Annotated in this window: 56 protein-coding genes and 5 tRNA genes (1 of these 61 only partly in view); 60 read left to right on the top strand and 1 reads right to left on the bottom strand. The window is 55.5% G+C overall.

Going from position 1 to position 48,233, the window contains the following annotated elements; genetic code table 11:
- Positions 1-245 precede the first annotated feature (245 nt).
- From ACTRWH_RS17430 to rplQ, 53 genes are all read left to right on the top strand, one after another.
- Positions 246-1,445, top strand: a complete 1,200-nt coding sequence (locus ACTRWH_RS17430; protein WP_007154036.1) for a hypothetical protein — start codon at positions 246-248, stop codon at positions 1,443-1,445.
- 164 nt (positions 1,446-1,609) lie between these two features.
- Entirely contained in the window at positions 1,610-2,536 is a 927-nt protein-coding gene (locus ACTRWH_RS17425) for a hypothetical protein (protein ID WP_462826683.1), read from the top strand.
- Positions 2,533-3,081 (top strand): hypothetical protein, encoded by a 549-nt coding sequence (locus tag ACTRWH_RS17420; RefSeq protein WP_462826682.1) that lies wholly within the window; start codon positions 2,533-2,535, stop codon positions 3,079-3,081. Before ACTRWH_RS17425 ends, ACTRWH_RS17420 begins: the two co-directional genes overlap by 4 nt.
- A 9-nt stretch (positions 3,082-3,090) precedes the next feature.
- Positions 3,091-5,490: a DUF6160 family protein gene (locus ACTRWH_RS17415; protein ID WP_462826681.1), complete on the top strand. Its 2,400-nt coding sequence runs from the start codon at positions 3,091-3,093 to the stop codon at positions 5,488-5,490.
- A 109-nt stretch (positions 5,491-5,599) separates the two neighbouring features.
- Positions 5,600-6,568: a biotin--[acetyl-CoA-carboxylase] ligase gene (locus ACTRWH_RS17410; protein WP_036203322.1), complete on the top strand. Its 969-nt coding sequence runs from the start codon at positions 5,600-5,602 to the stop codon at positions 6,566-6,568.
- Positions 6,565-7,299, top strand: coding sequence for a type III pantothenate kinase (locus ACTRWH_RS17405; protein ID WP_041336247.1), 735 nt, complete (start codon positions 6,565-6,567; stop codon positions 7,297-7,299). The genes ACTRWH_RS17410 and ACTRWH_RS17405 overlap by 4 nt, the downstream gene beginning before the upstream one ends.
- Positions 7,296-8,030, top strand: a complete 735-nt coding sequence (locus ACTRWH_RS17400; RefSeq protein WP_227517803.1) for a hypothetical protein — start codon at positions 7,296-7,298, stop codon at positions 8,028-8,030. Before ACTRWH_RS17405 ends, ACTRWH_RS17400 begins: the two co-directional genes overlap by 4 nt.
- 31 nt (positions 8,031-8,061) lie before the next feature.
- Positions 8,062-8,137: transfer RNA gene (locus ACTRWH_RS17395), tRNA-Thr, on the top strand.
- Positions 8,138-8,177: 40 nt separating this feature from the next.
- Positions 8,178-8,261: transfer RNA gene (locus tag ACTRWH_RS17390), tRNA-Tyr, on the top strand.
- 10 nt (positions 8,262-8,271) lie between these two features.
- Positions 8,272-8,346 (top strand) — tRNA-Gly (locus tag ACTRWH_RS17385).
- Positions 8,347-8,364: 18 nt separating this feature from the next.
- Positions 8,365-8,440 (top strand) — tRNA-Thr (locus ACTRWH_RS17380).
- Positions 8,441-8,490: 50 nt separating this feature from the next.
- Positions 8,491-9,687, top strand: coding sequence for an elongation factor Tu (tuf, locus tag ACTRWH_RS17375; RefSeq protein ID WP_462826680.1), 1,197 nt, complete (start codon positions 8,491-8,493; stop codon positions 9,685-9,687).
- A gap of 52 nt (positions 9,688-9,739) precedes the next feature.
- Positions 9,740-9,815, top strand: a tRNA-Trp gene (locus ACTRWH_RS17370).
- A 33-nt stretch (positions 9,816-9,848) separates the two neighbouring features.
- Positions 9,849-10,217: a preprotein translocase subunit SecE gene (gene secE, locus ACTRWH_RS17365; RefSeq protein ID WP_007154029.1), complete on the top strand. Its 369-nt coding sequence runs from the start codon at positions 9,849-9,851 to the stop codon at positions 10,215-10,217.
- Between the two features lie 12 nt (positions 10,218-10,229).
- Positions 10,230-10,763, top strand: coding sequence for a transcription termination/antitermination protein NusG (gene nusG, locus ACTRWH_RS17360; RefSeq protein WP_036203331.1), 534 nt, complete (start codon positions 10,230-10,232; stop codon positions 10,761-10,763).
- Between the two features lie 119 nt (positions 10,764-10,882).
- Positions 10,883-11,314 carry a 50S ribosomal protein L11 gene (gene rplK / locus ACTRWH_RS17355; protein WP_136633898.1) on the top strand — a complete coding sequence of 144 codons (432 nt, stop codon included), beginning with the start codon at positions 10,883-10,885 and terminating at the stop codon, positions 11,312-11,314.
- 1 nt (position 11,315) lies between these two features.
- A complete protein-coding gene (rplA, locus tag ACTRWH_RS17350) occupies positions 11,316-12,014 on the top strand; it encodes a 50S ribosomal protein L1 (RefSeq protein ID WP_036203334.1) in 699 nt (232 codons plus the stop codon).
- Between the two features lie 227 nt (positions 12,015-12,241).
- Positions 12,242-12,772, top strand: a complete 531-nt coding sequence (gene rplJ, locus ACTRWH_RS17345) for a 50S ribosomal protein L10 (protein WP_007154025.1) — start codon at positions 12,242-12,244, stop codon at positions 12,770-12,772.
- A gap of 39 nt (positions 12,773-12,811) precedes the next feature.
- Positions 12,812-13,189, top strand: coding sequence for a 50S ribosomal protein L7/L12 (gene rplL / locus ACTRWH_RS17340; protein ID WP_007154024.1), 378 nt, complete (start codon positions 12,812-12,814; stop codon positions 13,187-13,189).
- Positions 13,190-13,431: 242 nt separating this feature from the next.
- Positions 13,432-17,508 carry a DNA-directed RNA polymerase subunit beta gene (gene rpoB, locus ACTRWH_RS17335; protein WP_036205627.1) on the top strand — a complete coding sequence of 1,359 codons (4,077 nt, stop codon included), beginning with the start codon at positions 13,432-13,434 and terminating at the stop codon, positions 17,506-17,508.
- Positions 17,509-17,585: 77 nt separating this feature from the next.
- Positions 17,586-21,800, top strand: a complete 4,215-nt coding sequence (gene rpoC / locus ACTRWH_RS17330) for a DNA-directed RNA polymerase subunit beta' (RefSeq protein WP_036203337.1) — start codon at positions 17,586-17,588, stop codon at positions 21,798-21,800.
- 168 nt (positions 21,801-21,968) lie between these two features.
- Positions 21,969-22,343 carry a 30S ribosomal protein S12 gene (gene rpsL, locus ACTRWH_RS17325; protein ID WP_007154021.1) on the top strand — a complete coding sequence of 125 codons (375 nt, stop codon included), beginning with the start codon at positions 21,969-21,971 and terminating at the stop codon, positions 22,341-22,343.
- A gap of 113 nt (positions 22,344-22,456) precedes the next feature.
- Entirely contained in the window at positions 22,457-22,927 is a 471-nt protein-coding gene (gene rpsG, locus ACTRWH_RS17320) for a 30S ribosomal protein S7 (protein ID WP_036203340.1), read from the top strand.
- A gap of 18 nt (positions 22,928-22,945) precedes the next feature.
- On the top strand, positions 22,946-25,051 hold the full coding sequence (gene fusA / locus ACTRWH_RS17315; protein WP_036203343.1) for an elongation factor G: 2,106 nt from the start codon (positions 22,946-22,948) through the stop codon (positions 25,049-25,051).
- Between the two features lie 35 nt (positions 25,052-25,086).
- Complete coding sequence (gene tuf, locus ACTRWH_RS17310) at positions 25,087-26,283, top strand: elongation factor Tu (protein WP_462826680.1); 1,197 nt, start codon at positions 25,087-25,089, stop codon at positions 26,281-26,283.
- Between the two features lie 187 nt (positions 26,284-26,470).
- Positions 26,471-26,782 carry a 30S ribosomal protein S10 gene (rpsJ, locus tag ACTRWH_RS17305; protein ID WP_004580743.1) on the top strand — a complete coding sequence of 104 codons (312 nt, stop codon included), beginning with the start codon at positions 26,471-26,473 and terminating at the stop codon, positions 26,780-26,782.
- Between the two features lie 73 nt (positions 26,783-26,855).
- Positions 26,856-27,494, top strand: a complete 639-nt coding sequence (gene rplC / locus ACTRWH_RS17300; RefSeq protein WP_007154017.1) for a 50S ribosomal protein L3 — start codon at positions 26,856-26,858, stop codon at positions 27,492-27,494.
- 11 nt (positions 27,495-27,505) lie between these two features.
- Positions 27,506-28,111, top strand: a complete 606-nt coding sequence (rplD, locus tag ACTRWH_RS17295; protein ID WP_007154015.1) for a 50S ribosomal protein L4 — start codon at positions 27,506-27,508, stop codon at positions 28,109-28,111.
- On the top strand, positions 28,108-28,401 hold the full coding sequence (gene rplW, locus ACTRWH_RS17290; protein ID WP_007154014.1) for a 50S ribosomal protein L23: 294 nt from the start codon (positions 28,108-28,110) through the stop codon (positions 28,399-28,401). Before rplD ends, rplW begins: the two co-directional genes overlap by 4 nt.
- 17 nt (positions 28,402-28,418) lie before the next feature.
- Positions 28,419-29,246, top strand: coding sequence for a 50S ribosomal protein L2 (gene rplB / locus ACTRWH_RS17285; RefSeq protein ID WP_007154012.1), 828 nt, complete (start codon positions 28,419-28,421; stop codon positions 29,244-29,246).
- 23 nt (positions 29,247-29,269) lie between these two features.
- Positions 29,270-29,545: a 30S ribosomal protein S19 gene (gene rpsS / locus ACTRWH_RS17280; RefSeq protein ID WP_007154011.1), complete on the top strand. Its 276-nt coding sequence runs from the start codon at positions 29,270-29,272 to the stop codon at positions 29,543-29,545.
- Positions 29,546-29,561: 16 nt separating this feature from the next.
- Positions 29,562-29,894 (top strand): 50S ribosomal protein L22, encoded by a 333-nt coding sequence (gene rplV / locus ACTRWH_RS17275; protein ID WP_007154010.1) that lies wholly within the window; start codon positions 29,562-29,564, stop codon positions 29,892-29,894.
- A gap of 11 nt (positions 29,895-29,905) precedes the next feature.
- The gene (gene rpsC / locus ACTRWH_RS17270) at positions 29,906-30,589 is read left to right on the top strand and encodes a 30S ribosomal protein S3 (protein WP_007154009.1); all 684 of its coding nucleotides are present in this window, start codon (positions 29,906-29,908) and stop codon (positions 30,587-30,589) included.
- A gap of 12 nt (positions 30,590-30,601) precedes the next feature.
- A complete protein-coding gene (gene rplP / locus ACTRWH_RS17265) occupies positions 30,602-31,015 on the top strand; it encodes a 50S ribosomal protein L16 (RefSeq protein ID WP_007154008.1) in 414 nt (137 codons plus the stop codon).
- Positions 31,015-31,206 (top strand): 50S ribosomal protein L29, encoded by a 192-nt coding sequence (rpmC, locus tag ACTRWH_RS17260; protein ID WP_007154007.1) that lies wholly within the window; start codon positions 31,015-31,017, stop codon positions 31,204-31,206. The genes rplP and rpmC overlap by 1 nt, the downstream gene beginning before the upstream one ends.
- 1 nt (position 31,207) lies before the next feature.
- Positions 31,208-31,474, top strand: coding sequence for a 30S ribosomal protein S17 (gene rpsQ, locus ACTRWH_RS17255; RefSeq protein ID WP_007154006.1), 267 nt, complete (start codon positions 31,208-31,210; stop codon positions 31,472-31,474).
- A gap of 58 nt (positions 31,475-31,532) precedes the next feature.
- The gene (rplN, locus tag ACTRWH_RS17250; protein ID WP_007154005.1) at positions 31,533-31,901 is read left to right on the top strand and encodes a 50S ribosomal protein L14; all 369 of its coding nucleotides are present in this window, start codon (positions 31,533-31,535) and stop codon (positions 31,899-31,901) included.
- Positions 31,902-31,917: 16 nt separating this feature from the next.
- Complete coding sequence (gene rplX / locus ACTRWH_RS17245; protein WP_007154004.1) at positions 31,918-32,238, top strand: 50S ribosomal protein L24; 321 nt, start codon at positions 31,918-31,920, stop codon at positions 32,236-32,238.
- Positions 32,239-32,253: 15 nt separating this feature from the next.
- The gene (gene rplE / locus ACTRWH_RS17240) at positions 32,254-32,793 is read left to right on the top strand and encodes a 50S ribosomal protein L5 (RefSeq protein ID WP_036203346.1); all 540 of its coding nucleotides are present in this window, start codon (positions 32,254-32,256) and stop codon (positions 32,791-32,793) included.
- A 12-nt stretch (positions 32,794-32,805) separates the two neighbouring features.
- Positions 32,806-33,111: a 30S ribosomal protein S14 gene (gene rpsN, locus ACTRWH_RS17235; protein WP_007154002.1), complete on the top strand. Its 306-nt coding sequence runs from the start codon at positions 32,806-32,808 to the stop codon at positions 33,109-33,111.
- Positions 33,112-33,200: 89 nt separating this feature from the next.
- Entirely contained in the window at positions 33,201-33,593 is a 393-nt protein-coding gene (rpsH, locus tag ACTRWH_RS17230; protein ID WP_007154001.1) for a 30S ribosomal protein S8, read from the top strand.
- A gap of 9 nt (positions 33,594-33,602) precedes the next feature.
- Positions 33,603-34,136: a 50S ribosomal protein L6 gene (gene rplF, locus ACTRWH_RS17225; protein ID WP_036203349.1), complete on the top strand. Its 534-nt coding sequence runs from the start codon at positions 33,603-33,605 to the stop codon at positions 34,134-34,136.
- 9 nt (positions 34,137-34,145) lie between these two features.
- Positions 34,146-34,493 carry a 50S ribosomal protein L18 gene (gene rplR, locus ACTRWH_RS17220; RefSeq protein ID WP_007153999.1) on the top strand — a complete coding sequence of 116 codons (348 nt, stop codon included), beginning with the start codon at positions 34,146-34,148 and terminating at the stop codon, positions 34,491-34,493.
- A 12-nt stretch (positions 34,494-34,505) separates the two neighbouring features.
- A complete protein-coding gene (gene rpsE / locus ACTRWH_RS17215) occupies positions 34,506-35,006 on the top strand; it encodes a 30S ribosomal protein S5 (protein ID WP_007153998.1) in 501 nt (166 codons plus the stop codon).
- Between the two features lie 4 nt (positions 35,007-35,010).
- Positions 35,011-35,199: a 50S ribosomal protein L30 gene (gene rpmD, locus ACTRWH_RS17210; RefSeq protein WP_007153997.1), complete on the top strand. Its 189-nt coding sequence runs from the start codon at positions 35,011-35,013 to the stop codon at positions 35,197-35,199.
- A gap of 1 nt (position 35,200) precedes the next feature.
- Positions 35,201-35,635 (top strand): 50S ribosomal protein L15, encoded by a 435-nt coding sequence (gene rplO / locus ACTRWH_RS17205; protein ID WP_007153996.1) that lies wholly within the window; start codon positions 35,201-35,203, stop codon positions 35,633-35,635.
- 17 nt (positions 35,636-35,652) lie between these two features.
- Positions 35,653-36,975: a preprotein translocase subunit SecY gene (gene secY / locus ACTRWH_RS17200; RefSeq protein ID WP_007153995.1), complete on the top strand. Its 1,323-nt coding sequence runs from the start codon at positions 35,653-35,655 to the stop codon at positions 36,973-36,975.
- A 30-nt stretch (positions 36,976-37,005) separates the two neighbouring features.
- The gene (gene rpmJ, locus ACTRWH_RS17195; protein WP_008174902.1) at positions 37,006-37,119 is read left to right on the top strand and encodes a 50S ribosomal protein L36; all 114 of its coding nucleotides are present in this window, start codon (positions 37,006-37,008) and stop codon (positions 37,117-37,119) included.
- A gap of 141 nt (positions 37,120-37,260) precedes the next feature.
- Positions 37,261-37,617, top strand: a complete 357-nt coding sequence (rpsM, locus tag ACTRWH_RS17190) for a 30S ribosomal protein S13 (RefSeq protein WP_007153993.1) — start codon at positions 37,261-37,263, stop codon at positions 37,615-37,617.
- A gap of 13 nt (positions 37,618-37,630) precedes the next feature.
- Positions 37,631-38,020: a 30S ribosomal protein S11 gene (gene rpsK / locus ACTRWH_RS17185; RefSeq protein WP_007153992.1), complete on the top strand. Its 390-nt coding sequence runs from the start codon at positions 37,631-37,633 to the stop codon at positions 38,018-38,020.
- 18 nt (positions 38,021-38,038) lie between these two features.
- Positions 38,039-38,659, top strand: coding sequence for a 30S ribosomal protein S4 (gene rpsD, locus ACTRWH_RS17180; protein WP_007153991.1), 621 nt, complete (start codon positions 38,039-38,041; stop codon positions 38,657-38,659).
- Positions 38,660-38,694: 35 nt separating this feature from the next.
- Positions 38,695-39,699: a DNA-directed RNA polymerase subunit alpha gene (locus ACTRWH_RS17175; protein WP_036203352.1), complete on the top strand. Its 1,005-nt coding sequence runs from the start codon at positions 38,695-38,697 to the stop codon at positions 39,697-39,699.
- Between the two features lie 33 nt (positions 39,700-39,732).
- Positions 39,733-40,131, top strand: a complete 399-nt coding sequence (gene rplQ, locus ACTRWH_RS17170) for a 50S ribosomal protein L17 (RefSeq protein WP_007153989.1) — start codon at positions 39,733-39,735, stop codon at positions 40,129-40,131.
- Positions 40,132-40,204: 73 nt separating this feature from the next.
- Here rplQ and uvrA read toward each other — a convergent pair whose 3' ends face one another.
- The gene (uvrA, locus tag ACTRWH_RS17165; protein ID WP_085681647.1) at positions 40,205-43,036 is read right to left on the bottom strand and encodes an excinuclease ABC subunit UvrA; all 2,832 of its coding nucleotides are present in this window, start codon (positions 43,034-43,036) and stop codon (positions 40,205-40,207) included.
- Between the two features lie 195 nt (positions 43,037-43,231).
- On the opposite strand from uvrA, the gene ACTRWH_RS17160 reads away from it, so the two are divergent.
- The 7 genes from ACTRWH_RS17160 to mshL form a co-directional block, all read left to right on the top strand.
- Positions 43,232-44,602: an MFS transporter gene (locus ACTRWH_RS17160; protein WP_136633000.1), complete on the top strand. Its 1,371-nt coding sequence runs from the start codon at positions 43,232-43,234 to the stop codon at positions 44,600-44,602.
- Between the two features lie 58 nt (positions 44,603-44,660).
- Positions 44,661-45,188 (top strand): single-stranded DNA-binding protein, encoded by a 528-nt coding sequence (ssb, locus tag ACTRWH_RS17155; RefSeq protein WP_075195655.1) that lies wholly within the window; start codon positions 44,661-44,663, stop codon positions 45,186-45,188.
- Between the two features lie 160 nt (positions 45,189-45,348).
- A complete protein-coding gene (locus ACTRWH_RS17150) occupies positions 45,349-46,257 on the top strand; it encodes a biogenesis protein MshI (RefSeq protein ID WP_199480604.1) in 909 nt (302 codons plus the stop codon).
- On the top strand, positions 46,254-46,862 hold the full coding sequence (locus ACTRWH_RS17145; RefSeq protein WP_127402090.1) for a PilN domain-containing protein: 609 nt from the start codon (positions 46,254-46,256) through the stop codon (positions 46,860-46,862). The genes ACTRWH_RS17150 and ACTRWH_RS17145 overlap by 4 nt, the downstream gene beginning before the upstream one ends.
- Positions 46,859-47,557 (top strand): type II secretion system protein GspM, encoded by a 699-nt coding sequence (gene gspM / locus ACTRWH_RS17140; protein WP_136633799.1) that lies wholly within the window; start codon positions 46,859-46,861, stop codon positions 47,555-47,557. The genes ACTRWH_RS17145 and gspM overlap by 4 nt, the downstream gene beginning before the upstream one ends.
- Before the next feature lies 1 nt (position 47,558).
- Positions 47,559-47,870, top strand: a complete 312-nt coding sequence (locus ACTRWH_RS17135) for a hypothetical protein (RefSeq protein ID WP_085681645.1) — start codon at positions 47,559-47,561, stop codon at positions 47,868-47,870.
- A protein-coding gene (mshL, locus tag ACTRWH_RS17130; RefSeq protein ID WP_036203391.1) for a pilus (MSHA type) biogenesis protein MshL crosses the window boundary here: on the top strand, positions 47,867-48,233 show its beginning. The gene runs 1,370 nt beyond the window's last position; the window shows 367 of its 1,737 coding nt (coding positions 1-367); it begins with the start codon at positions 47,867-47,869; its stop codon lies beyond the right edge, outside the window. Before ACTRWH_RS17135 ends, mshL begins: the two co-directional genes overlap by 4 nt.

Below are 48,233 nucleotides of genomic sequence, written 5' to 3'. Positions count from 1 at the left end.
CCAAAAACCCCCGCGGCTTCGCCGACGGGGGTTTTTTATTGCCTGTAAAAAAGTACCTTCAGCGTCGACTCATTTTTCAAATCTATGACCTTGCTCACAGTGACAAACTGTAAACGAGGTTAAGATCTGTACAAGAACTGGCCAAAATAAAAATTGCCAGCGAAAGCAGCATTAGTGTTCAGAGACACTCATCGAAAATAACAATAAACCGCTTTTCAGAATGCGGTTAATGGTGAGATCTGTCTATGAATCGTGTCGTTTGGCATTTGTTAGCGGTGCTGTCAGTGACCCCTCCTGCGTTTGCGGACCTGCAGCCAATCTCCGATAGCGATATGTCGGAAGTAACTGGTCAAGCATTCATTTCGGTTGATCGCCAATATCACCCCGACGAGACCGACAATACCTCTTATACACGCGTTAACCTGGGAATGGACATTGATATCCAGACCAATGTTGACGTACTCGAGTTGGGGCGCTACGAGCGGGATGGTGAAAAAGCCGGAACGTCCGATGTCTATATAGAGGACTTTGCGCTCGGATATATCAATAACCAAGCGTACTTCGAGCGCAACTCCAAGGCGCCCCGCCAGCTCAAGCCGGATGGCTCGGCCTATGGAGAAGGCGAAATCGTCCCGTTTAACATCGAGAACCCCTATCTGGAATTTGCGTTCGACGAGGACGCTCAGGAGATCGTTGGTTTTCGGCTGGGCTTCGGAGAGTCCATGGGCATCCTCTCTGGCAAGATTGAAACTCTCACCGGCAACGTCAATGTAGACATCATTGATCGCGGTGAAGGTTTGAGTCAGGCCAGTTCCAGCGGCAACTTCTTCGATCAGGTCATCGTTCTGCTTACCCCGTTGCTTGAAGGTGGTAGTCCGCTCCAGACCAAGGCGCAACTGGTGTACGGCGAAGAAGGGCATCCTGATATCGGTGAGCTTGATCCCATTCGGGCGGAACATATTGGCATCCCCAATGGAGAACGCTTTGTGCTCGAGGATGCGGGCGGGTTCACTCGCTGGTCAGTAAAGAACCTTATTGGTTGGGGCTCCAGTTCCCGTATTGATGTGCCTGATTGCTCTTTCTTCAGTTGTGGCAGCGGAGATATTTATGTCTACGCCCAGGACTGCCTGGTCCTGGGTATCGATTCCTGCTTTGATCTTGATATTTACAACAGCTTTCCAATCGGCACGGTGGAAGAAGTTGGTAATCAGCGGAGGATTACAGGACCGGCCGACGGAGCGTTTATTTCATTCCAGACCAAAGACCTTGACTGGCTGGAAGACGTCAAGAACACCAACCCGACGCCGGAGGATTTCATTCGGGCGACTTCCGGGGCCTTCTTCAATATTCCGAACGGTGCAACCGAGGTCAATCTTAACGAGGCCCTTTACGGCACCGACCGTTACCGAACGGAATACATCGATCGGGGCAGGGGGTTGTTTTGATCCTATCCAGAAGGCGCCTTCTAACCCCCAATGTCTGGTCGTTCTGCCCCCCGCGAGCTTGCGCTGTCCTGGGACTGTTACTCGGAACGTGCACAGCAAACGCGGAACTTCAGGGCCTGTCAGAGCGGGAACTGTCGGAGATCGATGGCGCCGGCATTGGAGTCGTGTTGGAAGACTTCACGTTTTCCCATGGCACGGACACGCCCGATGCCAATGGTAACCAGGCCCGGATTTTCAAAATTGGCGGCCTTAAGAGCACGGACGGCCGCGATGTCGAAATCGTGGTGAATCACTTGTACATCTCAGGAACCGGCAGCAACTACGGGCAGAACCTAAGCCCGGTAAATATTGGTCGGCTGGTGAACCCCTATCGGATTGACGTGGTCGACGGCAATAATATCGGCATCCGGGACAAGGCCGTTCTCGAGTTCGCGGCGCCAGCTTTGGTGGACGCTGCCCAAGGGTACGACTGTATGAGCTCGGGTGCTATTGCGGGTAGTGGCGTTTGCTCCAGTCGGCCGGCGACGGCGGATTTTGTAGGTGAGCGCCCTGATATCGGGCTGCAGATGAATGTGGCTGTGGGAGAAGACCGTTCGGCCAATATCAACATTCATGCGAAAAGCGCAGTTATTGATGGTAGCTATCTTCGCCTTTGGGGCGATGACGATCGTCGACAGATGGTGGGGCAGTTCAAGCTCAATTTCCAAACACCGGAATTGTCGATCAATGCCTGTTCTCAGGATGGCCAATCCTGCGGTTCAAGAATCACCATGACCAACTTTGCGCTGGAGCTGGCGATTGGCAACCAGTTGCAGCCGGTATTTTTCGACGTTGATGGCACTGGCAATTTTGTGGTGGAAGTCGCGGCCATCGAGCCGCCAGCTCCGGGATCGATTGGCGCTGATGGGCTGCGAGGTAGCAGTGACGCGCAAACCTGGGATTTCTATGAGGACTATTACACCAATCCCGATTATCGCAGTAACCTGCACATCGGAAATTTTTCCGTGGGTGACCGGGATTTCGGGTCGGCACGGGTCGAGGGCATGCTGATTCAGCACCTTGATATCCGAACCAAGGATCTGGCGCCATGAATAGACGGTACGCGCATGCCCTGTTATTGGCCCTCGCATTGTCCAGCTCAAAACATGCGGTGGGTGAACTCGATCGTCTGAACGATGAGGCACTCTCTGATGTATCCGGTCAGGGCGGCATATATCTATCAGGGGATATCAGCATTAATGAAATGGGCGGGCCTATTGAGAACGGCTATTTCGGCCGTTGTGATGATGCCGGTAAGAAGTGCGGTGCCAGGCTGGCCTACCGATTGAAAGAGGATGGCGGCTGGATGGTGCTGGATGAGATCAGGGGGAACTTTGCCTTCGAAGGACTGACCCTCCGTGTTCGTTCGATTGATTCCGGATTTGCCGGTGACGGCGAGGCGTTCAACGGTGACGTTGTAGAGATTGGTCTGCCGGATACCGTTCGCTACAACGATGTGCGGTTCAAAATCGCCGGGAGCAACACACCCAGACCAACAGACCCGGGATTCCAGCAAACAGACATCTTTGCGGTGGAAATGCAGGGTGACGTCATCATGGAGGGAAACCTATTGGTTTTCCCTACGGGAAATCCATAGGGAGTGGGTATGGCCGGGATCAGAAAGCACATCGTGGTCACGCAGTCTGTGAGGGGGGTAGTGTTGGCGTTGTCGGCACCCGCGATGGCGGATATGCAGCTCCTGGACGACGAAGATATGGCGGATATCAGTGGCCAAAGCGGTATTACCCTGGAAATGGAGCTGGGTATGACCGCGGACCGTTTAACGTATTTCGATGGTGATCGCGGTATCTACCTTGAGGATTTCCGGGTTGGTTCAGCAAGCCAGCCAGGTAAGTCGGCTGCTCATGTCATAAGGGTCGATATCACCGATGAGGCGTCGTTGAATCTGGACTACCTGGTTGAGGATCGGCGGATTGAGTTCGGCGATATACGGTTGGCTGGCGCCCCGGGGATTGGCATGGGTGGCATTTTCTTTGATCACAGCCTGCAGGGAAACCTGCGCATCAGCCCGGGAGGTGCGTTTGGCTCATCGGGTTACACATTCGACACCGCCTACACCATGACCGGCGGCCGCCTGGGCTATCGAACCAACGGTAATGAAGTCTTCCTGGATGATATCACCCTCAGTGTAGAGGCCCTGGGTGTCACCCTGGATGTAGTTGGCAGTACTCTGGAGCTGAACGCCCCCCGCGTATCCGGTTCCTACGATGTGGGGGCAATCCGATACAGTAATAACCCTGCCAATCATGGCAACACCTACGACGTCGCAACTGGCCAGGCCCTGCCCAGTTACGGCGGGCTCAGCGGTTCCTTCGACCTCTCGTCGAAAACCGGCATTACAGCCGGTGGGCGCGAAGGGGAGGGTTTTCGGTTGGATAACGAAACCACGATTAACAGTGCATCCTTTATCTATCATGACGACGACCACGCGCTTGCGTTCCGCGAGATTACAGGCCAATACCGGCTGAATGATCTCCGGGTGGACGTGACAGCGGACCGATACGGACGCGACGCCCTGGGGTTCACGCTGGGGTCGCTGAACGGGGAATTTAACATTGGCCGCATTGAAATGGGCGCCAGCGGGCAAAGTATTGGCGAAGTGAATGTCAGCTTCATGCTGCAGGACCACGTCTACAACGGGCGCAGCTACACCAACGCGGTTTACCTGCAAGGTGGGGGACACCCAGATGCCGGCTCTCAAGGGCTCAGGTTGTCCACTGAGTGGAGTTTGCAGTTGGCCGACCTGAGTTATACCGAGGATGGCAACCGCGTTATCTTCAGCGGACTGCAGTCCTGGGGGCAGGGGGATGTCACAGTTAACGTTACGCGGGATGGTGAGCTTAATGGAACGCGTTTTTATGACGGGCTCCGGATTGGCTTTGAGGATGTGTCGGCCGGCTACAGGATTAATGGCTTACGAGTAGGCAGCGAGGATGCCCCGCTTCAGGGTGGTACGGAGCTGCTTCTGGCGCTTGGCTTCTACCCGGCTTACGAATTCGATATGGATGGCCAGGTGACGCTTGGAGCGGGCGGTGCCAGTGGTGAGGGCCTAACCATCGACTCGGATATCCGTATACGGAATGGCCGGGCTGCTATCATCGCTGCGCCTTACGATGAAGGTTCGGGGGAGATTTCTCAAAAGGGTTTGTGGATCAGCGATCTCAGCTACGATGCCCATGTTCGGGATATGACCCTGGATGTGACCGAAGACGGGCTGGCCCTCATCAAGGGGGAGGCCTGGAGCCTTATGGATGTTGGCAACCTGCGGGTTGGCGATAAGGCGGCGGGATCAAGCTTTGGCCGATTTGTGGTTCAGAAATACGAAACCGGAAGTAGCATGACCATTGTCCCGGGTGGGGCTGGCAATGTCTGCGCCGGCGGTTCGGGGGACTCTGAGTCGGCCTGTGCTGCATCGGGCGGAATCTGGGAGGCTCGTGGTGAAGAAGGAATCACGATCCAGCTCAAACAGATACTCGCAAGGGAAGTCAGTGAGGCGCGCAAGAATGCATTTACCTGGGAAACCAATCGTCAGGTGGATTCCAGTGGCAAGCCGATCAACAACACAGGCTCCAGGCTCGTACTTGACGATATTCATACCAGCGATGGCGGTGACTTCGACGGTGACGGTGTAGACGATAATACCTTCGGAATACGCACGGACCTTTCTGTCGATGTCTACCAGACCAAGGTGGTCAAGAAGACAGATGGCGCAGATGCTTTGGGAGTGGTCGGCGCAAGGGGCGACGAAAAAATAATGGACCCGGCCGCAGGGGCGGGGTACCGCTATGTCTCATCGCCCACTGCGGCTGACCTGGATAATCGCCCGCTGGGGTTCGCCGTTCGGGCGAGGAGCCAGTTCAAGGAACTCTCCATCAACAACATTGATCTGGTCCATCCCACCGGTGGTCCACAAACAGCAGTCTATGGCGTGAAAATGCAGAACTTCAATATTGAGGCCAATCTGACTGCAACGCCCATACCCTGAGGTCTCAGGCGGAAAATTTTGGACGTGCCGCGGCGTCGTCCTTTGTCTTTTGGTTCGACGTGTTGTTTAATCCCGCCCTGATCCCATTCAAATACGCGGGCGTTCCTTGATGAAATCCAAAGCACTTCTTGGCCTCCTGGCAGACGGCCAGTTTCATTCCGGTGAGTCCCTTGCCAGCAGTCTTGGCATCAGTCGCACGGCAATTTGGAAGCAGGTTCGTCGTGCAGCGGAGGAGGGTGTCCGCATAGAAACCATTCGTGGCAAGGGCTATCGTCTGTTGAGCGACATGGACTTGCTTGATGCGGAACGGATAACGCAGAGTCTGGCGCCGGATTGTCGCACCAGGGTCGAACTGATCGTAATGGATGAGGTAGATTCGACCAATGCTGAAATTGTACGACGCCGTGCGGGATCCGATTCCGGTCGCATTCCCGTGTGCATCTCTGACTGTCAGACCGCTGGCCGTGGCAGGCGCGGCCGGCCCTGGCAAAGCCCGCGGGGACAGAACCTGTACCTGAGCCTGGGGCTGACGTTTCGAGGCAGCTTCGCCATGCTGGATGGTTTAAGCCTGGTTCTGGGTGTGGCGGTCGCCGAAGCCCTGGAGCAGCATGGTGTTGCAGATGTGGGGCTGAAGTGGCCCAACGATATTTTTCTCGGCGGTAGCAAGCTGGCTGGTATTCTGGTTGAGCTTCAGGGCGAACTTGAAGAGGGGGTGGTTCAGGTTGTTGCAGGTATTGGTCTGAACGTGCATATGAAAGAGTCTGCGGAGGTGGATCAATCCTGGAGCAGTCTTGACATAGCCGTGCCTGAACGTCGCTGGAATCGTAGCGAGCTTGCTGCGTCACTCGTTAATTCCGTCCTTGACTCCGTGGACGAGTTCGCCAGTCAGGGGTTTACCGGGTTCCGTTCACGTTGGCAGGGTCGAGATATATTTTCCGGTAAGTCCCTGGTTGCCAGCCAGGGTGGACTCGCCGGGAACGGGCGTGGAATCGATGATACCGGTAATTACCTGATCGACGACGGCAAAGAGTTGGTCAGGGTTCGTGCCGGCGAGATAAGCCTGCGGGTCCGCCCATGAAGCTATTGGTGGATGCCGGGAATACCCGGCTGAAGTGGCTGCTGGTCGGCGATGGTCATTTGGTTGGCACCGGTTCCGCCATTCTGGACGCCGACGACCCATTCTGCGACATCCGTTGTCAGTCCGCCCATATCAGGCGAGTTGCAGTATCCACTGTGATCTCGGAAGAAAGGCGCCAACATTTGCAGGTGCAGTTGGAAGCGTTCTGTCGTGCTCCGATTGTGTTTCATTGGGCTGAGCCCCGTCGAGGTGGTTTGGTGAATGCCTACACCGAAACCGACAGGATGGGGGCCGATCGCTGGCACGCCATGTACGCTGCATGGCAGGCCGATGAGGGTGGTTTTGCCGTTGTTGATGCCGGCAGTGCTATTACGATTGATTATGTTGCCGATACGGGGGCGCACCTGGGCGGCTATATTCTCCCGGGTAAGCAGATGATGCTCAGGTCCTTGAGACAGGACGCTGCGAGAATTGGTTTTGATGCCAGTGATGTGCAGGCTGCGGAGCCTGGGGCGTCGACAACCGAATGCGTCCAGCATGGACTGGTCTGGCTCTGGGCATCAATGGCTGCACGGATTGAGGCGGATTGCCGTCGTCTTGGTCTTGGTCGCGTCCTGGTGACGGGAGGCGACGCCGAAGGCCTGCTTGATGCCGGGCTTTCGGCCCACCACGAGCCTTCATTGGTGCTCAAGGGGCTTGCGGCTGTTGATGGGGAGAGTGAACGCGAATGAGGTGGTTTGCTGTTGCCCTGATTCTGATCAATGGGGCGCTTTGGTTATACGGGGACAAGCTCGGACCAAAGCCCGTTGCCGTTGTAACTGAACGCCAGGCATTGCCGCGGGTGGCTGATCTGAAACCGCTGTCGCCAGAGGTTGAACCCGAAGCCGCCAGGGATGATGTAACGCTGGCCGAGGGCGAAGCCACTCAGCCAGCCGTTGATGTTGAGGCTCCGCCAGAGAGGGAAGCGGTTCCCCTGAGTTTCTGCGTTCGGTTGGGGTGGTTCGACTCGGAGCAGAGTGCGCGGCAGGCTTATCGTTCCCTGGGGCGGCCTGGAACCGACTATGACGTTGCTGAGGAAGAGCGGGAACTGGCGCCACTGCATTGGGTGATCATACCTCCTCAACCGGAAGATCGGGCACTGGATCTGTTTCGCGATCTCCAGCAGAGGGGGATCGACTCCTACCTGGTAACCCGGGGCGAGAATAAAAATGCCATTTCTCTTGGGCTGTTCGAGTCCCGACAGGCCGCCGAAAATGTCCTGGCTGAAAAAAAACGCCAGAATCTCAATGCAATACTGGCCAACTTCCCCCGAAATCAGCTAAGCTACGCGCTCGTTTTTGAAGACCAACTGGTACCGGATTCCGGTGCGGTTGGGGCGGCGGAAACGGATTACAGTGAGAATTTCGACATGGTCGAAATCAGGCGTTGTGAAGGTGTTGCAACGCGTTCTGAAAATCCGTAGTATACCGCCCTCGCTGAAGAGGCGAATGTGAGCTGGCGTAGCTCAGTTGGTAGAGCAGCTGACTTGTAATCAGCAGGTCGGGGGTTCGATTCCGTCCGCCAGCTCCACTTTAAGTTTAGGCAGGTTTGCCGTTGGCATGCCTGACTCGGAGGGGTTCCCGAGTGGCCAAAGGGATCAGACTGTAAATCTGACGCGAAAGCTTCGCAGGTTCGAATCCTGCCCCCTCCACCACTTATTGCTCGCGGGCATCGTATAGTGGCTATTACCTCAGCCTTCCAAGCTGATGACGCGGGTTCGATTCCCGCTGCCCGCTCCAATTTGTAGTGTTGAAAGCGCTCATGTAGCTCAGTCGGTAGAGCACATCCTTGGTAAGGATGAGGTCACCGGTTCAATTCCGGTCATGAGCTCCATTATTTGTCCGGTCAACGTTACGGTCCAGTTGATTAGGGAGATAGGTCGAATGTCTAAAGCAAAATTTGAGCGTAATAAGCCGCACGTAAACGTGGGCACCATTGGTCACGTAGACCATGGCAAGACCACGCTGACAGCCGCGCTGACTCGTGTGTGTCACGAAGTGTGGGGTACTGGTAGTGCAAGCGCATTCGACCAGATCGATAACGCACCGGAAGAGAAGGCGCGTGGTATCACCATCGCGACCTCTCACGTTGAGTACGATTCGCCGGCGCGTCACTATGCGCACGTTGACTGCCCGGGCCACGCTGACTACGTGAAGAACATGATCACGGGTGCGGCGCAGATGGACGGCGCGATCCTGGTTTGTTCCGCAGCTGACGGCCCCATGCCGCAGACTCGCGAGCACATCCTGCTGTCCCGCCAGGTTGGCGTTCCTTTCATCGTTGTGTTCCTGAACAAGGCGGACATGGTTGATGACGAGGAGCTGCTGGAGCTGGTCGAGATGGAAGTTCGCGAACTGCTGAGCCAGTACGACTTTCCGGGCGACGACACGCCGATCGTTACCGGTTCCGCGCTGATGGCGCTGGAAGGTAAGGATGATAACGAAATGGGTACTACCGCTGTTAAGAAGCTGGTAGAAGCCCTGGACGAGTACATCCCGGATCCGGAGCGTGCGATTGATCAGCCGTTCCTGATGCCGATTGAAGACGTGTTCTCCATCTCTGGTCGCGGTACGGTTGTAACCGGTCGTGTTGAGCGCGGCATCATCAAGGTTGGTGACGAAGTGGAAATTGTCGGTATCAAAGATACCGTGAAGACCGTTTGTACCGGTGTTGAGATGTTCCGCAAGCTGCTGGACGAAGGTCGTGCTGGTGAGAACGTTGGTGTTCTGCTGCGTGGTACCAAGCGTGACGACGTTGAGCGTGGTCAGGTACTGGCGGTTCCGGGCTCGATCACTCCGCACACCAAGTTCGAGTGCGAAGTGTACGTGCTGAGCAAAGAAGAAGGTGGTCGTCATACCCCGTTCTTTAAGGGTTACCGTCCGCAGTTTTACTTCCGTACCACCGACGTCACAGGTTCCTGTGAGCTGCCGGAAGGTGTGGAAATGGTTATGCCGGGTGACAACGTGAAGATGAGTGTTACCCTGATTGCTCCGATCGCCATGGAAGATGGTCTGCGCTTCGCGATTCGTGAAGGTGGCCGTACCGTTGGTGCCGGCGTAGTCTCAAAGATCATCGAGTAATTGCTCTTTTTGAGTAAGAACTTGAAGTAAGTGCGCTGAGTTGTTTCGGTGCAGGCCAGTAGCTCAATTGGCAGAGCAGCGGTCTCCAAAACCGCAGGTTGGGGGTTCGATTCCCTCCTGGCCTGCCATTTTTTAACATCCGGATACATAAGCTGATTCCTATGGAGTCAAAAGCCGATCGTTCGACCAGTAGCTTCGATGCAGTAAAGTGGCTGGTCGTATTTGTTCTGATTGCAGCGGGCGTCGTTGGCAATCAGTATTTTAATGCCGAGTCACTGCTGTATCGGGTGCTGGCTCTCGTAGCTCTTGCTCTGGTCGCTGCTTTTGTGGCGCTCCAAACCGAGCGTGGTCGGCGTTTTGCGACTCTGCTCAAGGAAGCCAGGGTTGAAATCCGGAAGGTCGTATGGCCCACCAGGCCGGAGCTGATCCAGACCACAGCCATCGTCGTTGTGTTTGTATTGGTTGTGGCGTTGATGCTGTGGGGTATGGATTCGTTGATCAGTTGGCTGGTCTCCGGAGTTATCGGGTAACAGGAGTGGGCAATGGCTAAGCGCTGGTACGTCGTTCATGCGTATTCTGGCTTTGAAAAGCACGTAATGCGCACTCTCAGGGAGCGTGTTGCTCTCAATGACTTGGAAGAGAAGTTCGGCGAAATCCTTGTGCCGACTGAAGAAGTCGTTGAGATGCGTGACGGGAAGAAGCGCAAGAGTGAGCGCAAGTTCTATCCCGGCTACGTTCTGGTGCAGATGGAAATGGATGACGGCACCTGGCATCTGGTCAAGAATACGCCCAGGGTTCTTGGTTTCATTGGTGGTACCAAGGATAAGCCGGCCCCAATTACAGAGCGTGAGGCAGAGGCCATTCTTCGCCGTGTTGAGAGCGGTGCTGACAAGCCCAAGCCGAAGACTCTGTTCGAGCCAGGCGAAATTGTTCGCGTCACTGAAGGGCCGTTTGCGGACTTCAATGGCGTGGTTGAAGAAGTTGACTACGACAAGAGTCGGGTCAAGGTTGCTGTGTTGATTTTCGGTCGTTCAACTCCAGTAGAGCTGGAGTTTGGGCAAGTCGAAAAAGACTGAGCGGCAGCCTTACATGCTGAGAGCTCGCGCGCTATGGCGACGCGGGCTTTTTGTGTCTGCTACTGGCAGTTGTAAATACAGGGGAGCCGAGAGGCGTTCGAACCCACAGGAGAAATATCATGGCTAAGAAGATTGAAGCGTACATCAAGCTTCAGGTTGCTGCCGGCAAGGCCAACCCGAGTCCTCCCGTTGGTCCCGCGCTGGGTCAGCGTGGCGTAAATATCATGGAGTTCTGTAAGGCGTTCAACGCACAGACCCAGGATATGGAACCGGGCCTGCCGATTCCTACTGTTATCACCGTTTACAGTGATCGCAGCTTTACCTTTATCACCAAGACTCCGCCCGCACCGGTGCTGCTGAAGAAGGCAGCCGGCATCAAGAGCGGCTCTGGTCGTCCCAATACCGACAAAGTTGGCACGGTAACTCGTGCCCAGTTGGAAGAAATTGCCAAGACCAAAGAGCCGGACCTGACTGCAGCCGACATGGATGCTGCGGTTCGTACCATTGCCGGAACTGCCCGTAGCATGGGCCTGAACGTGGAGGGCCTGTAACATGGCAAAGCTTAGCAAGCGTCAGAAGCTGATTCGTGAAAAAGTCGATTCCACCCGCGCATATTCCGTTGACGAAGCGGTAGCGTTGCTGGTTGAGCTGGGCGGTAACGTCAAGTTCAAGGAGTCCGTGGACGTTGCCGTCAATTTGGGCGTCGATGCGCGTAAATCAGACCAGGTTGTGCGCAGCAGCACTGTTCTGCCTCACGGTACTGGCAAGACCGTTCGTGTGGCGGTATTCACCCAGGGCGCCAACGCCGAGAAAGCCACCGCTGCCGGTGCTGATATTGTTGGTATGGATGACCTGGCGGAAGAAGTCAAAAAAGGCAACATGGATTTCGATGTGGTTATCGCCACTCCGGACGCCATGCGTGTTGTTGGTCAGCTGGGCCAGATCCTTGGTCCCCGCGGCCTGATGCCGAACCCGAAAGTCGGCACTGTTACCCCGGATGTTGAGACTGCTGTAAAGAACGCCAAGGCAGGTCAGGTGCGTTACCGTACTGATAAGAACGGTATCATCCATGCGCCGATGGGTAATGTGGAATTCTCTGCGCAGAACATCAAGGAAAACCTTGAAGCTCTGATCGCGGACCTGAAAAAGGCCAAGCCGTCTTCTTCGAAAGGTGTTTACCTCAAGAAGGTAACCCTGTCGTCGACGATGGGTCCTGGTCTGACTATCGATCAGAGCGCTCTGAGCATCTGAGGCTTTGTTCGGTAGTTACTTTGTAGTCTGGGCGGAAGCCAAGGCTGTCAAAGACCGCAGGCCCCTGAGGCACTCTTTTTTATAGAAGAGATGCTGGAAGGGTTAAAGCAACGCCTGCGCAGACGGTGTGAAGACGTTCTCTCTGAACCCAAACACCGTTGGGAGCCCCGCGAGGGGTATATGTGGGTTTGCCGGGAATATGCCCGGCGAAATCGAGGAGAAATCCAGTGGCAATTAGACTCGAAGACAAGAAAGCGATCGTCGCTGAAGTCAACGAGACTGCCGGTGGTGCTCTGTCTGTTGTTCTGGCTGACTACCGTGGTATCACCTCAGGTGATATGACGGCGCTGCGAGCGAAGGCCCGCGCTGAAAGCGTTCATCTAAAGGTTGTTCGTAACAACCTGGCGAAGATCGCAATCCGCGGTACTGAGTTCGAGTGTATTGATGCGGCGCTGGTCGGCCCGACAATTCTGGCGTTCTCTATGGAAGATCCGGGTGCGGCTGCGCGCCTGCTGAAGGATTTTGCCAAAGAGAAAGAGGCATTCGAGATCAAGGGCCTGGCTGTCGGCGGTGAGCTGATGGGCGCAGACCAGATTGATCGCCTTGCCAAGCTACCGACACGCCACGAGGCGTTGACGATGCTGGCCGCTGTAACACAGGCACCGATCACCAAGCTTGCGCGGACACTGAACGAAGTTCCAACGAAAGTGACCCGTGCTGTTGCGGCAGTTCGAGACCAGAAGCAAGAAGCTGCTTGATTCTGTTGAACACCATTTTTATATTTTTGGGAGAAAGTCATGGCTCTGTCTAACGAAGACATTTTGAACGCAATTGCCGAAATGAGCGTAATGGACGTTGTTGCGCTGGTTGAAGCAATGGAAGAAAAATTCGGCGTATCCGCCGCTGCTGCTGTAGCTGCTGCTCCGGCTGCCGCCGGTGGCGAAGCCGCTGCTGCTGAAGAGCAGACTGAATTTGACGTTGTTCTTACCGGTCCTGGTGAGAAGAAAGTTAACGTCATCAAGGCCGTTCGTGAACTGACTGGCCTGGGTCTGAAAGAAGCGAAAGAAATGGTCGACAGCGCTCCTTCCGTTATCAAGGAAGCAGCGAGCAAAGACGACGCTGAAGAAGCCAAGAAGAAGCTTGAGGAAGCAGGCGCTTCTGTTGAGCTCAAGTAAGAGTTGGCTTTTGATCGAAACCGTGCGTTAAGCATGGACAGGCTGGTGGCCATGTGCCACCGGCCTTTTTCTGTTGTATATGCTATAGACTCTGAACGCCGATTCAGTGGTGCTGTCAGAATCTATAACCTACAGCGAGAGTCTTGTTCAAGACGGCGCAGTAAGCCGAGCAATTCGGCCCCGAAGCATGAAAATGGTTGCTTCTTGATACCAGGTATCAGGTCTAAAGCTGGGGAATGCAGATGACTTACTCCTATACTGAGAAAAAGCGGATTCGCAAAGATTTTAGTAAATTGCCGTCCGTGATGGATGTTCCCTATTTGCTGTCTATACAGCTGGATTCGTTCCGGGACTTCCTCCAAAGTGAAGCCGCGCCCGAAAATCGTCGGGAAACCGGTCTCCACGCAGCATTCAAATCCGTATTCCCGATTGTCAGTTATTCTGGCAACGCCGCACTCGAATACGTGAGTTACCGCATCGGCGAGCCGGTATTTGACGTCAAGGAATGCCAGCTTAGGGGCGTCACCTACGCAGCACCGCTGCGGGTGAAAGTAAGACTTATCATTTATGATAAGGAATCGTCCAACAAGGCGATCAAGGATATTAAAGAGCAGGAAGTCTACATGGGCGAAATGCCCCTGATGACCGAGAACGGTACCTTCGTTATCAACGGTACCGAGCGTGTTATCGTTTCCCAGCTCCACCGTTCACCCGGTGTGTTCTTCGATCATGACAAGGGTAAGACCCACTCGTCAGGTAAGCTGTTGTATTCGGCACGGGTGATTCCTTACCGTGGTTCCTGGCTGGACTTCGAGTTCGACGCCAAGGACTCGGTCTTTGTCCGTATCGACCGTCGCCGCAAGCTGCCCGCGTCTATTCTCCTGCGTGCCCTGGGTTATAACTCAGAGCAGATGCTGGAGATGTTCTTTGATACCAGTAAGTTCAGTATCGGTCCTGAGGTGTGCAAGCTCGAGCTGGTTCCAAGTCGCCTGCGCGGTGACATTGCGACGTTCGACATCAAGGACAAGAAGGGCTCCGTCATCGTTGAAGAGGGTCGCCGGATCACCGCTCGTCATATCAAGCAGCTTGAAAAAGCGGGCTTGACCGAGCTGGAAGTGCCGACGGAATACCTTTACGGCCGTGTACTCTCGAAAGACATGGTGGACACCAAGTCCGGAGAGGTTCTGGTTGAGTGTAATACCGAGCTGACCGAAGAAGTTGTCACCAAGATTCTCGACGCTGGCGTTACAGAAATTGAAACTCTGTACACCAACGACTTGGATTGTGGTCCGTTCATGTCGGATACGCTGCGCATCGACCCAACCCGCACGCCCCTCGAGGCGCTGGTTGAGATCTATCGCATGATGCGCCCGGGTGAGCCGCCCACCAAAGAGTCGGCCGAGAACCTGTTCAACAACCTGTTCTTCTCTGAAGAGCGGTATGACCTGTCCTCCGTTGGCCGCATGAAGCTGAACCGTCGCCTGCGTCGCGAAGAAAGCACCGGCGAAGGCACGTTGACCCATGACGACATCATCGACGTCCTCAAGACGCTGATCGATATTCGTAACGGTCAGGGCAATGTCGACGACATTGATAACCTGGGCAACCGTCGAGTTCGTTGTGTCGGTGAGATGGCGGAGAACCAGTTCCGCGTTGGCCTGGTGCGTGTTGAGCGTGCTGTGCGCGAGCGTTTGAGTCTGGCGGAAAGCGAAGGCCTGATGCCTCAGGATCTGATCAACGCCAAGCCGGTAGCGGCTGCGGTGAAGGAATTCTTTGGCTCCAGCCAGCTGTCCCAGTTCATGGACCAGAACAACCCGCTGTCGGAAGTGACTCACAAGCGTCGTATCTCCGCTCTCGGTCCAGGTGGTCTGACCCGTGAGCGTGCCGGCTTTGAGGTTCGTGACGTACATCCGACTCACTATGGTCGTGTGTGTCCGATCGAGACGCCGGAAGGCCCGAACATCGGTCTGATCAACTCGCTGGCAACCTACGCCCGCTCCAACTCTTACGGTTTCCTTGAGAGTCCGTACCGGAAGGTGGTTGACGGCGAGGTGACCGATGAAGTGGTTTATCTGTCGGCCATTGAAGAGAGCAACTACATCATCGCCCAGGCCAGTGCGGCAATGGACGAGAACAAGCGTCTGTCTGATGAGCTGGTAACGGTTCGTCATCAGAACGAGTTCACGGTAACGCCGCCGGAAAACGTCAACTTCATGGACGTTTCACCGCGCCAGGTAGTGTCGGTAGCAGCCTCGCTGATTCCGTTCCTGGAACACGACGACGCCAACCGTGCACTGATGGGCTCCAACATGCAGCGCCAGGCGGTTCCGACGTTGCGTTCGCAGGTGCCCTTGGTAGGTACTGGTGTTGAGCGTACCGTGGCCCAGGACTCTGGCGTTTGCGTAACCGCTCGTCGCGGTGGTGTGATCGAGAGCGTCGATGCGGCCCGTATCGTGGTACGTGTCAACGACGATGAGACTGAAGCCGGTGATGCTGGTGTGGATATCTACAACCTCACCAAGTACACCCGTTCGAACCAGAACACCTGTATCAACCAGCGCTCCATTGTTAACCAGGGCGATGAAATTGCCCGTGGTGACGTGCTGGCTGACGGCCCGTCCGTGGATCTGGGTGAGCTGGCTCTGGGGCAGAACATGCGTATCGCGTTCATGCCCTGGAACGGTTACAACTTTGAGGACTCGATCCTCATTTCCGAGAAAGTGGTTCAGGAAGACCGCCTGACTACCATCCACATTCAGGAACTGACCTGTGTGGCTCGGGATACCAAGCTGGGTAGCGAGGAAATCACCGCGGATATTCCGAACGTTGGTGAAAGTGCGCTGTCCAAGCTGGATGAGTCCGGCATCGTGTATATCGGTGCGGAAGTAGGTCCTGGCGATATCCTGGTTGGCAAGGTAACACCGAAAGGTGAAACCCAGTTGACCCCGGAGGAGAAGCTGCTGAGGGCCATCTTCGGCGAGAAGGCTTCGGACGTGAAGGACACGTCCTCACGTGTGCCTACTGGCACCCGTGGCACGGTTATCGACGTTCAGGTCTTTACCCGTGACGGCATCGAAAAGGACACGCGTGCCCAGTCCATCGAAAAAGAGCAGTTGGACGAGTATCGCAAGGACCTGAAGGACGAGTATCGCATTGTAGAAGGTGCCACCTTCGAGCGTTTGACCAATGCCCTCAAGGGGCAGGAAGTCATCAGTGGTCCTGGTCTCAAGAAAGGCGCCAAGTTGGACGAATCGTACCTGGCAGAGTTGCCGCGCGACGACTGGTTCAAGCTACGGATGAAAGATGAGGCGCTGAATGAGCTGCTTGAAAAATCCGAGCAGGGTCTTGAAGATCGCAAAAAAGAGCACGAAGCGCGCTTTGACGATAAGAAAGGCAAGCTTCAGCAGGGTGATGACCTTGCCCCGGGTGTTCTCAAGATCGTCAAGGTGTACCTCGCGATCAAGCGTCGGATTCAGCCGGGCGACAAGATGGCCGGACGTCATGGTAACAAGGGTGTTATTTCATCGGTCATGCCGATTGAGGACATGCCTTATGATGAACATGGCAACACAGTTGACGTGGTTCTCAACCCCTTGGGTGTTCCGTCGCGGATGAACGTCGGTCAGGTTCTTGAAACGCACCTGGGTGCAGCAGCCAAAGGGCTGGGTGAGCGCATCAGCCAGATGCTGGATGAGCAGCGTAAGATCGCTGAGCTCCGCAATTTGCTGGACGAGATCTATAACCACTCGGACGAGGTCACCAAGGTGGACCTGGATTCGCTGAGTGACAAAGAGATCCTGGCCCTGGCTAACAATCTGCGCGCAGGTGTCCCCATGGCAACGCCGGTCTTCGACGGTGCCAAGGAAGCAGAGGTCAAGCGTATGCTTGAGCTGGCAGGTCTGAGTACGACTGGCCAGACTGTGTTGTATGACGGCCGTACGGGTGATGAATTTGACCGCCCGGTAACGGTTGGCTACATGTACATCCTCAAGCTGAACCACTTGATCGACGACAAGATGCACGCTCGTTCCACCGGTTCGTACAGCCTGGTTACCCAGCAGCCGCTGGGTGGTAAGGCGCAGTTCGGTGGTCAGCGCTTCGGTGAGATGGAAGTGTGGGCACTCGAGGCCTACGGTGCGGCGTATACGCTGCAGGAAATGCTTACCGTGAAGTCTGATGATGTGAATGGTCGGACCAAGATGTACAAGAACATTGTCGATGGCGATCATCGTATGGAGCCGGGCATGCCCGAGTCCTTCAATGTTCTGGTCAAGGAAATCCGCTCGCTGGGTATCGACATCGAGCTGGAATCCGACTGAGCCGAATTGTTTTTGGCAGCGTGAGCGGGTACCGGTCGGTACCCGCCCGAGAATAACGCCATCCGGAGCTGTTACTGATGAAAGATTTGCTGAATCTTCTCAAAAACCAGAACCAGAAGCAGGAATTTGACGCCATCCGTATTGGCCTGGCGTCGCCTGACATGATCCGTTCATGGTCTTTTGGTGAGGTCAAAAAGCCTGAGACCATCAACTACCGTACGTTCAAGCCTGAGCGTGACGGTCTTTTCTGTGCCAAGATCTTCGGCCCGATCAAGGATTACGAGTGCCTGTGCGGCAAGTACAAGCGGCTCAAGCACCGTGGTGTCATCTGCGAGAAGTGCGGTGTTGAAGTGGCACTGGCCAGTGTGCGCCGTGAGCGCATGGGGCACATCGAGCTCGCCAGCCCGGTCGCCCACATCTGGTTCCTGAAATCACTGCCGTCCCGCATCGGCCTGATGCTGGACATGACCCTGCGCGATATCGAGCGGGTCCTGTATTTTGAGTCGTTCATCGTGATCGAGCCGGGCATGACGACGCTTGAGCGCGGTCAATTGCTGAACGACGAGCAGTATTACGAAGCCCTTGAAGAGTTCGGTGACGAATTCGATGCCCGCATGGGTGCCGAAGCCGTCCAGGAGCTGCTGGAAGGTATTGATCTGCAGGCCGAGGTTGAGGCCTTGCGGGAAGAGATTCCCCAGACCAACTCCGAGACCAAGATCAAGAAGTTCAGCAAGCGCCTGAAGATTCTTGAGGCTTTTCTGTATTCCGGCAACAAGCCGGGCGACATGGTCATGACCGTTCTGCCGGTTCTGCCGCCGGATCTTCGTCCGCTGGTGCCGCTGGATGGTGGCCGTTTTGCCACCTCTGACCTGAACGACCTGTATCGCCGGGTGATCAACCGTAACAACCGCCTCAAGCGCCTGTTGGAGCTGAATGCTCCGGACATTATTGTGCGCAACGAGAAGCGGATGCTACAGGAAGCGGTTGATGCGTTGTTGGATAACGGCCGTCGTGGTCGCGCCATCACTGGTACCAACAAGCGTCCGCTGAAGTCCCTGGCCGACATGATCAAGGGTAAGCAAGGTCGCTTCCGTCAGAATCTGCTCGGTAAGCGTGTGGACTACTCCGGTCGTTCCGTGATCGTGGTTGGTCCGTACCTGCGTTTGCACCAGTGTGGTCTGCCCAAGAAGATGGCGTTGGAGCTGTTCAAGCCGTTCATCTTCTCGAAGCTTGAGCACCGTGGCTTGGCGACCACCATCAAGGCCGCCAAGAAGATGGTCGAGCGTGAGGAAGGCGTGGTCTGGGATATCCTGGACGAGGTCATCCGTGAGCATCCGATCATGCTGAACCGGGCACCGACTCTTCACCGTCTGGGTATCCAGGCGTTCGAGCCGGTACTGATCGAAGGCAAGGCCATTCAGCTGCATCCGCTGGTGTGTGCGGCCTACAACGCCGACTTCGACGGTGACCAGATGGCGGTACACGTACCGCTGACCCTGGAAGCCCAGCTCGAAGCCCGTGCGTTGATGATGTCCACCAACAACGTGCTGTCGCCGGCCAACGGCGAGCCGATCATCGTGCCGTCCCAGGACGTGGTACTGGGTCTTTACTACATGACCCGCGAGCGCAAGAGTGCCGTCGGTGAAGGCATGGTGTTTGCCGATGTTAAAGAAGCGCACCGTGCCTATGGTGCTGGCAAGGTTGACCTTCAGGCGATCGTCAAGGTCCGGGTCAAGGAAGTCACGATCCAGGAAGACGGCGAGCGTACCGAAGAGTACAAGATCGTTGACACCACGGTCGGTCGTGCGCTGTTGTTCGATATCGTTCCTGACGGCCTGTCCTATGAGCTGGTCAACAAGCCGATGGTCAAGAAGTCGATCTCGAATCTGATCAACACCTGTTACCGTGATGCCGGCCTCAAGGATACCGTTATCTTTGCTGACCAGCTCATGTACATGGGCTACCACTATGCGACGGTTTCCGGTATCTCGATCGGCTTCAACGACTTCGAGATTCCTCCCGAGAAATACGAGTTGGTGGATGCTGCCTCCGAGGAAGTCAAGGACATCGAGACCCAGTACGCATCCGGTCTGCTGACCCAGGGTGAGAAGTACAACAAGGTTATCGATATCTGGTCCCGTGCCAACGACAAAGTGTCGAAGGCGATGATGGATCGGCTCTCGAAGGAGCAGGTTATCGGGCCAGACGGCAAGCCAGTTAAAGGTGAGGACGGCGAAGACTTGATGCAGGAGTCGTTCAACTCGGTTTACATGATGGCTGATTCGGGCGCCCGGGGTTCCGCGGCTCAGATTCGCCAGCTTGCTGGTATGCGTGGCCTGATGGCGAAGCCGGACGGCTCCATCATCGAGACGCCGATCACTGCGAACTTCCGTGAGGGTCTGAACGTACTCCAGTACTTCATATCCACCCACGGTGCCCGTAAGGGTCTGGCGGATACGGCACTGAAGACCGCGAACTCAGGTTACCTGACTCGCCGTCTGGTAGACGTTTCCCAGGATCTGGTCGTTACCGAAACCGACTGTGGTACCGAAGAAGGTCTGTTGATGACGCCGCACATCGAGGGTGGCGACGTTGTTGTACCGCTGGGTGATCGTGTGCTTGGTCGTGTTACGGCCCGTGCAGCCTTTACGCCAACGGACAAGGACAATGCCGTTGTCGAGGCCGGCGTCCTGCTGGACGAGAAAGCGGTTGAATCCCTTGAGCGTGCCGGTGTGGACGAAGTCTGGGTTCGCTCTGCGATCACCTGTGAGACTCGCCACGGTATCTGCTCCAAGTGTTATGGCCGTGATCTTGCCCGTGGCCACGAGGTCAATGTGGGCGAGGCTGTCGGTGTTATCGCTGCACAGTCCATCGGTGAGCCGGGTACCCAGCTGACCATGCGTACCTTCCACATCGGTGGTGCGGCAAGCCGGGCATCAGCGGTTGACAATATCCAGGTCAAGCACGGCGGCACCGTTCGTCTGCACAACCTGAAATCGATCGAGAAGAGCGACGGCAGTCTGGTTGTTGTGTCCCGTTCCTCAGCGCTGGCCATTGCCGATGAGCAGGGTCGTGAGCGCGAGTGGTACAAGCTGCCCTATGGTGCGGTGCTGTCTGTCAAGCACGGCGACGCCGTGGAGGCAGGGGTTGCGGTTGCCAAGTGGGATCCGCACACGCACCCAATCATCGCTGAAGCGGAAGGTACCGCCAAGTTCGTCAACATGGATCAGGGCATTACCGTCCGTACCCAGACTGATGAGCTGACGGGTCTTTCCACGATGGAGGTTATCGACCCGAAAGAGCGTCCGGCGGCTGGTAAGGACATTCGTCCTGCCATTCAGCTGATCGACGACAAGGGTAACGATGTTGAGTTGCCAGGTGGTGGTACCGCGATCTTCTTCCTGCCGGCGAACGCGCTGGTGACCATGGCCAATGGCGCCAAGATCGAGCTGGGTGACGTGGTTGCCCGTATTCCGCAGGAAAGCTCGAAGACCCGGGATATCACCGGTGGTCTGCCGCGTGTTGCCGACCTGTTCGAGGCCCGTCGTCCGAAAGAGTCGTCCATCCTGGCTGAAGTCAGTGGTGTGGTGTCCTTCGGCAAGGAAACCAAGGGCAAGAAACGTCTGGTGATTACGCCGAAGGATGCGGATCCGTATGAGGTTCTGATTCCCAAGCATCGCCAGATGAACGTGTTCGAGGGTGAAACGGTCGAGAAGGGTGAGGTTATCTCTGATGGCCCGTCCAATCCGCACGACATCCTTCGTCTTCTGGGTGTGGTTGCGTTGGCCAAGTACATCACCAACGAAATCCAGGACGTTTACCGTCTGCAGGGTGTTGTCATCAACGATAAGCATATTGAGGTTATCGTTCGACAGATGCTGCGTAAGGTGGAGATCACTGATGCCGGTGATACCAGCCTGCTGGCTGGCGATCAGGTAGAAATTACCCAGTTCATGGAAGAGAACGAAAAAGCGGAAGCGGCAGACAAGGAAACCGCACGTTGTGAGCGCTTGTTGCTGGGTATTACCAAGGCATCTCTGGCGACGGAGTCGTTCATTTCAGCGGCATCGTTCCAGGAAACCACGCGGGTTCTGACCGAAGGCGCCGTCACCGGCAAGCGGGATTACCTCCGCGGGCTGAAAGAGAACGTTGTCGTTGGTCGCCTGATTCCGGCTGGTACCGGTCTGGCATACCACGCAGAGCGTCGTCGCAAGCGTGATCTGGAAGAGCAGGGCGTAACGGCAGCGGATGTCGAAGAAGCTCTGAGTGCCGAACTCAACCGCGAAAGCTGAGTTGACCGGTAACGCCACCCGCCGGTAGTTACTTACCTGGCGGGTGGTCAAAAAGAGATCAGTCATCTTGACTGTTCAGGGTCGCAGGCTTAAACTTGCGACCCTCAAATTTTACCCCCGCCTGTCGGGGGTAAGTTTCATTGATACGGTTTTTTGGAGTTTGCTTACATGGCAACGATTAATCAGTTGGTGCGTAAGCCTCGTAAACGCAAAGCGGCCAAGAGCGACGTTCCTGCTCTGCAGGCTTGCCCGCAGCGCCGTGGTGTTTGTACTCGTGTGTACACCACAACGCCGAAGAAGCCGAACTCAGCACTGCGTAAAGTGTGCCGTGTTCGCCTGACCAACGGCTACGAGGTTTCCTCATACATTGGTGGTGAAGGTCACAACCTTCAGGAGCACAGTGTTGTGCTGATCCGTGGCGGTCGAGTAAAAGACCTTCCGGGTGTGCGCTATCACACTGTTCGCGGAACACTGGACACCCAGGGTGTGCAGAACCGTAAGCAGGGCCGCTCCAAGTACGGTGCAAAACGACCCAAGTCCTGATGTCCCACACGGGTGTCTTTTATCGTTGCTACGTAGAACGGTAAGAGTAAGGCTGAGTAGCTGATGCTATCTCAGGGGTTCCTGAAGACCTTTTAATAGATAAGGGCTTATCGATGCCTAGAAGAAGAGTTGCAGCAAAACGGGAAATTATCCCGGATCCCAAATTCGGCAGTGCACGGCTGGCCAAGTTCATCAACCATGTGATGGAAAGCGGCAAAAAAGCTGTTGCTGAGCGCATTGTTTATGGCGCGCTCGATATCGTTGCCGACAAGTCCAAGGAAGAGCCGATCGACATGTTCGAGAAGGCCCTGGAAAACATCCAGCCGATGGTTGAAGTTAAATCCCGTCGTGTGGGTGGTGCTACCTACCAGGTGCCTGTCGAAGTACGGCCTTCCCGTCAGAACGCGCTGGCCATGCGCTGGCTCGTAGAATTTTCACGGAAGCGTGGTGAAAAGTCCATGGCGCAGCGTCTGGCAGGTGAAATCCTGGATGCCGCTGATAGCAAGGGCTCCGCTGTTAAGAAGCGCGAAGACGTTCATCGCATGGCAGAAGCCAACAAGGCGTTCTCTCACTTCCGTTTCTAATCAGCCGAGGTTCATACAGTGGCACGCAAGACTCCGATCAAGAGATACAGAAACATTGGTATTTGTGCGCACGTTGATGCGGGCAAGACCACAACCACCGAGCGGGTTCTGTTCTACACAGGCATTTCCCACAAAATCGGTGAGGTTCATGATGGCGCGGCGACCATGGACTGGATGGAGCAGGAGCAGGAGCGTGGTATTACCATCACGTCTGCTGCAACCACCTGTTTCTGGCAGGGCATGGATAAGCAGTATCCTGAGCACCGCATCAACATCATCGACACCCCGGGGCACGTTGACTTTACCATCGAGGTAGAGCGTTCCCTGCGTGTGCTCGACGGTGCAGTTGTGGTGTTCTGTGGCTCCTCTGGTGTTGAGCCGCAGTCCGAGACTGTTTGGCGTCAGGCCAACAAGTACGAAGTGCCCCGCATGGTGTTCGTCAACAAGATGGACCGTGCCGGTGCCAACTTCCTGCGCGTTGTGAATCAGATTAAGAACCGTCTGGGTGCGACTGCCGTTCCCATTCAGTTGCCGATCGGTGCCGAAGACGAGTTCGCTGGTCTGGTTGACCTGATTCGTAACAAGGCGATTTACTGGAACGAAGATGATGCCGGTGCTACCTATGACCAGCGCGACGTTCCTGCCGAAATGGCTGACGAAGTAGCGAAGTACCGCGAAGAAATGATGGAAGCGGCTGCTGAAGCTAATGAAGAGCTGATGGAGCGCTACCTTGAAGAGGGCGAGCTCAGCATTGAAGACATCAAGAAAGGTCTGCGTATCCGTACGCTCGCCAACGAGATTGTTGTCGCGACATGTGGTTCTGCCTTTAAGAACAAGGGTGTTCAGGCGGTGCTGGATTCGGTGATCGAATTCCTGCCGGCTCCGGACGAAGTCAAAGCCATCCGTGGTGAGGTCGATGAAGACGGTACTGAAGAAACCCGTCAGGCTGACGACGACGCGCCTTTCTCGGCTCTCGCGTTCAAAATCGCCACCGATCCGTTTGTTGGCACGCTAACCTTCTTCCGGGTTTACTCCGGTAAGCTCGAATCTGGTAATGCAGTCTACAACTCCGTAAAGAGCAAGAAGGAACGCGTCGGCCGTATGGTTCAGATGCACTCCAAAGAGCGTCAGGAGATCAAGGAAGTTCTCGCGGGTGATATTGCTGCGGCAATCGGCCTGAAGAGTGTCACCACCGGTGATACCCTTTGTGATGAGAATCATAAAATTATCCTGGAACGCATGGAGTTCCCTGAGCCGGTTATTTCTGTAGCCGTTGAGCCGAAGTCCAAGGCTGACCAGGAGAAAATGGGTGTTGCTCTGGGCAAGCTTGCTCAGGAAGATCCGTCTTTCCAGGTTCGTACTGATGAAGAATCTGGCCAGACCATCATCTCCGGTATGGGTGAGCTTCACCTGGACATCATCGTTGACCGAATGCGTCGCGAGTTCAAGGTTGAAGCGAACATTGGTAAGCCGCAGGTGGCTTATCGTGAATGCATCCGTAAGAACGTGGATGTGGAAGGTAAGTTCGTACGTCAGTCTGGCGGTCGTGGTCAGTATGGTCATGTCAAGCTCAAGCTTGAGCCGCTGCCTCTCGACGAGGAGGATGGCGAGAACTTCATCTTCGTAAACGAAATCGTTGGTGGTGTGGTTCCCAAGGAATACATTCCCGCTGTTCAGCAGGGCATTGAAGAGCAGATGAAGAACGGCTGTCTGGCCGGTTATCCTCTGCTGCGGATCAAGGCCACGCTGTACGATGGTTCCTACCATGACGTTGACTCCAACGAGATGGCGTTCAAGGTCGCCGGATCCATGGCGATGAAGAAAGGCGCGTTGGAGGCTAGTCCGGCCCTTCTTGAGCCGCTCATGAAGGTCGAGTGCGTTACCCCTGAAGAGTATATGGGTGACGTCGTTGGTGATCTGAACCGCCGTCGTGGTCTGGTTCAGGGTATGGAAGACGGCCCATCGGGCAAGACAATCCGTGCCGAGGTTCCGTTGTCGGAGATGTTCGGTTACGCCACCGATCTGCGTTCTGCAACGCAGGGTCGGGCGTCTTATGCGATGGAGTTCTCCCGCTATATGGAAGCTCCCTCGAACATTGCCGAAGCGATCATTAAAAAGGGTTGATCCCCAGGACTTAAGAAACAGGAAGAGGTGTAACCGTGTCTAAAGCAAAATTTGAGCGTAATAAGCCGCACGTAAACGTGGGCACCATTGGTCACGTAGACCATGGCAAGACCACGCTGACAGCCGCGCTGACTCGTGTGTGTCACGAAGTGTGGGGTACTGGTAGTGCAAGCGCATTCGACCAGATCGATAACGCACCGGAAGAGAAGGCGCGTGGTATCACCATCGCGACCTCTCACGTTGAGTACGATTCGCCGGCGCGTCACTATGCGCACGTTGACTGCCCGGGCCACGCTGACTACGTGAAGAACATGATCACGGGTGCGGCGCAGATGGACGGCGCGATCCTGGTTTGTTCCGCAGCTGACGGCCCCATGCCGCAGACTCGCGAGCACATCCTGCTGTCCCGCCAGGTTGGCGTTCCTTTCATCGTTGTGTTCCTGAACAAGGCGGACATGGTTGATGACGAGGAGCTGCTGGAGCTGGTCGAGATGGAAGTTCGCGAACTGCTGAGCCAGTACGACTTTCCGGGCGACGACACGCCGATCGTTACCGGTTCCGCGCTGATGGCGCTGGAAGGTAAGGATGATAACGAAATGGGTACTACCGCTGTTAAGAAGCTGGTAGAAGCCCTGGACGAGTACATCCCGGATCCGGAGCGTGCGATTGATCAGCCGTTCCTGATGCCGATTGAAGACGTGTTCTCCATCTCTGGTCGCGGTACGGTTGTAACCGGTCGTGTTGAGCGCGGCATCATCAAGGTTGGTGACGAAGTGGAAATTGTCGGTATCAAAGATACCGTGAAGACCGTTTGTACCGGTGTTGAGATGTTCCGCAAGCTGCTGGACGAAGGTCGTGCTGGTGAGAACGTTGGTGTTCTGCTGCGTGGTACCAAGCGTGACGACGTTGAGCGTGGTCAGGTACTGGCGGTTCCGGGCTCGATCACTCCGCACACCAAGTTCGAGTGCGAAGTGTACGTGCTGAGCAAAGAAGAAGGTGGTCGTCATACCCCGTTCTTTAAGGGTTACCGTCCGCAGTTTTACTTCCGTACCACCGACGTCACAGGTTCCTGTGAGCTGCCGGAAGGTGTGGAAATGGTTATGCCGGGTGACAACGTGAAGATGAGTGTTACCCTGATTGCTCCGATCGCCATGGAAGATGGCCTGCGCTTCGCGATTCGTGAAGGTGGTCGTACCGTTGGTGCCGGCGTAGTCTCAAAGATCATCGAATAAATTATTCGAATGATCTAAGGAAAAAGGGGCTGAAAGTCAGCCCCTTTTTCTGTTTCAGCCGCACAATCTGACCTGGTAGAGTCGCTGCTCATCGCAGTTGACACTGCTGGGTATTATGCATACAATGCGGCTCCTTTTTTTGAAGGTCGGCTAACTAGTAGCTGCTACGAGTGGAGTTTGGTGCATCATGCAAAGCCAAAAAATTCGAATCCGGTTGAAGGCGTTTGATTATCGCCTGATCGACCAGTCAACGCAGGAGATTGTCGATACCGCGAAGCGGACCGGCGCTCAAGTGCGTGGACCAATCCCTCTGCCGACGCGGAAGGAAAAGTACACCGTTCTGATTTCACCGCACGTCAACAAAGACGCGCGCGATCAGTACGAGATTCGTACACACAAGCGTTTGCTGGATATCGTCGAGCCGACGGAAAAGACAGTAGATGCTTTGATGAAGCTGGATCTGGCAGCAGGTGTAGACGTTCAGATCAGCCTCGGCTAACGCCAAGCGTTAGTCTGTGTAACTGTCATAAGGCCATAGAGGGTGAGAGCCCCGTACACTTAAGAGGTGAAACATGGCAATTGGAATTGTCGGTCGCAAGGCCGGTATGACCCGTATTTTTACGGAAGACGGGCAAGCAGTGTCCGTAACGGTAATTGAGGTTGAGCCCAACCGCATTACCCAGCTGAAAACTCTTGAAAGCGATGGCTATCGCGCGGTTCAGGTAACCGTTGGTAAGCGTCGTTCCTCTCGTGTGACTAAAAGCGAAGCGGGCCATTACGCCAAAGCCGGAGTCGAGGCTGGTCGTGGTCTGTGGGAATTCCGTCTCGCTGATGGCGAAGGCGAAGAGCTGGCTGCAGGCGGAGAGATTACCGCTTCCATCTTTGAAGATGGCCAGGTCGTTGATGCTGTTGGTCAGTCCAAGGGTAAAGGTTTCCAGGGCGGCGTAAAGCGCTGGAACTTCTCCATGCAGGACGCCACACACGGTAACTCCCTTTCTCATCGTGCTCCGGGTTCCATCGGTCAGAACCAGACTCCGGGCAAGGTATTCAAGGGCAAAAAGATGGCGGGCCAGATGGGCAATGCGCAGGTGACCGTGCAGAACCTGCAAGTCGTCCGTGTCGACGCCGAGCGCAACCTTCTGCTGATTCGTGGTGCCGTTCCGGGCGCGACCGGCGGAAATGTTGTCATCAAGCCTGCAGTTAAAGCCTGAGGAGCGGTGCGATGGAATTGACTATTACAGGTAGCGGCAAGGGAATCTCGGTTTCCGACGCTGCATTCGCCAAAGATTTTAATGAGTCACTGGTTCACCAGGTTGTCACCGCGTATATGTCCGGTGCGCGCCAGGGTACCCGTGCTCAGAAAACACGTTCGGAAGTCGCTGGTGGTGGTAAGAAGCCCTGGCGTCAGAAGGGTACGGGTCGTGCCCGTGCCGGTACCATCCGCAGTCCGCTGTGGCGGTCCGGTGGTGTTACCTTCGCTGCCAAGCCTCAGAGTTTTGAGCAGAAGGTAAACCGCAAAATGTACCGCGCAGCGATGCGCTCCATTTTTTCCGAGCTGGTCCGTCAGGAGCGCCTGGTTGTGGTCGACGACATGAATGTCGAAACGCCCAAGACCAAGGCCTTCACTGCCAAGCTGAGCGATATCGGTGTCAGTAACGCGCTGATTCTGTCCGACAACGTCGAGCAGAACCTGCACCTGGCCTCGCGCAATATCCCGCACGTTGATGTGCGTGATGTCGCCGGCCTTGACCCGGTTAGCCTTGTCGCCTTCGACAAAGTGGTTGTGACTGTTCCCGCTCTGAAGAAAATCGAGGAGATGCTGGGATGAATCAGGAACGTATTTACAAGGTTCTTCTTGGGCCTCACGTATCAGAGAAAGCCTCTCTGGTCGCGGAAAGTGGTCAGGTGGTATTCCGTGTAGCCCCTGACGCAACCAAGCCCGAGATCAAGAAAGCCGTTGAGCAGCTGTTCAACGTCACCGTCGAAGGTGTTCAGGTTCTGAACCGTAAGGGTAAGCTCAAGCGTACCGTTCGCGGCTTCGGCAAGCGTGCTGACATTCGTAAGGCTTACGTTAAGCTTGCGGACGGTCAGGACATTGATTTTCTGGATGTGGAATAAGGTAAAGGGGTCGTAAAATGCCGATCGTCAAAACCAAGCCAACATCTGCCGGCCGCCGTCACGTTGTTAAGCTCTTTAACCCTGATCTTCACAAGGGGCGCCCTTACGAGCCGTTGGTAGAAACTCTTAGTAAATCGGGTGGTCGCAACCATTTTGGTCGCATCACTACCCGTCACATTGGTGGTGGACATAAAAAACACTACCGTGTCATTGACTTTAAGCGGACCAAAGATGGTATCCCGGCGACTATCGAGCGCCTGGAATACGATCCTAACCGCTCTGCGCACATTGCGCTGATCAAGTACGCCGATGGCGAGCGTCGCTACATTATCGCTCCCAAAGGTATGCAGATTGGTGACCCTGTGCGCTCCGGCATCGACGCGCCGATTAAAGTAGGAAGCACACTTCCGCTCCGGAATATTCCGGTCGGTTCTGTGATTCACTGCGTCGAAATCAAGCCTGGCAAAGGTGCTCAGCTGGCTCGCTCTGCGGGCGCATCCGTACAGCTGGTTGCTCGGGAAGGGGCTTATGCCACCATCCGCCTGCGCTCAGGTGAAATGCGTAAGGTGCTTGTTGACTGTCGCGCAACGTTGGGCGAAGTGTCCAACAGCGAACACAGCCTCAAGCAGCTTGGTAAAGCGGGTGCATCACGTTGGCGCGGTAAACGTCCAACAGTACGTGGTGTTGCTATGAACCCAGTTGACCACCCACATGGTGGTGGTGAAGGGCGTACCTCTGGCGGGCGTCACCCGGTTACTCCGTGGGGTGTTCCGACCAAAGGGCATAAGACTCGTAAGAACAAACGTACTGATAAGATGATAGTACGTCGTCGTTCAGCCAAGTAAACGACTACATAGAGGTAAATGCTGTGCCACGTTCTTTGAAGAAAGGTCCTTTTATAGACCTGCATCTGTTGAAGAAGGTCGAGGCAGCTCTGGAAGCTAACGACAAGCGGCCGATCAAAACCTGGTCCCGCCGGTCGACAGTGTTTCCGGAGATGGTAGGCCTGACCATTGCAGTCCACAACGGCAAGCAGCACGTGCCGGTTTATGTCACCGAAGATATGGTCGGGCATAAGCTGGGTGAGTTCGCGGCGACGCGTACTTATCGTGGTCATGCGGCCGACAAGAAAGCTAAACGCTGATTGTGAGGTAATAGAAATGGAAGTAGCAGCCAAGTACAAGGGCGCTCGCCTCTCAGCTCAGAAAGCGCGTCTTGTCGCTGACCAAGTACGCGGCAAGGCTGTTGAGGACGCCCTGAACATTCTGACTTTCAGCCCGAAGAAGGCGGCGGTCATTCTCAAGAAAGCCCTTGAGTCTGCCATCGCTAACGCTGAGCACAACGAAGGTCTGGACGTAGATGATTTGCGGGTTTCCACCGTTATGGTGGATGAGGGTCCGACGCTCAAGCGAATCAAAGCTCGAGCCAAGGGGCGCGCTGACCGGATTTTCAAGCGCACCTGTCATATCACCGTCAAGGTCGCCGACAAGTAGGAGATGCTCAGATGGGTCATAAAGTAAATCCAACCGGCATGCGCCTGGGTGTGATCAAAGAGCACAACTCAGTGTGGTACGCCGAAAAGGCGGAATACGCGAACAACCTGTTGAATGATATTCAGGTTCGCGAATTCCTGGACAAGCGTCTGGTAAAGGCGTCTGTCAGCAAGATTGTGATCGAGCGCCCTGCTCAGAACGCCCGTATCACGATCCATACAGCCCGTCCCGGTATTGTTATCGGTAAGAAGGGTGAAGATGTTGACCGTCTGCGTCGCGAAGTCAGCGACATGATGGGTGTGCCCGTGCACATCAACATCGAAGAAGTCCGCAAGCCGGACCTGGATGCCCGCCTGGTCGCGCAGAACGTTGCCGGTCAGCTGGAGCGTCGTGTGATGTTCCGTCGCGCTATGAAGCGTGCGGTACAGAACGCCATGCGCCAGGGTGCGAAAGGCATCAAGATTCAGGTAGGCGGTCGTCTCGGGGGTGCTGAAATTGCCCGTTCCGAGTGGTATCGCGAAGGTCGTGTACCTCTGCACACACTGCGTGCAGACATTGATTACTCGACCTACGAAGCGAAAACCACTTACGGCATTATCGGCGTCAAGGTATGGATCTTCAAAGGTGAGATTCTTGGTGGTATGGAGCAGGTCCGTGCTGACAAGAAAGCCTCTGGGAAGAAAGGTTCTAAGTAAAGGGGCACTCAAATGCTGCAACCAAAACGCACCAAATTTCGCAAGGTAATGAAAGGCCGTAACACCGGTCTTGCGCACCGTGCTAACAAGGTGAGCTTCGGTGAATACGGATTGAAGGCGACAAGCCGTGGACGTATAACTGCGCGCCAGATTGAGGCAGCGCGTCGTACCATGACTCGCCGCATCAAGCGGGGCGGTAAGATCTGGATCCGGATTTTCCCGGACAAGCCGATCTCCAGCAAGCCGCTCGAAGTACGAATGGGTAAAGGTAAGGGTTCTGTCGAGTACTGGGTGGCTGAAATTCAGCCAGGCCGGATGCTGTATGAGATGGAAGGTGTTTCCGAGGAAATCGCTCGTGACGCGTTCACTCTTGCTGCGGCCAAGCTGCCCGTACAGACCACCTTTGTAACGAGGACGGTGATGTGATGAAAGCAACAGAGCTGCGTGACAAGTCAGTCGAGGAGCTGAACAAAGAGCTGATCGACCTCCTGAAGGAGCAGTTCAACCTGCGCATGCGTAAGGCGACAGGTCAGCTGAATCAGTCTCATCTTCTTCCGAAGGTGAAGCGTGACATTGCTCGCGTGAAAACAGTTATGAATGAAAAGGCAGGACAGTAACATGACTGAAGCTACCCAAACTGCCAGAACCCTGAGCGGCAAGGTCGTGAGCAACAAAATGGAGAAATCCATTGTGGTTCTGGTTGAGCGCCAGGTTAAGCATCCTCTGTACGGTAAGTACATGAAGCGTTCATCCAAAATTCATGCTCACGACGAGAGCAATCAGTGCAACATCGGTGACACCGTTACAATCCAGGAAACCCGCCCGGTCTCCAAGACCAAAAGCTGGGCTCTGGTGGAAGTCACCGAACGCGCATCGAAGGTGTAACTCGCCCGGACGGTGAGTCTTGTCGTAACGGCAAAGTGGTTTCTGCTGGAGAATAACCATGATTCAGACTCAAACAATGCTTGAAGTCGCGGACAACAGTGGTGCACGTCAGGTGATGTGCATCAAGGTCCTGGGCGGTTCACATCGGCGTTATGCCAGCGTTGGGGATATCATCAAGGTAACCGTTAAGGAAGCCATCCCCCGCGGTAAAGTGAAAAAAGGCCAGGTCCTGAAAGCTGTCGTTGTACGTACCCGTAAAGGTGTGCGTCGTCCCGACGGGTCGCTTATTCGTTTCGACGGAAACGCGGCAGTACTTCTGAACAATCAGGACGCACCCATTGGTACCCGTATCTTCGGACCGGTTACCCGTGAACTGCGAAATGAGAAGTTCATGAAAATTATTTCACTGGCACCCGAAGTACTTTAAGGACCAGAGGCCGGTTATGAAAAAGATCAAACGAGATGACGAAGTAATCGTCACTACGGGGAAAGACCAAGGCAAACGTGGTAAAGTCCTGAAGGTTCAGGACGATGGCCGGGTTGTTGTTTCTGGGATCAATATGATCAAGAAGCACACCAAGCCAAACCCGATGCTCGGCACCCCAGGTGGCATCGTCGAAAAAGAAGCACCTATCCAGGCTTCCAACGTGGCTATTTTTAATCCGCAGACCGGCAAAGCCGATCGCGTAGGCTTCCAGATCAAGGAAGACGGCGCTAAAGTGCGGATCTTTAAGTCCACGAAAGAAGTCGTCGATAACCAGTAAGCGGTGGTGGTTACGATGCTTAACATGAAAGAGCAGTACAGTAAGGAAGTGGTACCCGCCCTGCAGAAAGAGTTCAGCTACAAGAACATCATGCAGGTGCCGCGTATCGAAAAGATCACCCTGAATATGGGTGTCGGCGAAGCGGTCGGTGACAAGAAGCTGATTGAAAATGCCGTGGCGGATCTTGAGCGCCTGGCAGGTCAAAAAGCCGTTGTCACTTTGGCACGTAAATCCGTAGCGGGCTTTAAAATCCGTGAAGGTTGGCCGATCGGTTGTAAAGTTACCCTGCGCGGTGAGCGTATGTGGGATTTCTTTGATCGTCTGGTTCACATTGCGGTACCCCGCATTCGTGACTTCCGCGGTCTGAATCCCAAGTCCTTCGATGGTCGCGGTAACTACAGCATGGGTGTGCGTGAGCAGATCATTTTCCCCGAGATCGAGTACGACAGAGTCGACAAGATCCGTGGACTTGATATCACCATTACCACCACTGCCGGTACCGACGATGAAGGTCGCGAACTGTTGAAAGCCTTTGGCTTTCCGTTCAAGAAATAAGGAACGAGTGTAATGGCTAAGGTTTCCATGAAGAACCGCGAGTTCAAGCGCGAAAAAACCGTTGCGAAGTACGCAGCGAAGCGCGCCGAACTCAAGGCGATTATCAAGAACCCGAATACCAGCGATGATGACCGTTGGGATGCACAGATGAAGCTGCAACAGCTTCCTCGTGATGCGTCTCCCTCGCGTCTTCGTAATCGTTGCCAGGTTACAGGTCGTCCCCACGGCGTTCTGCGCAAGTTCAAGCTGTCACGTATTAAGTTGCGTGAAGCTGGCATGCGCGGCGACGTCCCGGGCCTGACCAAAGCAAGCTGGTAAGGCAGGTACACTGACCGCAGGTCAGGTGCCCGTTGGTAAGCGGTGCGGCGCGCCGCTGCACAACTAAAAAGATCAGGAGTCTCATACCAATGAGTATGCAAGATACGCTTGCGGATATGTTTACCCGTATCCGTAATGCACAGATGGCACAGAAGGCCGATGTGGCCATGCCGTCTTCAAAGATGAAGATCTCCGTAGCCCAGGTCCTTAAGGACGAAGGTTACGTAGCCGATTTTTCCGTCTCAGCTGACGCGAAACCCGAGCTGACCATTAACCTCAAATACTTCGGTGGCAAGCCGGTTATTGAGGAAATCAAGCGGGTCAGCCGTCCGAGTCTGCGCCAGTACAAGGGCGCTGGGGAGCTGCCGAAGGTATCCGGCGGTCTGGGAGTCGCGATTGTCTCTACGTCCAAGGGCGTAATGACAGACCGCGCTGCACGTGCTGCCGGCGTGGGTGGCGAAGTCATCTGCACCGTATTTTAGGAGATACACATGTCCAGGGTTGCCAATAATCCTGTCGTGCTGCCTTCCGGTGTTGAGGTTAAGCTGAACGGACAGGAAATTAATGTGAAGGGGTCCAAAGGATCGCTTCAATTCACCATCCACCATGTGGTAGAGGTCACGCAGGAAGAAAACGTTCTGCGCTTCGCACCCCGTGATGGAGCCAAACAGTCCCGCGCTCTTGCTGGTACTACCCGCGCATTGGTCAACAATATGGTGACCGGTGTGTCTACAGGCTTTGAGCGCAAGCTCGCGCTGACGGGCGTAGGCTACCGTGCCCAGGCGCAAGGTAAGAAGCTCAATCTGACGCTGGGTTTTTCACACCCGGTTGAGTATGAGCTGCCCGAGGGGATTACCGCTGAAACTCCGTCCAATACGGAAGTTGTGATTCGCGGAATCGACAAGCAACAGGTTGGCCAGGTCGCTGCAGAAGTCCGCGCATTCCGTCCGCCAGAGCCTTACAAAGGCAAGGGTGTGCGTTATGCGGATGAGCAGGTCAGACGCAAAGAAGCCAAGAAGAAATAAGGCGGGACTATGAGCGCGAATAACGAAAGATTGCGTCGCGCACGCAAAGTGCGCATGAAGATCCGTAAGCTGGGCACCAACCGCCTGTGTGTACATCGTACACCCCGGCACATGTACGCCCAGGTTACCACTGCAGACGGCAGCAAGGTGCTGGCGGCTGCCTCCACGTTGGATAAGGACCTGCGCCAGGGTGCAACCGGTAACGTGGACGCTGCCAAAAAGGTCGGTCAGTTGATTGCTGAGCGTGCCAAGGCAGCAGGTGTAGAGCAGGTCGCTTTTGACCGCTCCGGTTACCGTTATCATGGTCGCGTCCAGGCTCTGGCCGACGCAGCCCGTGAAGCTGGCTTGCAATTCTAAGAGGTGGAGAAGATGAGCGTTAACGAACAGAAGGCGCCTGAGCTCCAGGAGAAGCTGGTTCAGGTCAATCGCGTCGCCAAGGTTGTTAAGGGCGGTCGTATTTTTGCCTTCACTGCACTGACTGTAGTGGGTGATGGTAAAGGACGCGTTGGTTTCGGTCGTGGCAAGGCGCGTGAAGTGCCGGTTGCGATCCAGAAAGCGATGGAAGCTGCACGCAAGAACATGGTCGACATCCCGCTTGACGGAAATACCCTGCAGTACGCGGTTAAAGCGCAGCATGGTGGTTCCAAGGTCTACATGCAGCCTGCATCAGAAGGTACCGGTATCATCGCCGGCGGCGCTATGCGTGCCGTACTGGAAGTAGCGGGTGTGCAGAACGTACTGTCCAAGTGTTACGGGTCCACCAACCCGGTGAACGTGGTACGTTCCACCATCAAGGGTCTCCAGGCAACTCAAGCGCCTGAAGATATTGCAGCCAAGCGCGGTAAATCCGTGGAAGAGATTCTGGGTTGAAGTCATGGCGAACGCAAAAACGATCAAAGTAACACTGACCCGCAGCCCCATCGGCTGTCAGCCCAAGCACAAGCTGTGCGTCAAGGGCCTGGGTCTCCGTAAAATCGGTCACACCGTGGAAGTGGAAGATACCCCTTCCATCCGCGGGATGATCAACCGGGTTAACTACCTGGTGCAGGTAGAGGAGAACTAAGATGCGTCTGAACGAACTTAGTCCGGAGCCTGGTTCACGTCCTGCCGCCAAGCGCGTGGGTCGCGGTATCGGTAGCGGCCTCGGCAAGACCGGTGGTCGTGGTCACAAGGGTCTTAAGGCCCGTTCCGGCGGCAGTGTCGCGCCTGGTTTCGAGGGCGGCCAGCAGCCGTTGGCCCGTCGTCTGCCGAAATTCGGTTTCACCTCGCGCCAGCAGCGCTATGTGGCTGAAATTCGTCTGAACGAACTGGCGAAAGTCGACGGTGACGTAGCTGATCTCGAGGCCCTGAAGAAGGCTGACATCGTTCGCGAAGAAATTCGTGAAGCGAAGGTTATTCTGTCCGGCGAACTGAGCCGCGCAGTGACTGTCAAGGGTCTGAAGGTGACCAAAGGCGCACGCGAGGCGATCACTGCCGCGGGCGGTAAAGTCGAAGACTAAGGCGAGTCGAGGACTAAATGGCCAAGAACGCATCATTGCCTGCGGGCGCGGGTAAAGGACTGGCAGAGCTGCGATCGCGGCTCTGGTTCGTCTTCCTGGCATTGCTGGTGTACCGGATCGGTGCCCACATCCCGGTGCCGGGTATTAACCCCGACCGTCTGGCGGCACTGTTTGAACAGAACCAGGGCACAATCCTGAGCATGTTCAACATGTTTTCCGGTGGTGCGCTTGAGCGGATGAGTATCTTCGCACTTGGTATCATGCCGTATATTTCAGCCTCTATTATTATGCAGTTGATGACAGCGGTCAGTCCGACGCTGGAGCAACTGAAGAAGGAGGGTGAAGCTGGCCGTCGCAAGATAAGCCAGTACACGCGGTATGGTACGGTTATCCTGGCCCTGGTTCAGGGCTTTGGTATTTCTGTCGGGCTGGCATCCCAGGGTGTGACCTTCAACGACAGCTTCAGCTTCCACTTTGTGGCTGTGGTATCCTTTGTCAGTGGTGCCGTGTTCATGATGTGGTTGGGTGAGCAGATCACCGAGCGCGGCGTCGGCAACGGGATTTCCCTGCTGATTTTTGCCGGTATTGTTGCTGGCCTTCCAGGTGCCATAGGGCAGACCCTGGAGCAAGCGCGTAACGGCGAGATGAGTCTGTTGGTGGTTCTGGGTATTGGTATCCTGGCGGTTGCTGTAATTGGCTTCGTGGTGTTTATGGAGCGTGGTCAGCGTCGACTGACCATCAATTACGCGAAGCGCCAGCAAGGCCGGCGGGTATTTGCTCAGCAGTCCAGCCATTTGCCTTTAAAAGTGAATATGGCAGGCGTTATTCCGCCGATCTTCGCTTCCTCCATTCTGCTGTTCCCGGCGTCGCTGGGGCAGTGGTTCGGTCAGGGCGAGGGCATGGAATGGCTGAGTGATATTTCCCAGGCATTGGCACCTAGCCAGCCGCTATACATCATTCTGTTCGCAGCAGCAGTCGTTTTCTTCTGCTTCTTCTATACAGCGTTGATGTATAACCCGAAAGAAGTTGCGGATAACCTCAAGCGCTCAGGCGCGTTTATTCCGGGCATTCGTCCGGGCGATCAGACTGCCAAGTATATTGATGGTGTGCTGACCCGCCTGACTCTGTTCGGTGCAATGTACATTGCAGCAGTGTCCCTGTTCCCTCAGTTTCTGATGGTTGCCGGGAATGTACCGTTCTATCTGGGCGGCACGTCTCTGCTGATTGTTGTAGTCGTGGTGATGGATTTCATGGCTCAGGTTCAGTCGCACCTGATGTCTCATCAATATGATTCGTTGATGAAGAAGTCCAATCTCAAGGGCTATGGTCGGAACGGATAATTTCGTTCCCCTTGAAAACTGGAGTCGACAATGAAAGTACGCGCTTCGGTAAAGAAAATTTGCCGTAACTGCAAAGTAATTCGTCGCAATGGCTCAGTACGAGTCATTTGCTCGGAGCCTCGCCACAAGCAGCGTCAGGGTTAATCCTTACGGATTCAGCACTGACATTGTAAAGGGTACGATTAATGGCGCTTGACCTCAGGTGGGGTCAGGCGCTATTATTTCGCGCCCTTTTATAGTGGCGGAAAATTCACACAGCAAAGCTTTGAACGCGGAGTAATTTGGATGGCACGTATAGCCGGTGTCAATATACCCGATCACAAACATGCTGTTATCTCTCTGACTTACATTTTTGGAGTCGGTAAGACAGCAGCCCAGAAGCTTTGCGATGCAACCGGTGTTAAGCCGGACGTCAAGGTCAAGGACCTGTCCGACGAGCAGCTTGAATCACTTCGTACAGAAGTAGGCAAGCTGGCCGTTGAAGGCGATCTGCGTCGTGAAGTTCAGATGAACATTAAGCGTTTGAAGGATCTCGGTTGCCACCGTGGTCTGCGCCACCGTCATGGACTCCCTGTCCGTGGCCAGCGCACAAAGACCAACGCCCGCACCCGTAAAGGTCCTCGCAAACCTATTCGTAAGTAACAGGTAGGCAAACATGGCAAAGCCAGGTACACGTACCCGTAAAAAGGTGAAAAAGACGGTTGTTGATGGCGTCGCGCACATTCACGCGTCCTTCAACAACACTATCGTGACCATTTCTGACCGTCAGGGCAACGTATTGTCCTGGGCCACTTCTGGTGGGTCCGGTTTCCGTGGGTCACGCAAGAGTACACCTTTTGCTGCGCAGGTAGCAGCTGAAAGAGCCGGTAATGCGGCTGCTGAATACGGCCTTAAAAACCTGGACGTAGAGGTTAAAGGTCCGGGGCCCGGACGTGAATCTGCGGTTCGTGCGCTGAACGCGTGCGGCTACAAGATCACTAACATCACTGATGTGACGCCGATTCCCCATAACGGTTGTCGTCCGCCCAAAAAGCGCCGCGTCTAACACAGGAGACAGTGAATTATGGCTCGTTACATAGGCCCGAAGTGCAAGCTGTCTCGTCGTGAAGGGACAGATCTTTTTCTGAAGAGCGGTGTTCGCGCGCTCGATTCAAAGTGCAACATCGAGACTCCGCCGGGTATGCACGGCGCGCGTCGCGGTCGTCTGTCCGAATATGGCGTACAGCTTCGTGAAAAACAGAAAGTCCGTCGTATCTACGGCGTGCTGGAGAAGCAATTCCGCAACTATTACAAAGAGGCCGCCCGCATCAAGGGTGCAACCGGTGAGAACCTGTTGCAGCTGCTGGAAGGCCGTCTTGATAACGTTGTCTATCGCATGGGTTTTGGTTCTACCCGTGCTGAGTCCCGTCAGCTCGTTTCTCACAAAGCGATCCTGGTCAACGATAAGCTGGTGAACATCCCGTCTTATCAGGTCCGTCCGGGTGATGTTGTGAGCGTGCGTGAGAAGGCAAAAAACCAGCTTCGCGTTAAAGGCGCGCTGGATCTGTCTTCCAGCCGCGCACCGGTGAGCTGGGTAGAGGTCGACGCCAGCAAGATGTCCGGCGTTTACAGGTCAGTGCCCGAGCGCACTGAATTGCCGGCCGACATCAACGAGAACCTCATCGTCGAGCTTTACTCCAAGTAAAGCCCAGTTAGCAACGAGAGCAATTAGGGGCGTCTATGCAGCGTTCAGTACATGAGTTATTGACACCTCGTACCATTGACGTGAAAGAATCAAGCGCCATGCGCGCCAAAGTGACCCTGGAGCCTCTGGAAAGGGGCTTCGGTCATACTCTTGGTAGCGCACTGCGTCGGATACTCTTGTCCTCAATGCCGGGCTGTGCCATTACCGAGGCACAGATCGACGGCGTGTTGCACGAGTACAGCGCGATCGAAGGTGTTCAGGAAGACGTCATTGAGATTCTTCTGAATCTTAAAGGCGTGGCCGTGAAAATGGGCGGCCGGGACGATGCCGAGGTAACCCTCAGCAAGAAAGGCCCGGGCGTTGTCACTGCCGGTGATATCAAGCTGGATCACGATGTCGAGATCACCAACCCGGAACATGTGATCTGTCACCTGAGTGCCAATGGTGAAGTGAACATGCGTCTGAAGGTTGCCCGTGGTCGCGGCTATGAGCCTGCTGATCAGCGGGGTCTGGACGAGGACGAAACTCGCGCCATTGGACGCCTGCAACTGGACGCAACTTTCAGTCCGGTCCGCCGTGTTGCCTACGCCGTGGAAAGTGCACGGGTAGAACAGCGCACCGACCTGGACAAGCTGGTTATTGATCTGGAAACCAATGGTACGATCGACCCGGAAGAAGCGATTCGCCGGGCCGCGACCATCCTCCAGCAACAACTGGCCGTGTTTGTTGATTTCGATCACGAGAAAGAACCCGAGCGTGTTGAGGAAGAGGAAGAAATTGATCCGATTCTCCTGCGTCCGGTTGATGATCTGGAATTGACAGTGCGTTCAGCTAACTGCTTGAAAGCTGAGAATATTTACTACATCGGCGATCTGATTCAGCGCACTGAAGTTGAGCTGCTGAAGACGCCTAACCTTGGTAAAAAGTCGCTTACTGAGATCAAGGACGTGCTCGCGTCCCGCGGTCTGTCACTGGGTATGCGTCTTGATAACTGGCCGCCGGCTAGCCTTCGTGGCGACGATCGGGTCCTGGGCGGTTAATCGCCGATTAGTTTAAGGTAAGGAATCAGAGCAATGCGTCATCGTAAGAGTGGTCGTAAGTTCAGCAGGACCAGTGCGCATCGCAAGGCCATGTTCCGTAACATGACTGCGTCACTGGTTGAACACGAGCTGATCAAAACTACGCTCCCGAAAGCGAAAGAACTTCGCCGGGTAGCGGAGCCTTTGATCACGCTGTCAAAGAATGATTCGGTCGCGAATCGTCGTCTGGCGTTTTCTCGCCTGCGTGACGATGCGGCGGTTGCCAAGCTGTTCAATGAGCTTGGTCCCCGTTACAACGAGCGTCCGGGTGGTTACCTTCGTATCCTGAAGTGTGGCTTCCGTGCCGGCGACAATGCCCCCATGGCATTTGTAGAGCTGGTTGGTCGTCCGCTGGACATCGAAGCAGAAGAAGTGGACGAAAGCGAAGATTAAGTTTTTCGCCAAGCCCATAAAAAAACCGGAGGTTAATCCCTCCGGTTTTTTTATGTCTCATCACTTGTAGTGTTTATTTCCGATTCTGGGCCAAGACGCCCTTCAGGTACCGCCCGGTATGTGACCCCGTCTCTGCGGCAACATGCTCTGGCGTCCCTTCCGCAATGATCTGACCGCCACCGGAGCCGCCTTCGGGCCCAAGGTCAATGATCCAGTCCGCCGTCTTGATCACATCCAGGTTGTGCTCGATCACCACGATGGTGTTGCCATGATCCCGAAGTCGCTGCAGTACGGTCAGTAGTTGCTGGATGTCGTAGAAGTGCAGGCCGGTAGTGGGCTCATCAAGAATGTAGAGTGTCTTGCCGGTATCGCGCTTGGACAGTTCCTTGGCCAGTTTGACGCGCTGGGCCTCGCCTCCGGAAAGGGTGACTGCACTTTGCCCGAGGCGGATATACGATAGCCCGACGTCCATCAGCGTTTGCAGTTTGCGGGCGAGGAACGGAACCGGGTCGAAAAATTCGCGGGCTTCTTCTACGGTCATCTCCAGCACTTCGTGAATGCTCTTGCCCTTGTATCGGACCTCCAGAGTTTCGCGGTTGTAGCGCTTACCCTTGCAGACATCGCAGGGGACATACACGTCCGGCAGGAAGTGCATTTCCACCTTGATCACGCCGTCGCCCTGACAGGCCTCACAACGACCGCCCTTAACGTTGAAGCTGAAACGGCCTGGTTTGTATCCGCGGGAACGGGCTTCCTGGGTGCCGGCAAACAGTTCACGTATCGGAGTGAACAGTCCGGTGTAGGTCGCCGGGTTAGAGCGGGGTGTCCGGCCTATGGGGCTCTGGTCGATGTCGATGACTTTGTCGAGCTGGTCCAGCCCTTTCAGGGATTCATAGGGCGCGTGGCTCAGGCTCGTGGCTTTGTTGAGCTTTGCAGCACACACCGGATACAGGGTGCTGTTGATCAGCGTGGACTTGCCGGAGCCCGAAACGCCGGTGACACACGTCATAACACCCAGCGGTAAGGTTAATGTGACGCCTTGCAGGTTGTTTCCGGTCGCGCCTGCCAGTACCAGTGGTTTACCCTTCCGGGTATGGCGTTGTTCAGGGATCGCGATCTCTTTTTCGCCGCACAAGTACTGCCCGGTGAGGGAGTCCTTGGAGGCGATGATGTCTTCGGGCGTGCCTTGGGCAATGATGTGGCCACCGTGCACGCCTGCACCCGGCCCGATATCGATCACGTGATCTGCAGCCCGGATGGCGTCTTCGTCGTGCTCGACAACGATAACGGTATTGCCCAGATCCCGCAGATGGAACAGTGTGGCCAGTAGGCGATCGTTATCCCGTTGGTGCAGGCCAATGGATGGTTCATCGAGAATGTACATGACGCCCACAAGGCCGGCACCGATCTGGCTCGCCAGCCGTATGCGCTGGGCTTCGCCGCCGGAGAGTGTATCGGCGCTGCGTTCAAGGGTCAGGTATTCCAGGCCAACGTTAACGAGGAATTGCAGTCGCTGACGAACTTCCTTGAGGATTTTTTCGGCAATTTCGCCCTTGCGGCCAGGAAGGGCAAGTTGTCCGAAATAGTCATGGGCGTCGCCGACAGGCATGTGGGTGACGTCCGAGATGTTGTTCTTCTCAACAAACACATGCCGGGCGCTGCGTCGCAGTCGTGAGCCGCCGCACTCTTTGCAGGGCTGCGTGCTGAGGTTGCGGGCCAGTTCCTCTCGCATGCTCTGTGATTCGGTTTCCCGGTAGCGGCGCTCGAGGTTTGGCAGGATGCCCTCAAAAGGATGGGCCTTCTCCATGATGTGGCCGCGCGAGTTTACATAGCGGAATGGGACGTCTTCGGTTCCCGTGCCGTAGAGCAGCGCCTGACGAAAATCCTCCGGCAGGTCCTCCCAGGGAGTGTCCATGTTGATGTCGTAATGTTCGGCCACACTGGTCAGCATCTGGAAATAGTACACGGCCCTGCGGTCCCAGCCCTTGATGGCGCCCTCGGCAAGGGTGGCCTCTGGGTGCTGGACGATCTTTTCGGCATCGAAGAATTGCTTGACGCCCAGGCCATCGCAAGTCGGGCAGGCGCCGGCAGGGTTGTTGAAGGAAAACAGTCTCGGTTCCAGCTCGCTGATGGCGTATCCGCACTGGGTACACGCGTAGCGGGCAGAAAACGTATGTTCGTTTCCCTCATTATCCATGGGGGCAACGAGCGCGATGCCATCAGCCAGGCCCAGAGCGGTTTCAAAACTCTCGGCAAGCCGTTGCTCAAGCCCCGGTTTGACCTTGAAGCGGTCGACCACCACGTCAATCTGGTGCTTCCGTTTCTTGTCCAGTGTTGGAACGTCATCGATATCGTAAACACGGCCGTCCACCCGCAGGCGGATAAAGCCCTGGCTGCGCATCGTGTCGATGACCTGCAGGTGCTCCCCCTTGCGGTCACGGATGACCGGAGCGAGGATCATCAGCTTGCTGTCATCGGGCATGGCCAACACCTGATCCACCATCTGGCTTACAGTCTGGGCCTCTAGTGGCAGATCGTGATCCGGGCAGCGGGGCTCGCCAGCGCGGGCAAACAGCAGGCGAAGGTAGTCGTAGATTTCGGTGATGGTACCGACGGTAGAACGGGGGTTGTGGGAGGTGCTCTTCTGCTCGATCGAAATGGCCGGCGACAGGCCTTCAATATGATCCACGTCTGGCTTTTCCATCATCGACAGAAACTGCCTTGCGTAGGTGGACAGTGATTCCACGTACCGACGCTGTCCCTCGGCGTAAAGCGTGTCAAACGCCAAAGAAGATTTGCCAGAGCCGGACAGCCCGGTGATAACGATCAGCTTGTCCCTCGGCATATCCAGGTCAATGTTCTTCAGATTGTGGGTTCGTGCCCCTTTGATCTGGATATGGTCCATAACACCTCGCAGTCGGAAAAAACGCAAATTATACCGTGTTTGGCCCCCGGCCGGCCAAGTGCCCGGGACTTTTAAGCAGGTAAATGCACAATGCCCTGCCTGCATGGCTTCTGTTACAATGCGCGGCGATTTCCTGAAGGGCATGTGCCCCTTCTGAACCCTCGTTTCCGGACACCGTAACAGGTCAGGCATCTCATGAATTCACTGGAAAGACGCTCTGTTGCAGCACTGGCATCTGTGTATGCCATGCGGATGCTTGGGCTCTTTATGGTGATGCCAGTGTTCGTGCTTCTTGGCAGTGATCTTGACGGCGCAACACCGGCGCTGATTGGTCTGGCCATCGGTGCCTATGGTCTGAGCCAGGCGCTGCTGCAGATTCCGTTTGGCATGCTGTCTGATCGCGTTGGCCGTAAACGGATGATCTACATCGGGCTGGTACTTTTCGCCGCAGGCAGTTTGCTGGCAGCCTCTACAGACTCCATATACGTTGTAATCGCTGGTCGGATTCTTCAGGGCGCGGGCGCCATCGCCAGTGTTTTGATGGCGTTATTGAGTGATCTGACGCGGGAGGAGGAGCGGACCAAGGCTATGGCAACGGTCGGCATCTCCATCGGCCTGTCATTTTCCGTATCGCTGGTTCTGGGGCCCTTGCTGGGGGCTGTCTCTGGTTTGTCCGGCATTTTTTATGCCACGGCCGTACTCGCGTTGGTGGCAATAATGATCGTCAATCGTGTGGTGCCAACACCCCATGAGCACAAGTCCAGTGCGGATACCCATCCGGCCAGGGCAATGTTGCAAACCGTCCTGTCTGATGGCCGACTGCTGAGGCTGGATTTCGGAATTTTTGCATTACACCTGGTGTTGACCGCGATGTTCCTGGTGTTTCCAACCCTGCTTCAGAATCGGCTGGGGCTTCCCGCTTCGTCACATTGGTGGTTCTACCTGACGGTTATGGTGGCCTCTTTCTTTGCCATGGTGCCGTTTATTATCGTTGGGGAGAAAAAGCGCCGGATGAAACCTGTTTTTTGTGGTGCCATCGCGCTGCTTGCCCTATCAACCGCTTGTGTTGGCGCGCTTGGTGGTGGGCTTGCGATGGCCTGGGGGGTGCTGTTCTTCTTCTTTATGGCGTTTAACCTGCTGGAGGCCAGTTTGCCGTCTCTGGTCAGCAAAGAATCGCCGGCAGCGGCAAAAGGCACTGCTATGGGGGTCTATTCCACGTCGCAATTTTTTGGGGCATTTCTGGGTGGGGCGGTTGGTGGTATTCTGCTCGAGCAGTTGGGTCTTCAGGGCGTGCTTTGGTTTATGGTAGGTGCGCTGCTGATATGGCTCGCGGTGGCGTTGACGATGTCGACCCCGGGCCATACCACCAGTTTCGTGGTACAGTTGCAGCCTGTGGTTTACAGTCAGTTTGATGAGATTGATGACACGCTGAGAAGCATCCCCGGGGTGCAGGATGTTGTCATTCTGGAGGAGGCGGAAACTGCCTACCTGAAGGTGGATCGTCAAACATTTGATGAACTGTCGCTTGCGGGCTTTTCATTTGTCCGGCAGGGCAGCCAATCTTGAAATTCGGAGGTCTGCACGGAAGGCAGGCCATCCCTGAAAACAGAGTCAGGAGCAGATCATGGCACGAGGCGTAAACAAGGTTATTCTGATTGGGAATCTGGGGCAGGACCCGGAAACCCGCTATACCCCGAATGGCAATGCGGTGGTGAACCTCAACCTTGCAACCGATGAAAGTTACAAGGACAGGCAAACAGGCCAGTTGGTGCCGAAAACCGAGTGGCACCGGATTGTGATGTTCGGCAAGATTGCCGAGGTGGCTGGTCAGTACCTGCGTAAGGGCTCAAAGGTCTACATCGAGGGTAAGTTACAGACGCGCAAGTGGCAGGGGCAGGATGGTCAGGATCGCTACACCACCGAGGTAGTGGTGGACATCAACGGCCAGATGCAGATGCTCGACAGTCGTGGTGGCGAAGGCGGCGGCATGAGCCAAGGTGCTCCCGCTGGCCGTCCGCAGCAAGCGGGCAATGCCGCGCCAGCAGCCGCGGGCCCGTCTGGGCAGCAATCCGGAGGCGGGGGCTACAGTCAGCCGTCACAAGGCAGCATGCCGGAACCGGTTGATGACTTCGACGACGACATACCCTTCTAGGGTTAGTTACAAAAAGCCCCCGCCAAGCGGGGGCTTTTCTGTTAACGAGTTGCAAAAAGCAGTGAAATAGAACAATAAAACATGGAATTACGTTTACTTTTTCAACTACTATTAAAGTCACTATAAGAATCGTCCATTTTTTAGGCATCGAGGCTTTCGAGTGGCCCTGAGCTTTATTAAAAGCTTTCTGAATCGTTCCGATAAACGGCAGCAGATCTATCTGGAAATTCGTCCTGACGGCATCGCGTGGGCGGAATCCGGAGGTAGCGCGGCTTTTGCCGATTGCTTGCCGGCAAAGCGGGAGTCTGTTCTCCGTGCATTAGTCGGCGAGCGCGCCTGGGCCGGTGTCGATACCACTCTGGTTTTACCGATGGATCAATACCAGGTGTTCCAGTTGGAGCGCCCTGAGGGCGTTGAAGACTCGGAGCTTGGTGATGCCCTGAAGTGGAAACTCAAGGACATTCTCGATTTCAATCCGTCCGATGCAGTCTGCGATGTATTTCCGTTTCCGGAAGATGCTTCCCGTGGCCGCGGGGACCTGGTTAACGTGGTTGCCGCCAGAAAGTCTCTCATTAGTGAGCTGGTTGCACTGGTCGAGGCATGCGATCTGGCGTTGATTTCCATTGATATCGCCGAGTTGGCTCTGCGTAACCTGGTGCCCCGTATTGATCCCGATCATCGGGGGGCGGCCGTGGTGCACATGCGCGAGCGGTTCGGGCAGATGATCGTCTGTAAAGGCGAAACACTGTACCTGTCGCGACGGCTGGACGTGACTTCGGATGACCTCCGGGATGCAGCGCGGCAGGAAAATGCCGTGCAGTCTTTGGCCCTTGAGATGCAACGCTCCCTCGATTATTACGAAAGCCAGTTGGGGCAAGTGCCCCCTGCCGTCATTCGCCTGGTGGCGCGTGACAACCTCATGCCATTGCCCTCCATGCTTGCCTCCTATGTGGCCGCCACCGTTGAAACGCTGGATTGGTCGCCTTACGGTCTTGATCAACCCTTGGACAGCCGCTGCCTGGTTGCCTGGGGCGCAAGTCTGGTACCGACCGGCAAGGGGGCAAAATGATCCAGCAGGTCAACCTCTATACCGATGAACTGCGTCCCCGAAAGGAAAAACTGCAGGCCCGGATGGCGTTGTCCATTCTGGCCCTGGCGCTGGTTGTGATTGTGGTTTCCGCAGGGGGTGTCCGATATCAGGCGTCGCACTTGCAGGCGCAGGTCGATTCTCGGCAGGCACAGAATGATCAGCTACAGCGTGCGGTGGAACAATTGACCACTGAGGCGGAAGCCCGCCAACCCGACCCTGAGGTTGAAGCCGCCCTTGAGCGTGTAACCGCGACGTTGGCACGAAGGCAGCGATTGCTGAGTCGTGTGGAGGACCTGGTGGCCAGCGAAGCAGCGGGATTTTCAACGCAGCTGTCGGCATTAGCCCGACAGGTGCCGCAAGGACTCTGGCTGACGCACATCCGTCTGGACGGTCATCAGGGGAATGTTGCTTTGGCAGGCAGGTCGCAGTCTGGACGGCTTGTGCCGATATACCTCGAAAAGCTTAGCGGGGAGCCCGCCTTCGTGGGCAAGACCTTCGGCAGCTTTCGGCTTGACCGAGAGGAAGACGGGCGCTGGATTGAGTTTCAGGTTGCCACGGACAGGAACTGGGAGGGTGCTGAATGAATCAGGCTTTTCGTCAGCAGTTTGATAGAGGCACAGCCTGGTTCGATGACCGTCCTGTTCGCGAGCGGGCAATGATTACTGTAACCGCCGTGGTCCTGGTTCTTTTTGTTGGCTGGGAATTGTGTGTAGCGCCTGTGATGGGCCGCAACGACCAGCTCCAGTCCCGCCTGGATTCTTTGGCCAACACTCAGGCGTCGTTGCTTGAGCAACAACAGGTGTTGACTGCGCGCTTGTCCTCCGACCCGTCCCAACAAATTCGGGACAGGCTCGCGGCGCGCCAGCAGCGTCTTGACCAACTCGATGAGGAACTGGCCGAAACCACCGGACGGCTGATCGCGCCGAGGGCCATGGTGGGATTATTGCGGGACATCCTGGCGGCCCAGGAAGAACTTGAGCTACTGGGTGTTGAATTGATGCCGCCTGTGCCCGTATTTGAGGACGGTCCTGGCACGCCAGAAGACACTAACAGCAATGACGACAATGAAACCCGTGAGCCGCTGCTGTTCGCACACGATGCGGAAATTGCCATTCGTGGAGGCTATATGGACGTGCTGTCTTACCTCGAGACCCTTGAAGCCATGGACGCCCGCCTCGGTTGGGTGCTGCTTGACTATGATGTCAGCGAGTATCCGCACAACGAGATCCGGGTTCGGGTCAGGACACTGAGCCTGGACCGTGCATGGTTGGGAGTCTGAAATGAGGGTGTTGCTGATCGTATTGATGTTGGCTGCAGGGTATGCCTTTGCCCTTGAGGATCCAACCCGGCCGAGCGGCTTTTCAGGCAGTGCGCCACAGTCAGAACCGGCGAGGGAGTTTTCACTGGCGTCGATATTTATTGGCAATAATCGCAGGTTGGCGGTTATCGATGGAGAGGCCCGCAGGGAAGGGCAGGCGTTTGAGGGGGTTCGCATTCGGCGTATTTACCCCGACCGGGTTGAGCTGGTTGATCAGGGAAGAGTGCGGGTTCTACGCCTGGACCCCCTTCCGCAAGTGCGGAGTTCGCAATGACAGACAAACGAGCTGCTATGACACTGAATCGAACGTTTTTGACCGTGCTGCTGGCAACGTCACTGGCCGCCTGCAGCAATAACCCGCTGATGCGCACCAGCCAGGCCACCTCGACGGACGCTGCCCAGTCGATTGATGACGCGCTGGCGGAGGCCGAAGCCAAATCCGCGTTGCAGCGTGCCGAGCGGGAACAGGCCGCACGGGCAGGTGTTCCGGAAGAAGTCAGTGCGGCCCTGATGCCGTCGCTGTCTGCTGACACGGATGATGAGGAACGGTTCGATGTCGATGCCCGTGGCCTTGCTGCCGGCCCGTTCTTCGAAGCACTGGTGGAGGGTAGCCGGTATAACGTGGTGGTTCACCCCG

This window comes from Marinobacter sp. G5_S1_61_S3, from assembly GCF_054968585.1.
The sequence above is the reverse complement of the archived record's forward strand: the minus strand, read 5'-3'. Positions and strand labels throughout refer to the sequence as shown.

Excerpts from the sequence above, each read along its gene's own strand:
- ACTRWH_RS17430 (WP_007154036.1), top strand. The coding sequence starts at position 246 with ATGAATCGTGTCGTTTGGCATTTGTTAGCGGTGCTGTCAGTGACCCCT.
- ACTRWH_RS17420 (WP_462826682.1), top strand. The coding sequence starts at position 2,533 with ATGAATAGACGGTACGCGCATGCCCTGTTATTGGCCCTCGCATTGTCC.
- ACTRWH_RS17415 (WP_462826681.1), top strand. The coding sequence starts at position 3,091 with ATGGCCGGGATCAGAAAGCACATCGTGGTCACGCAGTCTGTGAGGGGG.
- ACTRWH_RS17410 (WP_036203322.1), top strand. The coding sequence starts at position 5,600 with ATGAAATCCAAAGCACTTCTTGGCCTCCTGGCAGACGGCCAGTTTCAT.
- ACTRWH_RS17405 (WP_041336247.1), top strand. The coding sequence starts at position 6,565 with ATGAAGCTATTGGTGGATGCCGGGAATACCCGGCTGAAGTGGCTGCTG.
- ACTRWH_RS17400 (WP_227517803.1), top strand. The coding sequence starts at position 7,296 with ATGAGGTGGTTTGCTGTTGCCCTGATTCTGATCAATGGGGCGCTTTGG.
- tuf (WP_462826680.1), top strand. The coding sequence starts at position 8,491 with ATGTCTAAAGCAAAATTTGAGCGTAATAAGCCGCACGTAAACGTGGGC.
- secE (WP_007154029.1), top strand. The coding sequence starts at position 9,849 with ATGGAGTCAAAAGCCGATCGTTCGACCAGTAGCTTCGATGCAGTAAAG.
- nusG (WP_036203331.1), top strand. The coding sequence starts at position 10,230 with ATGGCTAAGCGCTGGTACGTCGTTCATGCGTATTCTGGCTTTGAAAAG.
- rplK (WP_136633898.1), top strand. The coding sequence starts at position 10,883 with ATGGCTAAGAAGATTGAAGCGTACATCAAGCTTCAGGTTGCTGCCGGC.
- rplA (WP_036203334.1), top strand. The coding sequence starts at position 11,316 with ATGGCAAAGCTTAGCAAGCGTCAGAAGCTGATTCGTGAAAAAGTCGAT.
- rplL (WP_007154024.1), top strand. The coding sequence starts at position 12,812 with ATGGCTCTGTCTAACGAAGACATTTTGAACGCAATTGCCGAAATGAGC.
- rpoB (WP_036205627.1), top strand. The coding sequence starts at position 13,432 with ATGACTTACTCCTATACTGAGAAAAAGCGGATTCGCAAAGATTTTAGT.
- rpoC (WP_036203337.1), top strand. The coding sequence starts at position 17,586 with ATGAAAGATTTGCTGAATCTTCTCAAAAACCAGAACCAGAAGCAGGAA.
- rpsL (WP_007154021.1), top strand. The coding sequence starts at position 21,969 with ATGGCAACGATTAATCAGTTGGTGCGTAAGCCTCGTAAACGCAAAGCG.
- rpsG (WP_036203340.1), top strand. The coding sequence starts at position 22,457 with ATGCCTAGAAGAAGAGTTGCAGCAAAACGGGAAATTATCCCGGATCCC.
- rpsJ (WP_004580743.1), top strand. The coding sequence starts at position 26,471 with ATGCAAAGCCAAAAAATTCGAATCCGGTTGAAGGCGTTTGATTATCGC.
- rplC (WP_007154017.1), top strand. The coding sequence starts at position 26,856 with ATGGCAATTGGAATTGTCGGTCGCAAGGCCGGTATGACCCGTATTTTT.
- rplD (WP_007154015.1), top strand. The coding sequence starts at position 27,506 with ATGGAATTGACTATTACAGGTAGCGGCAAGGGAATCTCGGTTTCCGAC.
- rplW (WP_007154014.1), top strand. The coding sequence starts at position 28,108 with ATGAATCAGGAACGTATTTACAAGGTTCTTCTTGGGCCTCACGTATCA.
- rplB (WP_007154012.1), top strand. The coding sequence starts at position 28,419 with ATGCCGATCGTCAAAACCAAGCCAACATCTGCCGGCCGCCGTCACGTT.
- rplV (WP_007154010.1), top strand. The coding sequence starts at position 29,562 with ATGGAAGTAGCAGCCAAGTACAAGGGCGCTCGCCTCTCAGCTCAGAAA.
- rpsC (WP_007154009.1), top strand. The coding sequence starts at position 29,906 with ATGGGTCATAAAGTAAATCCAACCGGCATGCGCCTGGGTGTGATCAAA.
- rplP (WP_007154008.1), top strand. The coding sequence starts at position 30,602 with ATGCTGCAACCAAAACGCACCAAATTTCGCAAGGTAATGAAAGGCCGT.
- rpmC (WP_007154007.1), top strand. The coding sequence starts at position 31,015 with ATGAAAGCAACAGAGCTGCGTGACAAGTCAGTCGAGGAGCTGAACAAA.
- rpsQ (WP_007154006.1), top strand. The coding sequence starts at position 31,208 with ATGACTGAAGCTACCCAAACTGCCAGAACCCTGAGCGGCAAGGTCGTG.
- rplN (WP_007154005.1), top strand. The coding sequence starts at position 31,533 with ATGATTCAGACTCAAACAATGCTTGAAGTCGCGGACAACAGTGGTGCA.
- rplX (WP_007154004.1), top strand. The coding sequence starts at position 31,918 with ATGAAAAAGATCAAACGAGATGACGAAGTAATCGTCACTACGGGGAAA.
- rplE (WP_036203346.1), top strand. The coding sequence starts at position 32,254 with ATGCTTAACATGAAAGAGCAGTACAGTAAGGAAGTGGTACCCGCCCTG.
- rpsN (WP_007154002.1), top strand. The coding sequence starts at position 32,806 with ATGGCTAAGGTTTCCATGAAGAACCGCGAGTTCAAGCGCGAAAAAACC.
- rpsH (WP_007154001.1), top strand. The coding sequence starts at position 33,201 with ATGAGTATGCAAGATACGCTTGCGGATATGTTTACCCGTATCCGTAAT.
- rplF (WP_036203349.1), top strand. The coding sequence starts at position 33,603 with ATGTCCAGGGTTGCCAATAATCCTGTCGTGCTGCCTTCCGGTGTTGAG.
- rplR (WP_007153999.1), top strand. The coding sequence starts at position 34,146 with ATGAGCGCGAATAACGAAAGATTGCGTCGCGCACGCAAAGTGCGCATG.
- rpsE (WP_007153998.1), top strand. The coding sequence starts at position 34,506 with ATGAGCGTTAACGAACAGAAGGCGCCTGAGCTCCAGGAGAAGCTGGTT.
- rpmD (WP_007153997.1), top strand. The coding sequence starts at position 35,011 with ATGGCGAACGCAAAAACGATCAAAGTAACACTGACCCGCAGCCCCATC.
- rplO (WP_007153996.1), top strand. The coding sequence starts at position 35,201 with ATGCGTCTGAACGAACTTAGTCCGGAGCCTGGTTCACGTCCTGCCGCC.
- secY (WP_007153995.1), top strand. The coding sequence starts at position 35,653 with ATGGCCAAGAACGCATCATTGCCTGCGGGCGCGGGTAAAGGACTGGCA.
- rpmJ (WP_008174902.1), top strand. The coding sequence starts at position 37,006 with ATGAAAGTACGCGCTTCGGTAAAGAAAATTTGCCGTAACTGCAAAGTA.
- rpsM (WP_007153993.1), top strand. The coding sequence starts at position 37,261 with ATGGCACGTATAGCCGGTGTCAATATACCCGATCACAAACATGCTGTT.
- rpsK (WP_007153992.1), top strand. The coding sequence starts at position 37,631 with ATGGCAAAGCCAGGTACACGTACCCGTAAAAAGGTGAAAAAGACGGTT.
- rpsD (WP_007153991.1), top strand. The coding sequence starts at position 38,039 with ATGGCTCGTTACATAGGCCCGAAGTGCAAGCTGTCTCGTCGTGAAGGG.
- ACTRWH_RS17175 (WP_036203352.1), top strand. The coding sequence starts at position 38,695 with ATGCAGCGTTCAGTACATGAGTTATTGACACCTCGTACCATTGACGTG.
- rplQ (WP_007153989.1), top strand. The coding sequence starts at position 39,733 with ATGCGTCATCGTAAGAGTGGTCGTAAGTTCAGCAGGACCAGTGCGCAT.
- uvrA (WP_085681647.1), bottom strand. The coding sequence starts at position 43,036 with ATGGACCATATCCAGATCAAAGGGGCACGAACCCACAATCTGAAGAAC.
- ACTRWH_RS17160 (WP_136633000.1), top strand. The coding sequence starts at position 43,232 with ATGAATTCACTGGAAAGACGCTCTGTTGCAGCACTGGCATCTGTGTAT.
- ssb (WP_075195655.1), top strand. The coding sequence starts at position 44,661 with ATGGCACGAGGCGTAAACAAGGTTATTCTGATTGGGAATCTGGGGCAG.
- ACTRWH_RS17145 (WP_127402090.1), top strand. The coding sequence starts at position 46,254 with ATGATCCAGCAGGTCAACCTCTATACCGATGAACTGCGTCCCCGAAAG.
- gspM (WP_136633799.1), top strand. The coding sequence starts at position 46,859 with ATGAATCAGGCTTTTCGTCAGCAGTTTGATAGAGGCACAGCCTGGTTC.
- ACTRWH_RS17135 (WP_085681645.1), top strand. The coding sequence starts at position 47,559 with ATGAGGGTGTTGCTGATCGTATTGATGTTGGCTGCAGGGTATGCCTTT.